General features: G+C 70.5%; 56 protein-coding genes, 1 tRNA gene and 1 other RNA gene (2 of these 58 running past the window's edge). 38 read left to right on the top strand and 20 right to left on the bottom strand.

Annotation, left to right across the window (positions count from 1 at the left end):
- On the bottom strand, positions 1-72 hold the 5' end (the start) of the coding sequence (locus ACGF3C_RS15820; RefSeq protein WP_393222438.1) for a GH1 family beta-glucosidase. Its footprint begins 1,278 nt before the window's first position; only the first 72 of its 1,350 coding nucleotides appear in the window; the start codon lies at positions 70-72; its stop codon lies beyond the left edge, outside the window.
- A gap of 188 nt (positions 73-260) precedes the next feature.
- Between ACGF3C_RS15820 and ACGF3C_RS15815 the strand changes: the two genes are divergently transcribed.
- The gene (locus ACGF3C_RS15815; RefSeq protein ID WP_210783445.1) at positions 261-707 is read left to right on the top strand and encodes an SRPBCC domain-containing protein; all 447 of its coding nucleotides are present in this window, start codon (positions 261-263) and stop codon (positions 705-707) included.
- A gap of 167 nt (positions 708-874) precedes the next feature.
- On the opposite strand, the gene aceE is transcribed toward ACGF3C_RS15815, so the two are convergent.
- Positions 875-3,613, bottom strand: coding sequence for a pyruvate dehydrogenase (acetyl-transferring), homodimeric type (gene aceE, locus ACGF3C_RS15810; RefSeq protein ID WP_357223791.1), 2,739 nt, complete (start codon positions 3,611-3,613; stop codon positions 875-877).
- Positions 3,614-3,791: 178 nt separating this feature from the next.
- Here aceE and ACGF3C_RS15805 point away from each other — a divergent pair, with 178 nt between their 5' ends.
- Positions 3,792-4,265 (top strand): hypothetical protein, encoded by a 474-nt coding sequence (locus tag ACGF3C_RS15805; protein ID WP_393222433.1) that lies wholly within the window; start codon positions 3,792-3,794, stop codon positions 4,263-4,265.
- A 26-nt stretch (positions 4,266-4,291) separates the two neighbouring features.
- A complete protein-coding gene (locus ACGF3C_RS15800; protein WP_167457620.1) occupies positions 4,292-4,696 on the top strand; it encodes a YjbQ family protein in 405 nt (134 codons plus the stop codon).
- Between the two features lie 108 nt (positions 4,697-4,804).
- On the opposite strand, the gene ACGF3C_RS15795 is transcribed toward ACGF3C_RS15800, so the two are convergent.
- On the bottom strand, positions 4,805-6,451 hold the full coding sequence (locus ACGF3C_RS15795; RefSeq protein ID WP_393222430.1) for an alkaline phosphatase D family protein: 1,647 nt from the start codon (positions 6,449-6,451) through the stop codon (positions 4,805-4,807).
- A 274-nt stretch (positions 6,452-6,725) separates the two neighbouring features.
- On the opposite strand from ACGF3C_RS15795, the gene ACGF3C_RS15790 reads away from it, so the two are divergent.
- The 5 genes from ACGF3C_RS15790 (at position 6,726) to ACGF3C_RS15770 (ending at position 11,049) form a co-directional block, all read left to right on the top strand.
- On the top strand, positions 6,726-7,130 hold the full coding sequence (locus ACGF3C_RS15790) for a MarR family winged helix-turn-helix transcriptional regulator (protein ID WP_355008892.1): 405 nt from the start codon (positions 6,726-6,728) through the stop codon (positions 7,128-7,130).
- Positions 7,131-7,181: 51 nt separating this feature from the next.
- Complete coding sequence (locus ACGF3C_RS15785) at positions 7,182-9,773, top strand: thiamine pyrophosphate-dependent enzyme (protein WP_393222428.1); 2,592 nt, start codon at positions 7,182-7,184, stop codon at positions 9,771-9,773.
- A gap of 112 nt (positions 9,774-9,885) precedes the next feature.
- Positions 9,886-10,323: a DUF3052 domain-containing protein gene (locus ACGF3C_RS15780; RefSeq protein ID WP_030330240.1), complete on the top strand. Its 438-nt coding sequence runs from the start codon at positions 9,886-9,888 to the stop codon at positions 10,321-10,323.
- Between the two features lie 110 nt (positions 10,324-10,433).
- Positions 10,434-10,898 carry a peroxiredoxin gene (locus ACGF3C_RS15775; RefSeq protein ID WP_393222425.1) on the top strand — a complete coding sequence of 155 codons (465 nt, stop codon included), beginning with the start codon at positions 10,434-10,436 and terminating at the stop codon, positions 10,896-10,898.
- Between the two features lie 76 nt (positions 10,899-10,974).
- Positions 10,975-11,049, top strand: a tRNA-Val gene (locus ACGF3C_RS15770).
- Between the two features lie 108 nt (positions 11,050-11,157).
- Here ACGF3C_RS15770 and ACGF3C_RS15765 read toward each other — a convergent pair.
- On the bottom strand, positions 11,158-11,901 hold the full coding sequence (locus ACGF3C_RS15765) for an SDR family NAD(P)-dependent oxidoreductase (RefSeq protein WP_393222422.1): 744 nt from the start codon (positions 11,899-11,901) through the stop codon (positions 11,158-11,160).
- A gap of 237 nt (positions 11,902-12,138) precedes the next feature.
- On the opposite strand from ACGF3C_RS15765, the gene ACGF3C_RS15760 reads away from it, so the two are divergent.
- The 3 genes from ACGF3C_RS15760 to ACGF3C_RS15750 all read left to right on the top strand — a co-directional run bounded on the left by ACGF3C_RS15760 (position 12,139) and on the right by ACGF3C_RS15750 (position 14,612).
- A complete protein-coding gene (locus tag ACGF3C_RS15760; RefSeq protein WP_393222419.1) occupies positions 12,139-12,759 on the top strand; it encodes an HAD-IA family hydrolase in 621 nt (206 codons plus the stop codon).
- Positions 12,760-12,899: 140 nt separating this feature from the next.
- Positions 12,900-13,379, top strand: a complete 480-nt coding sequence (locus ACGF3C_RS15755; protein ID WP_357223778.1) for an N-acetyltransferase — start codon at positions 12,900-12,902, stop codon at positions 13,377-13,379.
- Positions 13,380-13,469: 90 nt separating this feature from the next.
- Positions 13,470-14,612: a polysaccharide pyruvyl transferase family protein gene (locus ACGF3C_RS15750; RefSeq protein ID WP_357223776.1), complete on the top strand. Its 1,143-nt coding sequence runs from the start codon at positions 13,470-13,472 to the stop codon at positions 14,610-14,612.
- 8 nt (positions 14,613-14,620) lie between these two features.
- Here the strand turns inward: ACGF3C_RS15750 and ACGF3C_RS15745 are convergent, their stop codons facing one another.
- Positions 14,621-14,827, bottom strand: a complete 207-nt coding sequence (locus ACGF3C_RS15745; RefSeq protein ID WP_355008835.1) for a hypothetical protein — start codon at positions 14,825-14,827, stop codon at positions 14,621-14,623.
- 82 nt (positions 14,828-14,909) lie between these two features.
- Here ACGF3C_RS15745 and ACGF3C_RS15740 point away from each other — a divergent pair, with 82 nt between their 5' ends.
- Entirely contained in the window at positions 14,910-15,428 is a 519-nt protein-coding gene (locus ACGF3C_RS15740) for a DinB family protein (RefSeq protein ID WP_357223773.1), read from the top strand.
- 28 nt (positions 15,429-15,456) lie between these two features.
- Here ACGF3C_RS15740 and ACGF3C_RS15735 read toward each other — a convergent pair whose 3' ends face one another.
- The gene (locus ACGF3C_RS15735; protein ID WP_357223770.1) at positions 15,457-16,329 is read right to left on the bottom strand and encodes a PfkB family carbohydrate kinase; all 873 of its coding nucleotides are present in this window, start codon (positions 16,327-16,329) and stop codon (positions 15,457-15,459) included.
- Between the two features lie 235 nt (positions 16,330-16,564).
- Between ACGF3C_RS15735 and ACGF3C_RS15730 the strand changes: the two genes are divergently transcribed.
- Together ACGF3C_RS15730 and ACGF3C_RS15725 are read left to right on the top strand one after the other, a co-directional pair.
- Entirely contained in the window at positions 16,565-19,840 is a 3,276-nt protein-coding gene (locus ACGF3C_RS15730) for an SNF2-related protein (protein WP_393222413.1), read from the top strand.
- A gap of 23 nt (positions 19,841-19,863) precedes the next feature.
- Positions 19,864-20,763, top strand: coding sequence for an SWIM zinc finger family protein (locus tag ACGF3C_RS15725; protein WP_357223796.1), 900 nt, complete (start codon positions 19,864-19,866; stop codon positions 20,761-20,763).
- Positions 20,764-20,809: 46 nt separating this feature from the next.
- On the opposite strand, the gene ACGF3C_RS15720 is transcribed toward ACGF3C_RS15725, so the two are convergent.
- Positions 20,810-21,067, bottom strand: coding sequence for a DUF3040 domain-containing protein (locus tag ACGF3C_RS15720; RefSeq protein ID WP_355008840.1), 258 nt, complete (start codon positions 21,065-21,067; stop codon positions 20,810-20,812).
- Positions 21,068-21,497: 430 nt separating this feature from the next.
- Here ACGF3C_RS15720 and ACGF3C_RS15715 point away from each other — a divergent pair, with 430 nt between their 5' ends.
- The 5 genes from ACGF3C_RS15715 to ACGF3C_RS15695 are packed head-to-tail and all read left to right on the top strand — an operon-like array spanning position 21,498 to position 27,749.
- Positions 21,498-23,579, top strand: a complete 2,082-nt coding sequence (locus ACGF3C_RS15715; RefSeq protein WP_393222411.1) for a DUF1800 family protein — start codon at positions 21,498-21,500, stop codon at positions 23,577-23,579.
- 8 nt (positions 23,580-23,587) lie between these two features.
- The gene (locus ACGF3C_RS15710) at positions 23,588-24,970 is read left to right on the top strand and encodes a DUF1501 domain-containing protein (RefSeq protein WP_357194634.1); all 1,383 of its coding nucleotides are present in this window, start codon (positions 23,588-23,590) and stop codon (positions 24,968-24,970) included.
- Positions 24,967-26,385 (top strand): ferredoxin reductase family protein, encoded by a 1,419-nt coding sequence (locus tag ACGF3C_RS15705; protein ID WP_357230119.1) that lies wholly within the window; start codon positions 24,967-24,969, stop codon positions 26,383-26,385. The genes ACGF3C_RS15710 and ACGF3C_RS15705 overlap by 4 nt, the downstream gene beginning before the upstream one ends.
- 13 nt (positions 26,386-26,398) lie before the next feature.
- A complete protein-coding gene (locus ACGF3C_RS15700; protein ID WP_357230117.1) occupies positions 26,399-26,977 on the top strand; it encodes an FMN-binding protein in 579 nt (192 codons plus the stop codon).
- Between the two features lie 49 nt (positions 26,978-27,026).
- Positions 27,027-27,749, top strand: a complete 723-nt coding sequence (locus ACGF3C_RS15695) for an FAD:protein FMN transferase (RefSeq protein ID WP_393222861.1) — start codon at positions 27,027-27,029, stop codon at positions 27,747-27,749.
- 472 nt (positions 27,750-28,221) lie between these two features.
- Here ACGF3C_RS15695 and ACGF3C_RS15690 read toward each other — a convergent pair whose 3' ends face one another.
- Complete coding sequence (locus ACGF3C_RS15690) at positions 28,222-28,893, bottom strand: bifunctional DNA primase/polymerase (protein ID WP_357230123.1); 672 nt, start codon at positions 28,891-28,893, stop codon at positions 28,222-28,224.
- Positions 28,894-29,141: 248 nt separating this feature from the next.
- Between ACGF3C_RS15690 and ACGF3C_RS15685 the strand changes: the two genes are divergently transcribed.
- From ACGF3C_RS15685 to mctP, 7 genes are all read left to right on the top strand, one after another.
- Positions 29,142-30,371, top strand: coding sequence for a helix-turn-helix domain-containing protein (locus ACGF3C_RS15685; RefSeq protein WP_393222406.1), 1,230 nt, complete (start codon positions 29,142-29,144; stop codon positions 30,369-30,371).
- Between the two features lie 16 nt (positions 30,372-30,387).
- On the top strand, positions 30,388-30,960 hold the full coding sequence (locus ACGF3C_RS15680; RefSeq protein ID WP_238690551.1) for a flavoprotein: 573 nt from the start codon (positions 30,388-30,390) through the stop codon (positions 30,958-30,960).
- Positions 30,961-31,078: 118 nt separating this feature from the next.
- Positions 31,079-31,915, top strand: coding sequence for a Nif3-like dinuclear metal center hexameric protein (locus tag ACGF3C_RS15675; RefSeq protein WP_393222859.1), 837 nt, complete (start codon positions 31,079-31,081; stop codon positions 31,913-31,915).
- Positions 31,905-32,642 carry a zinc ribbon domain-containing protein gene (locus tag ACGF3C_RS15670; protein WP_393222402.1) on the top strand — a complete coding sequence of 246 codons (738 nt, stop codon included), beginning with the start codon at positions 31,905-31,907 and terminating at the stop codon, positions 32,640-32,642. The genes ACGF3C_RS15675 and ACGF3C_RS15670 overlap by 11 nt, the downstream gene beginning before the upstream one ends.
- 3 nt (positions 32,643-32,645) lie before the next feature.
- Positions 32,646-33,848 carry a bifunctional RNase H/acid phosphatase gene (locus ACGF3C_RS15665; RefSeq protein ID WP_393222400.1) on the top strand — a complete coding sequence of 401 codons (1,203 nt, stop codon included), beginning with the start codon at positions 32,646-32,648 and terminating at the stop codon, positions 33,846-33,848.
- Between the two features lie 153 nt (positions 33,849-34,001).
- A complete protein-coding gene (locus ACGF3C_RS15660) occupies positions 34,002-34,244 on the top strand; it encodes a DUF3311 domain-containing protein (protein WP_091409411.1) in 243 nt (80 codons plus the stop codon).
- Positions 34,244-35,893 carry a monocarboxylate uptake permease MctP gene (mctP, locus tag ACGF3C_RS15655; protein WP_393222397.1) on the top strand — a complete coding sequence of 550 codons (1,650 nt, stop codon included), beginning with the start codon at positions 34,244-34,246 and terminating at the stop codon, positions 35,891-35,893. The genes ACGF3C_RS15660 and mctP overlap by 1 nt, the downstream gene beginning before the upstream one ends.
- A gap of 127 nt (positions 35,894-36,020) precedes the next feature.
- Here mctP and ACGF3C_RS15650 read toward each other — a convergent pair whose 3' ends face one another.
- A complete protein-coding gene (locus tag ACGF3C_RS15650) occupies positions 36,021-36,563 on the bottom strand; it encodes a TetR/AcrR family transcriptional regulator (protein WP_393222394.1) in 543 nt (180 codons plus the stop codon).
- An 86-nt stretch (positions 36,564-36,649) separates the two neighbouring features.
- Here ACGF3C_RS15650 and ACGF3C_RS15645 point away from each other — a divergent pair, with 86 nt between their 5' ends.
- Entirely contained in the window at positions 36,650-37,540 is an 891-nt protein-coding gene (locus ACGF3C_RS15645) for an NmrA/HSCARG family protein (RefSeq protein WP_393222391.1), read from the top strand.
- A gap of 127 nt (positions 37,541-37,667) precedes the next feature.
- Here the strand turns inward: ACGF3C_RS15645 and ACGF3C_RS15640 are convergent, their stop codons facing one another.
- Entirely contained in the window at positions 37,668-38,129 is a 462-nt protein-coding gene (locus ACGF3C_RS15640) for a MarR family winged helix-turn-helix transcriptional regulator (protein ID WP_393222388.1), read from the bottom strand.
- A 54-nt stretch (positions 38,130-38,183) separates the two neighbouring features.
- Between ACGF3C_RS15640 and ACGF3C_RS15635 the strand changes: the two genes are divergently transcribed.
- Positions 38,184-39,407 (top strand): MFS transporter, encoded by a 1,224-nt coding sequence (locus ACGF3C_RS15635; RefSeq protein ID WP_393222385.1) that lies wholly within the window; start codon positions 38,184-38,186, stop codon positions 39,405-39,407.
- Between the two features lie 16 nt (positions 39,408-39,423).
- Here ACGF3C_RS15635 and ACGF3C_RS15630 read toward each other — a convergent pair whose 3' ends face one another.
- Entirely contained in the window at positions 39,424-40,185 is a 762-nt protein-coding gene (locus ACGF3C_RS15630) for a sulfite exporter TauE/SafE family protein (protein ID WP_357222179.1), read from the bottom strand.
- A gap of 92 nt (positions 40,186-40,277) precedes the next feature.
- Between ACGF3C_RS15630 and ACGF3C_RS15625 the strand changes: the two genes are divergently transcribed.
- The 4 genes from ACGF3C_RS15625 to ACGF3C_RS15610 all read left to right on the top strand — a co-directional run bounded on the left by ACGF3C_RS15625 (position 40,278) and on the right by ACGF3C_RS15610 (position 42,674).
- Positions 40,278-40,562 (top strand): hypothetical protein, encoded by a 285-nt coding sequence (locus ACGF3C_RS15625; protein ID WP_393222382.1) that lies wholly within the window; start codon positions 40,278-40,280, stop codon positions 40,560-40,562.
- Positions 40,559-40,945, top strand: coding sequence for a hypothetical protein (locus tag ACGF3C_RS15620; protein WP_354856621.1), 387 nt, complete (start codon positions 40,559-40,561; stop codon positions 40,943-40,945). Before ACGF3C_RS15625 ends, ACGF3C_RS15620 begins: the two co-directional genes overlap by 4 nt.
- A gap of 270 nt (positions 40,946-41,215) precedes the next feature.
- An RNA gene (rnpB, locus tag ACGF3C_RS15615) (RNase P RNA component class A) lies at positions 41,216-41,631 on the top strand.
- A gap of 773 nt (positions 41,632-42,404) precedes the next feature.
- On the top strand, positions 42,405-42,674 hold the full coding sequence (locus ACGF3C_RS15610) for a hypothetical protein (RefSeq protein WP_393222379.1): 270 nt from the start codon (positions 42,405-42,407) through the stop codon (positions 42,672-42,674).
- A gap of 47 nt (positions 42,675-42,721) precedes the next feature.
- Here ACGF3C_RS15610 and ACGF3C_RS15605 read toward each other — a convergent pair whose 3' ends face one another.
- The 3 genes from ACGF3C_RS15605 to ACGF3C_RS15595 all read right to left on the bottom strand — a co-directional run bounded on the left by ACGF3C_RS15605 (position 42,722) and on the right by ACGF3C_RS15595 (position 44,047).
- Entirely contained in the window at positions 42,722-42,940 is a 219-nt protein-coding gene (locus ACGF3C_RS15605; RefSeq protein ID WP_393222376.1) for a DUF397 domain-containing protein, read from the bottom strand.
- 122 nt (positions 42,941-43,062) lie between these two features.
- The gene (locus ACGF3C_RS15600; RefSeq protein ID WP_393222373.1) at positions 43,063-43,254 is read right to left on the bottom strand and encodes a DUF397 domain-containing protein; all 192 of its coding nucleotides are present in this window, start codon (positions 43,252-43,254) and stop codon (positions 43,063-43,065) included.
- The gene (locus tag ACGF3C_RS15595; RefSeq protein WP_393222370.1) at positions 43,241-44,047 is read right to left on the bottom strand and encodes a helix-turn-helix transcriptional regulator; all 807 of its coding nucleotides are present in this window, start codon (positions 44,045-44,047) and stop codon (positions 43,241-43,243) included. The genes ACGF3C_RS15600 and ACGF3C_RS15595 overlap by 14 nt, the downstream gene beginning before the upstream one ends.
- Before the next feature lie 241 nt (positions 44,048-44,288).
- Here ACGF3C_RS15595 and ACGF3C_RS15590 point away from each other — a divergent pair, with 241 nt between their 5' ends.
- Together ACGF3C_RS15590 and ACGF3C_RS15585 are read left to right on the top strand one after the other, a co-directional pair.
- A complete protein-coding gene (locus ACGF3C_RS15590) occupies positions 44,289-44,564 on the top strand; it encodes a hypothetical protein (protein WP_393222367.1) in 276 nt (91 codons plus the stop codon).
- Positions 44,561-44,815: a hypothetical protein gene (locus ACGF3C_RS15585; RefSeq protein ID WP_357194540.1), complete on the top strand. Its 255-nt coding sequence runs from the start codon at positions 44,561-44,563 to the stop codon at positions 44,813-44,815. The genes ACGF3C_RS15590 and ACGF3C_RS15585 overlap by 4 nt, the downstream gene beginning before the upstream one ends.
- Before the next feature lie 61 nt (positions 44,816-44,876).
- Here the strand turns inward: ACGF3C_RS15585 and ACGF3C_RS15580 are convergent, their stop codons facing one another.
- The 4 genes from ACGF3C_RS15580 to ACGF3C_RS15565 form a co-directional block, all read right to left on the bottom strand.
- Positions 44,877-47,672 (bottom strand): TIM-barrel domain-containing protein, encoded by a 2,796-nt coding sequence (locus ACGF3C_RS15580; protein WP_393222363.1) that lies wholly within the window; start codon positions 47,670-47,672, stop codon positions 44,877-44,879.
- A gap of 170 nt (positions 47,673-47,842) precedes the next feature.
- A complete protein-coding gene (locus tag ACGF3C_RS15575) occupies positions 47,843-48,214 on the bottom strand; it encodes a hypothetical protein (RefSeq protein WP_393222361.1) in 372 nt (123 codons plus the stop codon).
- Between the two features lie 47 nt (positions 48,215-48,261).
- Positions 48,262-48,417, bottom strand: coding sequence for a hypothetical protein (locus tag ACGF3C_RS15570; protein WP_393222358.1), 156 nt, complete (start codon positions 48,415-48,417; stop codon positions 48,262-48,264).
- 207 nt (positions 48,418-48,624) lie between these two features.
- Positions 48,625-49,527 carry an expansin EXLX1 family cellulose-binding protein gene (locus ACGF3C_RS15565; protein WP_393222355.1) on the bottom strand — a complete coding sequence of 301 codons (903 nt, stop codon included), beginning with the start codon at positions 49,525-49,527 and terminating at the stop codon, positions 48,625-48,627.
- Positions 49,528-49,926: 399 nt separating this feature from the next.
- Between ACGF3C_RS15565 and ACGF3C_RS15560 the strand changes: the two genes are divergently transcribed.
- A complete protein-coding gene (locus ACGF3C_RS15560; RefSeq protein WP_357222161.1) occupies positions 49,927-51,156 on the top strand; it encodes an MFS transporter in 1,230 nt (409 codons plus the stop codon).
- Between the two features lie 42 nt (positions 51,157-51,198).
- On the opposite strand, the gene ACGF3C_RS15555 is transcribed toward ACGF3C_RS15560, so the two are convergent.
- Positions 51,199-51,792 (bottom strand): TetR/AcrR family transcriptional regulator, encoded by a 594-nt coding sequence (locus ACGF3C_RS15555; protein WP_357222159.1) that lies wholly within the window; start codon positions 51,790-51,792, stop codon positions 51,199-51,201.
- A 117-nt stretch (positions 51,793-51,909) separates the two neighbouring features.
- Between ACGF3C_RS15555 and ACGF3C_RS15550 the strand changes: the two genes are divergently transcribed.
- The 3 genes from ACGF3C_RS15550 to ACGF3C_RS15540 all read left to right on the top strand — a co-directional run bounded on the left by ACGF3C_RS15550 (position 51,910) and on the right by ACGF3C_RS15540 (position 55,073).
- Positions 51,910-52,746: an SDR family oxidoreductase gene (locus tag ACGF3C_RS15550; protein WP_393222351.1), complete on the top strand. Its 837-nt coding sequence runs from the start codon at positions 51,910-51,912 to the stop codon at positions 52,744-52,746.
- A gap of 158 nt (positions 52,747-52,904) precedes the next feature.
- Positions 52,905-54,131, top strand: a complete 1,227-nt coding sequence (locus tag ACGF3C_RS15545; protein WP_357222154.1) for an epoxide hydrolase family protein — start codon at positions 52,905-52,907, stop codon at positions 54,129-54,131.
- The gene (locus ACGF3C_RS15540) at positions 54,132-55,073 is read left to right on the top strand and encodes a redoxin domain-containing protein (RefSeq protein WP_357222152.1); all 942 of its coding nucleotides are present in this window, start codon (positions 54,132-54,134) and stop codon (positions 55,071-55,073) included.
- Here ACGF3C_RS15540 and ACGF3C_RS15535 read toward each other — a convergent pair.
- Positions 55,060-55,140: the end of a transglutaminase domain-containing protein gene (locus ACGF3C_RS15535; RefSeq protein ID WP_357222150.1), read on the bottom strand. It continues 804 nt past the right edge of the window; 81 of the gene's 885 nt are visible here — the last part of the coding sequence; the start codon falls outside the window, past its right edge; the stop codon is at positions 55,060-55,062. The two genes, ACGF3C_RS15540 and ACGF3C_RS15535, sit on opposite strands and share 14 nt — an antisense overlap.

Genomic DNA, 55,140 nt, shown 5'->3' with positions numbered 1-55,140 from the left:
GATCTGGTGGGCCGATGTGGAGACGCCCCAGCGGAAGCCGGTGGGGAACTGGGGCATCGGTGCGGTCGACATGCGCCCTCCCGGTCAACGTGAAACGTGTTCGGGACTTTAAAGCGCTCTCGATGAATGCGCCATAGGCCGCCCTGGCGTAATCCGCAATGGTTGATCGGCGTGTCTTTTTCCGAACCCGTCCGGGTAAGTCCGATTTAGCGCATAGAGTGCCGATATCGTGGGATGTCCTCACCGGAGGAAAGACGGAAATGATCCTCGTGGAACGCAGTGCGCACGTGGCGGCGCCAATTGAAGTGGTCTGGGATGTCGTGCAGCGGGCCGAGCAGTTGCCGGCCTGGCTGGCCGGGGTCCGAGCGGCCGAAGTGCTCTCGGGAGAGGGCTTCGGACGGCGACAACTCGTCCAGGCTGGGCGCGGCTCGGCGCATGAGGCCGAGGTGATCGCCTACCAGGAGCCGACGCTGATCGGCTGGCGGGAACGGGCCAAGGGCGCTGGATCTCGGGCGGAGGCGCGCACCGAGATCTACGTCCAGCTCACCGGAGACGAGGAGGAGGGCGGGACCATCGTGCGCCTCATCGTGGTCCGCTGGCCGGCCGGCCCGGTCAAGGCGGCCATGCTGCGCCTCGGACTGCGTCGGGTCGGCGCCGACCTGGAGGACTCGCTGGCCCGGCTCACCGACCTGGCCGCCGTCGGCTGACGAGCGCCCATCCTCCCGGCGTCACCCGCGACGGCGGTGGTCCGGATCCCCGCCAGGGCCCCCGGACCACCGCCGCTCCGTACCCCCCGACCGCAGTTGGGGTTGGGCCGTAACCGCAGAAGGGCCCGGCGCTGACGCGCCGGGCCCTTCTGCGGTCGTGCTGGGTATTAGCTGTCGCCGCCGGTCTCGCCGACCGGGGCGGCGTTGACGTCGTCGATCGCGTACTTCTTGGCGGCCTCGGCGGGCACCGTGGTCGCCACCGCGCCGCTGCGGGCGAGCTGCCGCAGCGTGGCCACCACGATCGACTCCGCGTCGACGTGGAAGTGCCGGCGCAGCGCGTGCCGAGTGTCCGACATGCCGAACCCGTCGGTGCCGAGCGACGTGTAGTCGCCGGGTACCCAGCGGGCGATCAGATCCGGTACCGCACGCATGAAGTCGCTGACCGCGACCTTCGGCCCGTCCGCCTCGGCCAGCTTCTGCTGGATGTACGGAACCTTCGCCTCGGCGCCCGGGTTGAGCAGGTTGTACTCCTCGGTCTCCACCGCGTCGCGGCGCAGCTCGGTCCAGGAGGTCACCGACCAGACGTCGGCACCCACCCCCCAGTCCTGGGCGAGCAGCTGCTGGGCCTTGAGCGCCCACTGCATCCCGGTGCCCGAGGCGAGCAGGTTGGCCTTCGGCCCGTCGACCTGCGGTGCCGGCGAGTAGCGGTAGATGCCCTTGAGCAGGCCCTCCACGTCCACGTCAGCCGGCTCGGCCGGCTGCAGCGTCGGCTCGTTGTAGACCGTCAGGTAGTAGAAGACGTTCTCCTGCGCGTCCCCGTACATCCGGTGCAGACCCTGCTCCAGGATGTGCGCGATCTCGTACGCGAACGCCGGGTCGTACGCGACCACCGCCGGGTTGGTGGCGGCGATCAGCAGCGAGTGCCCGTCCTCGTGCTGAAGGCCCTCACCGTTGAGCGTGGTCCGACCCGCTGTGGCGCCGAGCAGGAAGCCCCGGGCCATCTGGTCGGCCGCTGCCCACAGCCCGTCGGCGGTCCGCTGGAACCCGAACATCGAGTAGAAGATGTACATCGGGATCATCGGCTCGTCGTGCGTGGCGTACGCCGAGCCGGCCGCGGTGAACGAGGCCACCGATCCGGCCTCGTTGATCCCCTCGTGCAGGATCTGCCCGGAGGTCGACTCCTTGTACGACAGGAACAGCTCGCGGTCGACCGAGGTGTAGCGCTGGCCGTGCGGCGAGTAGATCTTCGCGGTCGGGAAGATCGAGTCGAGACCGAAGGTGCGGGCCTCGTCCGGGATGATCGGCACCCAACGCTTGCCGAACTCCTTGTCCTTCATCACGTCCTTGAGCAGACGGACGAAGGCCTGCGTGGTGGCCACCTTCTGCTTGCCCGAGCCGCGCTTGATGTCGGCGAACCGCTCCGGACCCGGGATGGCCAGCCGCTTCGTGCTGGTCCGCCGGGACGGCAGGTACCCGCCGAGCTGCTCGCGCCGCTCCTTGAGGTACGCCAGCTCCTCGGACTTCTCGCCCGGGTGGTAGTACGGCGGCAGGTAGGGGTTGTCCTCCAGCGCCTTGTCCGGGATGTCCAGGTAGAGCCGGTCGCGGAAGGTCTTCAGATCCTCCAGCGTCAGCTTCTTCATCTGGTGGGTCGCGTTGCGGCCCTCGAAGTGCGAGCCGAGGGTCCAGCCCTTGATCGTCTTCGCCAGGATGACGGTGGGCTGACCGGTGTGCTCGGTGGCCGCCTTGTAGGCCGCGTAGAGCTTGCGGTAGTCGTGCCCGCCCCGCTTGAGGTTCCAGATCTCGTCGTCGCTGAGCGGCTCGACCATCTTGCGGGTCCGTGCGTCACGGCCGAAGAAGTGCTCCCGCACGTACGCGCCGGACTCCGCCTTGTAGGTCTGGTAGTCGCCGTCGGTCGTGGTGTTCATCAGGTTGACCAACGCGCCGTCGGTGTCCGCCGCGAGCAGCGGGTCCCACTCACGACCCCAGACGACCTTGATCACGTTCCAGCCGGCACCCCGGAAGAACGCCTCCAGCTCCTGCATGACCTTGCCGTTGCCCCGGACCGGGCCGTCCAGCCGCTGCAGGTTGCAGTTGATCACGAAGGTGAGGTTGTCCAGCTCCTCGCGGGCGGCGACGCCGATGGCGCCGAGCGTCTCCGGCTCGTCCATCTCGCCGTCGCCGAGGAACGCCCAGACATGCTGCTGGGAGGTGTCCTTGATGCCGCGGTGCTGCAGGTACCGGTTGAACCGGGCCTGGTAGATCGCGTTCAGACCGCCGAGGCCCATCGAGACGGTGGGGAACTCCCAGAAGTCCTGCATCAGCCGAGGGTGCGGGTACGAGGGCAGCCCACCACCGGGGTGCGACAGCTCCTGGCGGAACCCGTCGAGCTGGTGCTCGCTGAGCCGCCCCTCCAGGAACGCCCGCGCGTACATGCCGGGGGACGCGTGGCCCTGGTAGAAGATCTGGTCGCCACCGCCCGGGTGGTTCTTGCCCCGGAAGAAGTGGTTGAAGCCCACCTCGTAGAGCGACGCCGAGCTGGCGAAGGTGGAGATGTGCCCGCCGACGCCGATCTCCGGGCGCTGAGCCCGGTGCACCAGCATGGCGGCGTTCCACCGGACGTACGCCCGGATCCTCCGCTCGACGTGCTCGTCACCCGGGAACCAGGGCTCGCGCTCCGACGGGATGGTGTTGATGTAGTCGGTGGTGGTCAGGGGCGGAACCCCGACCTGGCGCTCACGGGCCCGCTCCAGCAGGCGCAGCATGACGTAGCGAGCGCGTTTGGCGCCGCGTTCGTCGATGACACCGTCAAGCGACTCGACCCATTCGCTTGTCTCTTCAGGGTCGATGTCCGGAAGCTGGCTCGGTAGGCCGTCGCTGATCACCGGGCGCTTGCGTTCCGTAGCCACAGGCGTTCCCTCGGTTGTGTGTGGGATAGGTCTCTAGCGCCATCCTGCCCCCTGGTGGCACCCCTCGTCACGTCTAGGTCCCCCCGACGCGATGCTGAACACAGGTACCCGCCGGTAACTTAGCGCGACGACGCGGTGGAACCTGAGCGGTTTGACCGCCCGTCCTACCGTTGCCCCCATGAACGGACGCCGTGTCGCGGTCGCCGCTAGCATGATCGTTGTCGGGGTGGTTGGCCTGGTCATCGGCGCGGTCGCCCTCGCCTCCGGCAACCTGCCGATGGTCGGACTGGTGGCCCTCGGCGCCCTGGTGGCAGTGCTCGGCGCGGGCCTGCTGCGCGACGCGAGCCGAGCGGCCCGTCCGAGCGGCCAGGCCGGCGGCCGTCGCCGCCGTCCGGACTCGGGTGGCGGTGGGTACGGCTACCATCCGATGCCCGCCGGGGATGCAGGGAGCGGGAACGTCGGCCACCAGCGGGACGGCGACCACGACCGCTCCGACGACACGGAGCCGGCCGGCGGCAGCGGCGACTCCGGGGGAGGCTGGTCCGGCTGGGGCTGGTCCAGCGGTGACTCCGGCGGCGGCTGGTCCGGCAGTGACTCGGGCGGTGGGTGGTCCGGTGGCGGCGACTCCGGCGGCGGTGGCGGCAGCTCCTGACCTCACCCTGCGGCAGAATGCGACGTATGCGCAGCGATGTGATCACCGTCCAGACCGGGTCCCGGCCGACCGTCCGGGACATCACCGCGGAGGCCCAGCAGTTCGTCTCGGGCGAGGGCGACGGCCTGCTGCACGTCTTCGTGCCGCACGCCACCGCCGGCCTGGCGATCATCGAGACCGGGTCGGGGTCCGACGACGACCTGCTCAGCGCCGTGGACGACCTGCTCCCCACCGAGGACCGCTGGCGGCACCGACACGGCTCGCCCGGCCACGGCCGTGACCACGTGCTGCCGGCGTTCATCCCGCCGTACGCCACGCTGCCGGTGCTCGGCGGTCGACTGGCGCTCGGCACCTGGCAGTCGATCTGCCTCGTCGACACCAACGGCGACAACCCGACCCGCCAGGTCCGCTTCTCCTTCCTCCCCGCCTGACCGTCGGCCCGCCTCAAGATCCACGCAACTTCCCCGGAACTGCTGCCTCGGCGCGTGGCGAGGCAACAAGTTCCCTGATGTTGCGCGGATCTTGAGGCATAGGGCGGGTTACGGGCGGACGGTCTCCTGCTGGACGGTCTGCTGGCCGGGGTCCGCGGCTGGCGCGGCAGTGCGGGCCGCTGACGGGACTGGGTTGTCCGCCGTCTGGTGCAGGCCTGCCACCCGATCCTCGATCACGAACGAGGCCCGGGTGTACGCGGGCGCGCCCGGCCGACTGACGTACGGCAGCACGTCGAAGTCGGCGGTGAGCTGTCCCGGGGTGATCGTGGTGCGCACGTACCCCCGGAGGTTGTTCTGGAAACGCAGGTGCGGGTTGAACGCGAACCACGGGTGCGAGCCGGACGCCGAGTCCGCGCCGTCACCGGTCGAGGTGATCGAGGAGCAGACCAGTTCGGTGCCGACGGTCCGCGAGGTCGGGTCGGCATAGTCCAGCTTGAGATCGCTGGCCCAGTGCGCGTGCACGTCGCCGGTCAGCACGACCGGGTTGCGTACCCCGGCGGCCAACCAACCCCGGGTGATGCGGTCCCGAGAGGCGACGTAGCCGTCCCAGGAATCCATGCTGGTGACGGTGAGCGGGCCGGAGTTGTTGTCCCGTTGGGCGAAGAAGACCTGCTGGCCCAGGATGTCCCACTGGGCGTCCGAGCGGCGGAAGCCGTCCAGCAGCCAGGCCTCCTGCTCGGACCCGGTGATCGACCGGGCCGGGTCGGATGCCGCCGCGCAGTCCCGGTAGCCGTCGCCGCAGGCCTGGTCGTCGCGGTACTGCCGGGTGTCGAGCATGTGGAACGTGGCCAGCCGCCCCCAGCGCACCCGCCGGTAGAGCTGCATGTCGATGCCGCGGGGGATCGAGGTGCGCCGCAGCGGCATGTTCTCGTAGTACGCCTGGAACGCCGCCGCCCGCCGCGCGGGGAACTCCGGATCCGGCGCCTCGGGCACCTCGTCGGCCCAGTTGTTCTCCACCTCGTGGTCGTCGAACACCACCGCCCACGGCGCCACCGCGTGCGCGGCCTGCAGGTCGGCGTCGGTCTTGTACTGGGCGTGCCGCTGCCGATAGTTGGCGAGTGTCCGGGTCTCCGGGCCCTCGTGGTCACGCGGGTTGCCACCGGGGACGTTGTACGTGTCCGGGGCGTACTCGTACTGGTAGTCGCCCAGGTGCAGGATCAGCTCCGGCTCGGTCTCGGCCAGCCGCCGGTAGGCGGTGAAGTAGCCGTGCTCGTACTGGGAGCAGGAGGCGAAGCCCATCGCCAGGGCGGCTGGCATGGTCCACGGTGCGGGGGCGGTGCGGGTGCGTCCGGTCGGCGAGACGTGACGCTCGGCCCGGAACCGGTAGAAGTACTCGCGTCCGGCCAGTAGGCCAGCCAACTCCACGTGCACGCTGTGCGCCGATCGGGTGCGGGCGATCGCGACCCCGCGGCGCACCACATGCCGGAACCGCTCGTCGGCGGCCAACTCCCAGTGCACCGGCACGTCGCGGTCCGGCATGCCGCCGAGGCCGTCCTCGGCCAGTGGCTGTGGGGCCAGGCGGGTCCACAACACGAACCCGTCGTCGTCGGGGTCGCCGGAGGCCACCCCGAGGGTGAACGGGTAGGCCAGCGGCCGGCCCGCCGCCGCGCCGGCCGCCGCCGGCAGCCCGGTGGCCGCGCCCGCGGCGCCGATCGCGGCGCCGGACAGCAGGATGGTACGTCGGGACAGTGACACGAATCCTCCCCAGAGTCCGATCTTCGTGACTCCGGGAGCCTGGCGAGCCCCGATGGCCGACAGATGACGGCGGGTGGCCCTGCTTGTCGCCAGCAGTCGAACACCGATGACCGCCGTCGATCCGTGCTGACCGCCGTCCAACGGGGTGATCCGGCCGCTGCCGTGACCGACGACGCCCATCTCTGCGTACCATGTGGCCGTGACGCAGGAGGTGGGCCGCGCGGCAGGTGAACGGGTGGATCGCGCCGGTCTCGCCGCCGACGTGCTGCGCCGGATGGCCCACGTCAGCGACGCGGTACGACACCGGCAGGGCAGCGCGTTCGCCGAGGTTGGGCTCACACCGGCGGCGGCCCGGGCGCTGCGGGAGCTGGACCCTGATCATCCGCTGCCGGCCCGGGATCTCGCCGGTCAGCTGGGTTGTGACCGGTCGAACGTGACGGTGCTGGTCGACAAGCTGGAGCAGGCCGGGCTGGTCGAGCGTCGCACCGACCCGGCGGATCGGCGGCAGAAGACGCTGCTGGTCACCGAGGAGGGCCGCGTCGTACGGGCCCGGGTGATCGAGGTGATGTCCGACTCCCGACTCCTGTCCGGGCTGGGCGACGAGGAGCTGCGTACCCTTCGTGACCTGGTCTGGAAGGTGTCCGACGGCGGCTTTCCGGAGCCCTGCGGGTCGGAGTGAGCGGGACCCTTCCGGCCGTGTCCCACTGGGCGAGCGGAGCTTCCGTCGGTAATGCTGTCCGACGTGACCACCCCGCAAGATCTCGACGACCGGTTCCGGGAGACGCTGGCAGCGCTGCCTGCCGCCGAGCGACGGCGTGACCCCGCCGACCCGGTCACCGACGACGCCCCGCTGACCGGCGGGCAGGTGCTGGACCTGTTCGACGCGCAGGTGACCAGCCGGCAGCTCGACCTGGCCGGCCGCTGGTTGCGGAGCTTCGGGGAGGGTTTCTACACGATCGGCTCCGCCGGGCACGAGGGCAACGCCGCGGTCGCCGCCGCGCTGCGTCCCACCGATCCGGCGCTGCTGCACTACCGCTCGGGTGCCTTCTACTGCCTGCGCGCCGCCCAGGCCGCCGCCGACCCTGCCCTGGCTCCCGTGGGCCCCGCGCCGGCCGCCGCGGACGCTACCGAGGCCGCCGCTGACCAAGCGCCGGGCGCCGGCCGGGCGCGAACCGTCGACTCCGAGCGGTCCGCCCCGGCGGGAACCGTCGACTCCGAACCGGCAACCGGCACTCAGCCGACCGTCGACGGCGCACCGACCCGTGACCCCGACCCCGGCTCCGATCCGCAGGCGTCCGAATCGGAGCCGTCCGGGATCGAACAGGCCCCGGCCGCCAACGGGTTCGCGGCGTACGCCGACGCGGCCCGGGACGTGCTGCGCGGGATGGTCGCGTCCAGCCTTGAACCGATTGCCGGGGGACGGCACAAGGTGTTCGGCCGGGCCGATCTGGCCGTCGTGCCGACCACCTCGACCATCGCCTCGCACCTGCCCCGCGCGGTCGGGATGGGACTGGCAGTGGAGCGGCTGCGCCGGCTGGACAGCGCCGGACGGCGTACCGGGGCCGGGATGCGGGTCGGCAGCGGCGCGGGCGCCGCGCACGCCCCCTGGCCACCGGACGCCATAGTGGTCTGCTCCTTCGGCGACGCCTCGGTCAACCACGCGAGTGCCACCGCCGCCTTCAACACCGCCGGGTGGTACGACCACGCGGGGCTGCGGATTCCGGTGCTCTTCGTCTGCGAGGACAACGGGCTGGGCATCAGCGTCCGCTCGCCGGAGGGCTGGGTCGAGGCGACCCTGCGGGCCAAGCCGGGCATCCGCTACTTCAGCGCGGACGGAGCCGACCCGGTGCGGACGTACGAGGTGGCGGCGGAGGCCGCGGCCTGGGTACGCCGTAACCGGCGGCCGGCCGTGCTGCACCTGCGCACCGTTCGGCTGATGGGGCACGCCGGGGCGGACGCGGAGTCGGCGTACCGGGGCCCGGCCGAGCTGGCCGGCGACCTGGACCGGGACCCGGTGGCTGCCACCGCGCGGCTGCTGGTCGACGCCGGCGTGGCGACCGGCGAGGAGCTGCTGGCCCGGTACGACGAGACCGGCTGGCAGGTACGCCGGCTGGCCGAGGAGGTGCTGGGCGAGCCGAAGTTGGCCTCCGCGGCCGACGTGGTGTCGGCGCTGGCCCCACGTCGTCCGGTGCGGGTGGCGCGGGCGGTGGCCGACGCCGCGGCGCGGGCCAGTGGGCCGGGAGCGGGCGCTCGGGCGGAGGCGTTCGGCGGCAAGCCGCCGGAGCTGGCCGGGCCGATGACCCTGGCGCAGAGCATCAACGCCGCGCTCGCCGACGGGATGCTCGACCACCCGCAGATGGCGCTCTTCGGTGAGGACGTGGCCGCCAAGGGCGGCGTGTACGGGGTGACGAAGGGGCTGCGCGACCGGTTCGGGGCGGCCCGGGTTTTCGACACCCTGCTCGACGAGACGTCGGTGCTCGGGCTGGGCCTCGGTGCCGGGCTGGCCGGGATGCTGCCGGTGCCGGAGATCCAGTACCTGGCGTACCTGCACAACGCCGAGGACCAGCTGCGCGGTGAGGCGGCCACCATGCGGTTCTTCTCGCAGGGGGCGTTCCGCAACCCCATGGTGGTGCGGGTGGCGGGCCTGGCGTACCAGGAGGGGTTCGGCGGGCACTTCCACAACGACAACTCGGTGGCCGTACTCCGGGATGTGCCCGGTCTGGTGGTCGCGGTGCCGGCGCGGCCGGACGACGCCGCGCCGATGCTGCGGACCTGTCTGGCGAGCGCGGCGGTGGACGGCAGCGTCTGCGTGTTCCTGGAGCCGATCGCGCTCTACCACACCCGCGACCTGTACGCGACTGGTGACGGTGAGTGGCTGGCCAGCTATCCGGAGCCGGGCGGGTGGGTGGCCGGGCACGTGCCGATCGGGCGGGCCCGGGTCTACCCGGTCGGCTCGGCGGACGACCTCACCATCATCACCTTCGGTAACGGGGTGCGGATGTCGCTGCGGGCCGCGGCCGTCCTCGCCGAGGAGGGGGTGGGCACCCGGGTGGTGGATCTGCGCTGGCTGGCTCCGCTGCCGGTGTCCGACATCATCCGGGAGTCCTCGGCGACCGGCCGGGTGCTGGTGGTGGACGAGACGCGCCGCTCCGGCGGGGTCGGCGAGGGCGTGATCGCCGCGCTGGTCGACGCCGGATATGTCGGTGCCGCGCGTCGAGTGGCGGGAGTTGACTCGTTTGTACCATTAGGTCCGGCAGCACGTCACGTACTGGTCTCCGCTGAAGCCATTACCGACGGTGCCCGTACGCTGCTGGCACGGTAAATTCCGTTCCACCCGGTGCGCCACTTGCGCGCAGCCCAACAACTGTGTGGACTTTGCCTGACGGCGTCGCACCGACGTCGCGAGCAGGGACGAGATGAGGAGGCACGCGACAGTGAGCGCGACCGCTGGTCAGGCCGCCGACGGGGTACGCAGCCTGGCGGACCGGTTCGGGATCGAACCGGGGATGGTCGTCATGGAGATGGGGTACGACGACGACGTCGACCAGGATCTCCGAGACGCCCTGACCGACCGCTGTGGAGATCTGGTCGACGAGGACACCGACGAGGTGGTCGACGCGGTGCTGGTTTGGTACCGGGACGGCGACGGTGACCTTTTCGAGCTGCTCGTCGATGCCCTCGGCCCGCTGGCCGACAACGGCGTCGTGTGGCTGCTCACCCCGAAGGCGGGGCGCGAGGGGCACGTCGAACCGAGCGAGGTCGCGGAGTCCGCGCCCACCGCCGGCCTTCAGCAGACCTCGACCGTCAACGCCGGCCGGGACTGGAGCGGCGCGCGTCTGGTGCTGCGTCGAGGTGCCAAGGCCAAGAAGTAGCCAGCGCCGCTCCGCTCGCCCGACGGTCCGCCCACCGTCGGGTAGCAGGCTGGTGCCGTCCCCCGCCCCGACGCCGTCGCCGGTGTGGCCGAGCAGCGAGGAGAGTTCACATGCCCTTCGAGGTTGGTGCCGAAGCACCCGACTTCGTGCTCAAGGACCAGAACAACCAGGAGGTCCGCCTCTCGGACTTCCGGGGCAGGCGCGCCGTGCTGCTGGTGTTCTACCCGCTCGCCTTCACCGGAACGTGCCAGGGCGAGTTGAGCGAGGTGCGCGACAACCTCGGCGAGTACGTGAACGACGACGTGCAGGTGCTGACCGTCAGCGTCGACTCGGCCTACAGTCACAAGATCTGGGCCGACCGTGAGGGCTACCAGTTCCCGATGCTCGCCGACTTCTGGCCGCACGGCGCCGTCGCCCAGGCATACGGGGTCTTCAACGACGTGGCCGGCTTCGCCAACCGGGGCACCTTCGTCATCGACAAGGCCGGAGTGGTCCGCTTCGCCGAGATGAACGGCCCGGGCGAGGCCCGCGACCAGCAGGGCTGGCGCAAGGCCATCGCCGAAGCGACCAACTGACCGGGGTACGCCGTGCGCCCGGGTCGGTGGCGGGCAGGTAAGCTTGCCAGCCACCGGCCCGCCACATGGGCGATCCGGGCGCGTAGCTCAGTGGGAGAGCACCCGCCTTACAAGCGGGGGGTCGCAGGTTCGAAACCTGCCGCGCCCACCAACACCCAGCGCGAGCTGATCAGGTGATGAAAAGTAGGTCAGGGACGGTTCCTGGCACCTATTTCTCATCACTTGATCATGGAAGCCAGGGAAGCGCCAGTGCGGCTCCTCAGCTGGTGAAGCCGCCGTCCACGTTGACCACCGCACCGGTCACGTAGCCGGCCTCGGGGCTGGCCAGGTGCGCGACGGTGGCCGCGATGTCGGCGGGGCGAGCGTACCGGCCGACGGCGGTGAATCCGCTGATCGTCGCCGCGTTCGGTCCGTCCGCCGGGTTGGCGTCGGTGTCCGTCGGCCCGGGGTTGACCAGGTTGACGGTGATGGCCCGTGGGCCCAGTTCACGGGCCAGGCCGCGGGTCAGCCCGACCAGAGCGGTCTTGCTCATCGCGTAGAGCGTCAGCCCGGGAAAGACCGCCCGCTCACCGACGTTGCTGCCGATGCTGATGATCCGTCCGCCGTCGCCCAGGTGCCGCAGGGCCGCCCGCGCGGCGACGTACGGTGCCCTGATGTTGACCGCGATCGTCTGCTCCACCTCTGCCGAGCCGAGCTCGTTCAGGGCGCCGACCAGGAACACCGCGGCATTGTTCACCAGGATGTCCAGCCGACCCAGTTCGGCGGCTGTCCGGTCGACCGCGCCCCGCACAGCGTCCGGGTCGGCGCCGTCCGCCTGGATCGCCAGCGCTCTGCGGCCCAGCGCCTCGATCTGCTTCACCACCATCGCGGCCCGCGTGGCGTCCTGCCGGTAGGTCAGCGCCACGTCGGCCCCGTCCTGTGCCAGGCGCAGCGCGATGCCGGCTCCGATGCCTCGGGAGCCTCCGGTCACCAGGGCGACCCTGTCGTTGAGTGTCGTCGTCATGCAAACGATCATCTGGCCGCGCCGCCCTCCCGTCTGGCGGCCATCGGACGTCTCGCTCCGACCGCCAGGTCCGATTCCCGCGATCGTCGACGGCCTGCGGACCCGGTGGGTCACCCTGATCCGCGCACCTTCACCGACCCTGCTGCCTCACCAGGCGACGAGACAGCAGGATCACCGAAGTTGCGCGGATCTTGCGAGGTGGGGGAGGGTGGGGCGAGCGATCCGGGGAGCGTGGGCGTGGAACTGGCGGGCATTGGCGCGGTGCTGTTCGACATGGACGGCACCCTGGTCGACTCCGACGCCGCCGTTGAGCGGGCCTGGGAGCGGTGGGCGGCCGAGTACGCCGTCGACCCGGCCACGGCGCTGGCGATCGCGCACGGCAGCCCGGCCGACCGGACCGTCCGCCGGCTGCTGCCCACGCTCGACGACAGCGCGGTCGCCGCCGCCGCGGCACGACAGCTCGCGTTGCAGTACGACGACCTGTCCGACGTGACGGCCACCCCCGGGGCGCACGAGCTGCTGAACGCGCTGGCCCGGCTGGGGTTGCCCTGGGCGGTGGTGACCAGCGCCGACGCGCGGCTCGCCGAGGCCCGGCTCGGTGCCGCCGGCATCAAGGCACCGGTGCTCGTCACCGTGGAGGACGTCAGCGTCGGCAAGCCGGACCCGGAGGGCTACCTGCGGGGCGCGGCGCTGCTCGGCGTACCCGTGGGGCGGTGCCTGGTCGTCGAGGACGCCGAGGTCGGCCTGCGGGCCGGTCGGGCTGCCGGGGCGATGACCGCAGCGCTGAAGGGCCTCGACGGGGACCTGCGTCTGCGCGACCTGGCCCAACTGGCGCACCAACTGGAGTCGACGCCCTGACCAGCTCGGCCAGGTAGCGCTCCGCGGACCAGTCCGTCGCCGCCGCCCGGCCGTCCCGTCCGCCCCGGGCGGGGAAACAGTTGGCGTGGCCGGGCCGGTTCTGCTGCACTACCGGCTCGCGACGACGAAGGGGAGACGCGGTGGAGTTGACGTTGACGCCGATGACGGCACAGGAGTTGGCCCGCCTGCTCGAATCACTGGAGCAGGGGTACGCCGACGATCTGGTGGCGCACCGGGGGATGACCCCGCAGGCGGCCCTCGACCGGTCGGTCAGCCAGATCCGGGAGTCGCTGCCGGCGGGTGCGGCCACCGAAGGGGCCCTGCTGCGGGTGGGCCGGGTCGGCGACACCGAGGTCGGCTGGATCTGGGTGACCCTGCCGACGGCCGCCGCCCCGGACCAGGCCTGGATCCACAACATCGAGGTGCACGAGGAGCACCGGGGACGCGGGTACGCGCGGCGGATGATCCAGCTCATCGAGGCCGAACTCACCCAACACGGTGTGCCCGAACTGGGTCTGAACGTCTTCGGTACGAACTCCGTGGCGATCGGCCTCTACCGCAGTCTGGGCTTCGAGGTCACCTCGCAGCAGATGGCGAAACGCCTCACCCCGGGAAGCTGAGCCGGCGGCCCGGGGACGGGTCCCTTCGGCAGGACTGTTCACCTGCCCAGCGGGAAACCGGCGCGGACCGCACCTGGGGAGGAGCGACGGATGACGCACGGCGCCGGACTGACCATCGGTGTGCTCGGCTCGTACGGTGGGCGAAACCTCGGCGACGAGGCGATCCTCACCGGCCTGCTCACCGATCTGCGTACGCAGGAACCGAACGCCCGGATCATCGTCTTCTCACGGAACCCGGCGCACACCCGGGCCGCCCACCCCGATGTCGAGGCAGTGCCGTGGGAGGGCGTGAGCCGTACCGACTCGGCCCTGGTCCTGGCCCAGCTCGACCTGCTCATCCTGGGCGGTGGCGGCATCCTGTACGACCGGGAGGCCCGCCGTTACCTGCGGGTGGTCCGGGTGGCCCAGGAACGCGGCCTGCCGCTGATCACGTACGCGGTGGGGGTCGGGCCGCTCAGCGAGGGGGTGGACACCGGCATGGTCCGGGAGACGCTCTCCAGCGCCACCCAGGTGACCGTCCGGGACCAGGAGTCCCGGATGGTGCTGGAGGAGGCCGGCCTGCTCAACCCGATCACGGTCACCGCGGACCCGGCGTTCCTCCTGAAACCGGAGGAGTTCCCGGCCCACCTGTTGGCCGAGGAGGGTGTGCCGGTCGGCAAGCGCCTCGTCGGGATAAGCGTGCGGGAGCCGGGCCGGGCCGCCGAACGCCTCGACGTGGACGGCTACCACCGGCTGCTGGCCCAGATCGGTGACTTCCTGGTGCACCGGATCGACGCGTACGTGCTGTTCGTGCCGATGGAGCGCGACGACATCCGGCACTCCCACGGGGTGCTGTCGCACATGGTCGCCGCCGAGCGAGGTCGGATCCTGCACGGCACCTACTCGCCACAGCAGGTACTGGGGTTGATGCGCCACTTCGACCTGGCCGTCGGCATGCGCCTGCACTTCCTGATCTTCGCGGCGATGGTCGGTACGCCGTTCCTGCCCCTGCCGTACGCCGGCAAGGTCTTCGACCTGGCCCAACGACTCGGCGTGCCGGCGCTACGCGGCGTGGAGCGGGAGGTCGAGGGCCCGCTGCTGGCCGAGGTGGACCGGCTCTGGGACGAGCGGGAGCAACGCGCCGAGGCCACCGCACGGCGGGTGGCGGAGGTGTGCGATCAGGCCCGGGGCACCTCGGAGGTCACCCGCGGCGTGCTGGAGAGCCTGCGCAGCCAGACCCTCACCCGGGTCTGAGCTGGCTGTCACACCGCCGGGCCGGTCCACCGGTAGCGCCACTCGCGGGCCTCCTCGCGGGCGGTTTCCAACTCGTAGATCTGCGCGTCGGCCAGCCCGCCGGAGCCGAGGTGATGGTGGGTCAGCGGCGGACGGCCGTTGCTGTCCAATTCGACGGTGATGGTCTGCCCGTCCGCCGAGCCGCCGACGAGAAGGATCTGCACGGATGAAGCCATGCGCCCATCCTGCCCGGCCCAGCGCCGGCCCGCAGCGGATAGCGGGGCAGCGAGGAGCCGGGCCCGTGGCTAGGGTCGGCGGATGGAGCAGACGATCGATCCCACGCTCGGTCCGGTGCTCGCCCGCACCGGCGACGAACGCGCTGTCCTGACCTCGTTCCTCGACTTTCACCGGGCCGTGCTGCTGCGCAAACTGCGCGGTCTCTCCGATGCCGACGCCCGACGTCGGCTGGTGCCGTCGGCGACCACGCTCGTCGGGCTGGTCAAGCACCTGACAGTGGTCGAGCGGAACTGGTTCCCGACCCTGTTGGCCCCCGAGCCCGGCGACGTCTACCTGACCTCCGAGGAGGACGCGGTCGCCAGCTTCACGCTGAGCGACCAGGAGACCATCGTCGGTCTCACCGAGGCGTACGAACGGGCCTGCGCCCGCTCCCGGGCGGTCGCCGCGAGCATCGACCTCGACCACGTGGTGCCGCACCCGCAACTCGGTGAGGTGTCGCTGCGCTGGATTCTGGTGCACATGATCGAGGAGACGGCCCGGCACGCGGGCCACGCCGACATCCTGCGCGAGTTGACCGACGGCGAGGCCGGCGCGCTCTGAGCTCCGGGTCGCCGCACGCCGTCGGCCGTCACCCGGTGGGCAACAGGCCCGGCGGGTACTCCATCCCGTCGTGCGTGCACGCCGCGGCGGCAACCCGCGCCGCGTACCGGGCGGCATGCGTCAGTGGCTCACCGCGCAACCGGCCGGCGATCAGGCCGGCCGCGAAGGCGTCGCCCGCCCCGTTGCTGTCCACCACCGGTTTTCCCGGGACGGCGGGCGGCACTGGTACCGCCGTGCCGTCGCCCGGGTACACCTCGGCGCCGTCCGCGCCGCGGGTCACCACCATCGTCCGGGGCGCCAGCGTGCCGGCGAGCGACGCGGCCCGGTCGCCCAACCGCACCCCGCTCAGCAGAACCAGGTCGGCGACCTCCGCGAATGGCTGGTGGTAGGTGTTCTCGCCGTCCCAGTCGTGCAGGTCGGTGGAGAGCGCCACGCCTGCCGGAACGGCGGCCCGCACGGCGGACAGCAACGGCACCACCCAATCCATGATCGAAAGGTGGACGTGCCGGGCGTCGCGGACCAGTGCGGCCAACTCGGTGGCGCGAAACGGTGGACCACCCTGCCAGGGGCGCGGGTCGTACAGCGACGTGCGCCGCCCGCCCGGGTCCACCAGGTTCACCGACCGGCGGGTGCCGCCCTGGTGCTCGGCCAGCATCGCCGGCACCTCGGCCCGGGTCAACGCCGCCCGGACCAGCTCACCGGCCGGATCGGCACCGAGGGTGTCGACGACCAGGACGCGCAGGCCGAGTGCCCGGGCGGCCAACGCCACCCCGGCACCGGTGTTGCCGATCCGCAGCTCGATCGGCTCGACGGTGTGGGAATCGGCAGCCGGGAGCGGCAGCGCGGGCACCCGAACCCGTACGTCCACCCCGAGCCCACCAAGAACCAGAAGATCGACCACAACGCCGACGCTAGACCGTTGCCCGCGCCCTCCCTCCCGCACCTCCCTCCCGCACCTCCCTCCCGCACCTCCCTCCCGCGCCGCCGCGATCTTGCACTTTCTGTGGTGACAAAAGGTGCATTGTTTGCAGAACGTCGACACAAAGTGCAAGATCGCGCGAGTGCGGCGATGGGTGCGGATCGCCGGCCGGGTGGGCCGCCCTATTCTGGGGGCGGGCGGCGAGTAGGGGGAGCAGGTGCTGGTCATCCACGGGCTGTGGCTGCCCGGCGGCAGTTCCACCGGCGGCCTCGCCGTCTGGGCCGAGGACAGCGCCGCACCGATCCCCGCTCCGCGTTCGGGCCGGCCGGCCCGGGAACGCCCGCATCCCTTCGCCGCCGGGCACTCCGACCTGGCCGTCGTCCTCGCCGACGCCGCCGAGCCGAGCCGGCCGGACACCGCGCTGCTCACCCTGCCCACCCTGGCGGGCACGCCGACCGACTCACCCGAGCTGATCCGGACCACCGTCGCACCTGCGGCCCGCGGTCGGCTCACACTCGCCGGGTGGCGGGTCCCCACCCTGGTGTACGCCCCGGACGACGCGCTGTCGCTGCTGCAAGCCCTGGACGACATCCCGGCGGTGGCCGGGGCGACCCTGCGACACCTCGCCGAGCTGGCCGACTTCGCCGCCGACCTGGTGACCCGTGGCCGCGTCCTCCCCGGTGTGCGGACGACGACGGCCGACGTGACGCCCGGCGCTGACGTGCCGGTGGCGTCCGACGTTCCCGTGCAGGCGGTGTGGCGTCCGTTGCTGACCGGCACTGACGCCGCCTGGGCGCGTTCGCTGGCGCTGGCCCTGCCACCCGCCGCCCGAGCCACCGTCCTGCCGCCCGCCTCCGAGCAGACCACTGCCGAGCGGCCCGCGTCCGAGCGGCCCGCGTCCGAGCGGCCCGCGTCCGAGCGGCCCGCGTCCGAGCGGCCCGCTGCCGAGCCGCCCGCCTCCGAGCTGACCGCGGCCGTCCTGGTCGCGGATGCGCTGGACGCGCTGACCGACGCCGCCGCGCGGGCTGCGCTGGCGACCACCACGCTGGCCCGGGGGCTGCGGCCAGGGGGTCCGGCGCCGGCCTGGCTGGCCGCGCTCGCCGGCCCGCAGCGGGACTTCACCATCGACCCGGCCGGGCTGGCCACCCTCTCCGCCGAACTGGACGCCTGGCAGCGCGACGCCGCCGGTGGCCCCGTGCGGGCCAGTTTCCGCCTTGTCGAACCGGCCCCCGACGAGGTCACCGAACCGATCCTGGCCACCCGGGCGGTGTCCGCCGACGGTGTGCCGGTGCCTGCCGACAGCGCGCCGGTGTCGGTCGGGTCGATCGGTGCCGGGCGCTGGCGGTTGGAGTTCGGGTTGCAGGCCGCGGACGAGCCCGGCCTGCACGTCGACGCCGGGGACATCTGGCGAGCGCCGCAGACCCTCGACGGCCTGGTCGGCCGGACGACCAGCCCACAGGAGACGCTCCTCGCCGAGCTGGGCCGGGCCAGTCGACTCTGGCCGGACCTGGACGCCGCGCTGCGTACCGCCGCCCCGGAGGCGATGGACCTCGACGTCGAGGGGGCGCACCGGTTCCTCAGTGCGGGTGCCCCGGTGCTGCACGCGGCCGGTTTCGGGGTGCTGCTGCCGTCCTGGTGGCAGCGTCCGTCGGCGCGACTGGGCGCCCGGTTGCGAGCGCGCAGCCGCACCGCACCGGGCACTGTGGGTGGTACCGATGCCGGTGTCGGTCTGGACGCCCTGGTCGACTACCGCTGGGAGATCGCGCTCGGTGACCAGCCGCTCTCCGCCGAGGAGTTGGCGGCGCTGGCCGAGACGAAGACCCCGTTGGTACGGCTCCGCGGCCGGTGGGTGGAGCTGGACCCGGGGCGGCTCGCGGCGGGGCTGCGTCTGCTCCGCTCCGCGGGCGAGCTGACCGTCGCCGATCTGCTCCGCCTCGGGCTGGCCGACGGCGAGGCTACCGGCGAGCTGCCGGTGCTGGAGGTGACCGCCGACGGTGCGTTGGGCGACCTGCTCGCCGGCGCGGTCGAGCGGCGGCTCACCCCGCTGGACCCGCCGCCGGGCTTCCGGGGGACGCTGCGGCCGTACCAGCAGCGAGGGTTGGCGTGGCTTGCCTTCCTGCGCTCACTCGGTCTGGGCGGTGTGCTCGCCGATGACATGGGGCTGGGCAAGACGGTGCAACTGCTCGCGCTGCTCGCCGGGGATCCACCGGCGGCCGGGCCAACCCTGTTGGTCTGTCCGATGTCGCTGGTCGGCAACTGGCAGCGGGAGGCGGCCCGCTTCACCCCGGAGCTGCGGGTGCACGTACACCATGGTGCCGAGCGGGCGCGGGGGGCGGAGTTCACAGCGGCCGCGCACGGCGCGGACCTGGTCCTCACCACCTACTCGGTGGCCGCCCGCGACGCCGCCGACCTGGCCGGCATCGACTGGCACCGGGTGGTGGTGGACGAGGCGCAGGCGATCAAGAACGCGTCGACCCGGCAGGCCGAGGCGGTGCGCGCGCTGCCCGCCCGGCAGCGGGTGGCGGTGACCGGTACGCCGGTGGAGAACCGCCTCGCCGACCTCTGGTCGATCATGCAGTTCGCCAACCCGGGTCTGCTCGGGCCGGCCGCGACGTTCCGCAAACGGTTCGCCGAGCCGATCGAGCGACATGGCGACGCCGAGGCCGCCGAGCGGCTCCGCCGGATCACCGGTCCGTTCGTGTTGCGCCGGCTCAAGACCGACTCGTCCATCATCTCCGACCTGCCGGAGAAGCTGGAGATGGAGGTGCTGTGCAACCTCACCGCGGAGCAGGCCGCGCTGTACCGGGTGGTGGTCGACGACATGCTCGCCCGGATCGAGACCAGCGACGGCATCGAGCGTCGCGGTCTGGTGCTGGCCACGATGACCCGTCTCAAGCAGGTCTGCAACCACCCCGCCCAACTGCTGCGCGACGGCTCGGCGCTGGAGGGCCGCTCCGGCAAGCTGGCCAGGTTGACCGAGATCCTGGAGGAGGTGCTGGCGGCGGGGGAGAAGGCACTGCTGTTCACCCAGTACGCCGAGTTCGGTGCGATGTTGCGCGGTCACCTGTCGGCGCGGTTCGGCCGGGAGGTGCTGTTCCTGCACGGTGGCCTCGGCAAGGCCGAGCGGGACGCTCTGGTGCAGCGTTTCCAGTCCGCGGAGGGTCCGCCGCTGTTCGTCCTCTCCCTCAAGGCCGGCGGCACCGGGCTGACCCTGACCGCCGCGAACCACGTGGTGCACGTGGATCGGTGGTGGAACCCGGCGGTCGAGGACCAGGCCACCGACCGGGCGTTCCGGATCGGGCAGCACCGGCGGGTGCAGGTACGCAAGTTCGTGTGCGCCGGCACCGTCGAGGAGAAGGTGGCCGCGATGATCGCCGACAAGCGCAGCCTCGCCGAACGGGTGGTCGGCACCGGCGAGCAGTGGATCACCGAGTTGTCCACCGGCCAGCTGCGGGACCTGTTCGCCCTGGAAGCCGGCGCGGTGGTCGAGTGAGCGAGCGGAGTGCCGACGTGAGCATGGACTTCGCCGATTACGGGCGTCCCCGTCGGGTCGACGGGGGCCTGCGGGCGCGCAGCGCCCGGGGCGCGATCGGCCGGTCCTGGTGGTCGCGGCGTTTCCTGGAGGTGCTGGAGTCGTTCGCGCTCGGCACCCGGTTGACCCGGGGCCGGTCGTACGCGCGGGCCGGTCAGGTGCTCACCCTCGACATCGCACCCGGGCGGGTCAGCGCGGTCGTGCAGGGCTCCCGGCCTCAGCCGTACCAGGTGTCGATCGCGCTGAAGCCGTTCCCGGCGGCGCTCTGGTCCCGCATCGAGGACGAACTGGCCGGGCAGGCGTTCTTCAGCGCCCGGCTGCTCGCCGGGGACCTCCCCGACGAGTTGGAGGAGGTCTTCTCCGCCGCCGGCGCGCCGCTCTTCCCAGCCGGTGTGGACGAGCTGACCCAGCGCTGCAACTGCCCCGACTTCGCGGTGCCGTGCAAGCACCTCGCGGCGACGTTCTACCTGCTGGCCGAGGCGTTCGACGCGGACCCGTTCGAACTGCTGCACTGGCGCGGTCGGTCCCGGGCGGAGTTGCTCGACGAACTCCGGGCCCGCCGGGCCGCGACCACCGGTGCCACCCCACCGCCCCCACCGCTCGACCCACCGTCCGAACCGGACGGTGCGGAATCGGGTGTGGACGCTGTGGCGCCGGTCGGCGCCGCCCGGGCGCTCGCCGGGCTGTCGGTGACGCCGCTGGCGGACACGGCGGACCGGTTCTGGTCAGCGCCGGTGCCGCTGCCGGATCGGCCGCCCCGACTGGTGACCGGCACGGACCTGCTGCTGCGACAGCTCGGAGCACCGGCCCCGGCCATCGGTGGGCCGGGTCTGCTCGAACGGTTGCGCCGCGCGTACCGGGCGTTCGGCCCGGCCGACAAATGAGCTGTCACGTCCACCGGTTGAGCCGTCCCGTCGAGCGGTTCAACAGTCACGTCCAGCGGCGGCGAAACCGCCACATGATGGCGGCGTTGGCCACCAGCACCACCGCGCAGATCGCGCCGGTGAGTCGACCGGCGAACACGGCTATCGCCGGCAGCGACGCCCACAGCACGATGGTCAACAACATCAGGTAACGGCCCCTGCGGGCTCGGGCCCGGTGGTCCAGCCGCTTGAAGAACGCCGGGTCACTTTCCCGGAGCTGACGGGTGATCTGGTCGAATCTGCGCTGATCCTCTTTGCTGAGCATGGCGCTGCCTTCCCCTCACGCGTTCAGCGGTTCGGCGGCATACCCGCTGCGGTGGTGGCTCACGCTCGCCCGCTGCTGCTACTTTCCTCCACGCGAGCACGCTTCACGTCCGGCTTACCTGAACCTTAAGTTTGCCTTTGGTGGTGAACGACGCCGAAACTGTCGCGTGCGGCGGCGAGGTCCGGTCCGTGCTCGGCTGGCGCGCGTACGCCCTGCTGGGAAGGTCTGCGGGCGGGTCCGTTCCTCCGCCCGCCGCCGAGGTCGCGCTGAGGGCTGTCTTAAGTGCCCTCCCGAGTGGGTTCCGGCCACCTTGAAGGCCCCTGGGGCCTTGGTTACCTTGCCGTAGCAACCCCCTCAGGCAACAGTCGCCGCACCTGCCGCACCTGCCCGGTAGCAGCTTCCGGCGCTCATCAGAAATCGGGATTGGTACATGGCCGACCAGAATGTGCCACCACGTCGACCGCGGGACGACCGCGGTTGGGACGGACATCAGCACCCCAGCGCTGACGGCTACGGCGACCCCCACCCGCCGGCGCCCTACGGCTACGACTCGCCCCACCCCTACCAGGGCGGCTACGCCGCGCAGGCCGACCCGCGTGAGCAGTACGCCGGGCAGCCCGCGCCCGCTCCGCGCGGCCCGCAGTGGGTCGGCCCGGAGGGCCTTGGCCGCCCGGCCCCGGCGCGACCGGCCGGCACCGGACTGCCCACCCTCGACGATGACAACGAGCCGGATCGCAAGGTCGGCCGACGTAAGGCGATGGTGGCCCTCGGCGGCACCGCCGCCGTCGTCGCCGGTGGCGCGGCGCTCGCCATGACCCCGCAGATCCGTGGCCTCTTCGGCGACGACGCGCTGGCCGGCGACGCGACCGGCAGCACGGTCACCGACGGCACCGCGGCGCGGCCCAGCGGCCAGCAGCCCAGCACCGTGCGTACCTACACCGAGCAGAACGAGAGCTACATGGGCTCCCGGGCCGGTGAGGCGCTGAAGAAGAACGCGCCGGCCGGCGGGCGGACCTACTCCGGCCCCGCCGCCGCCGCGGCGGCGACCACTGTGACAGTGAAGACGGTGCTGGCCAAGGACCCGATCCTGCACCTGGCCCGGCGCGCCACCTTCGGCGTGACGCCTGCGGTGGTCGCCGACATCAAGCGCGAGGGCATGGACGCCTGGATCCGCGCCCAGCTGGACCCGGGGAAGTTGGAGCCGAGCAAGGGCGAGCTGAAGCTCGCCGAGCTGCCGACCCAGAAGCTCTCCGTGCAGCAACTGCGCGACCAGCGGGACAAGCTCAACGAGCAGGACGCCCACCCCGAGCGGGAGATGGTCGACGCCACCATCGCCCGGCAGATCTGGTCCAAGCGCCAGCTGTTCGAGGTGATGGTCGACTTCTGGAACGACTTCCTGCACGTCGCCGCCGACTTCGACGGCGGCGAGGTGTACCGCAACTCGTTCGACCAGGACGTCGTGCGCAAGCACGCGCTGGGCAGCTACCCGGAGATGCTGGTCGCCGCGAACAAGCACCCGGCGCTGCTGATCTACCTGAACCAGAAGGACTCCCGCAAGGACGCGATCAACGAGAACCTCGCCCGGGAGAACCTCGAGCTCTACTCGGTCGGCGTCGACGGCGGCTACAAGGAGCCCGACGTCCGGCAGGCCGCCATGTTGCAGACCGGCCGCGGTGTCGACGACAAGGGCAAGTACGTCTTCCGCCCCGAGCAGCACTACGTCGGCAAGGTGAAGATCCTCGGTTTCACCCACGCGAACAACTCGGCCGACCCGAAGAAGGCCGAAGCGGCGATCGACGCGTACATCACCTACATCGCGACGCACCCGTCGACGGCGAAGTACGTGGCGCAGAGCCTGGCCACCCGGTTCGTCTCGGACACCCCGCCGAAGTCCCTGGTGGACCGGCTGGCCAAGACGTACACCACGAACAAGGGCATGATCAAGCCGGTCCTGATGACGCTGTTCTGCTCCTCGGAGTTCTGGGCCGGGGTGGGCCAGAAGGTGCGCCGGCCAATGGAGTACCTGGTCGCCACGTACCGCACCCTGGGCGTCTCGCCGGAGGCGTCGCCGAAGCACAACAACGGCGACAGCAAGCGCACCGCGTACGCCCGGGGGCTGCGCCAGATCCACGACAAGATGCGCGAGCTGGGCCAGTCCCCGATGGGTCACCCGACCCCGGACGGCTACCCGGACGTCTACGTCGCCTGGACCTCGGCCGGCACGATGGTCAACGGCTGGAACGAGGCGGGCGAGATCCTCGCCGGCTACCGCACCACCTTCACGTACACGGCACCGGAGAAGTTGGTCGCCAAGCCACCGGCGACGGCCGGGGCGTACGTGGACGCGCTCTCCCAGCGGCTGGTAGGCCAGAAGTTGAGCACGCGGGAGAAGAACCTCATCCTCGGCGTGGCCGGTGTGGCGGCGACCACCAAGGTCGACGCCACGTTCAACGGGGCCATCACCGCCGTCGCGCGGGCGATCCTCGCTTCCCCCCAGCACCACCTCCGGTGAGGCACCCGATGGAGAAGACTGTGTACAACTCTTTCCCCCTGCACCCCGAATGCCCCGACGTGCGCCGGCTGGCCGACAACCCGGCCGAGGCTCTGCTGCGCGCCGAGGCGGACATCGTCGCCGCCGAGAACGCCGCCGAGTTCGACAGGTACCGCACCCTGGAGAACCTGGAGGAGGCCCAGCAGGACGGTCGCGGCGTGACCCGGCGGACCTTCGTCGCCGGTGCCGCGGCCACCGCCACCGCGCTGGCCACCGCCCAGTTCGTCACCACCTCGGCGTCGTTCGCGGCGACCAAGACCGGCACCCTGATCCACGTCTTCCTCTACGGCGGGCTGGACGGCCTGAGCCTGATCGCGCCGGACAACGACGCGGTGCTCAACAAGGCCCGGCCCGACCTGCTGCTCGGCAACGACTCCCTGGCCCTGGGTCGCGGCTTCAAGCTGACCAGTGCGTTCAAGCCGCTGGAGAAGTGGCTCACGGCCGGTCAGCTGGGCTTCATCCCGGCGGTCTCCGACGAGCGGCTGTCCCGCAGCCACTTCCAGGCCGCCGACGCCTGCAACCTGGGCGGGCTGCCCAACGAGACCGGCGGTCGGGGTTGGCTCGACGGTCTGGTCGACAACCTGGGCAAGGGCACCGCGTTCCGCAGCGTCGGCATCGGCAGCACGCTGCCCCGCTCGCTGGTCGGCAACAACGGCGCGCTCTCCCTGAACAACGTCGGCTCCCTGCGGCTCAACGGTGACGAGCGGTTCCGGGCCGCCACCGAGAAGGCCATCAAGGGGCTCTTCACCGGGATCAACCACCCCGTCGAGGAAGCCGTGCAGGAGGGCATGGGCGCGCTGGCCACCGCCCAGAAGCTTGCCGCCAAGCCGTACCAGCCCGCCGAGGGCGTCAAGTACGAGGGCGTCGGCAACGCGTTCCAGCAACTCGCCCAGCTGATCAAGGGCGGTGCCAACGTCCGGGTCGCCACCGTCGGCATGGGTGGCTACGACACCCACGAGAACCAGGGCACCCGCGAGGGCGGCCAGCTGCACCGCCGGCTCAACGAGCTGGCCAACGCCATGGCCGCCTTCTTCACCGACCTCGGCCCGAAGGCCGCCGACGTGACGATCATGGTGTCCAGCGAGTTCGGCCGTCGGGTTGGCTCCAACAACAACGGCACCGACCACGGGCACGGCGGCGTGGTCACCCTGCTGTCCGGCAAGAAGCTGGCCGGTTCGCTGCTCGGCACCTGGAACGGTCTGGACAAGCTGGACTCCGGTGACGTGCCGGAGTACAACAACATGTTCAACGTCTACGGCGCTGTGGCGCAGGGCCGGTTCGGGCTCACCAACGCGGAGGTCGACAAGGTCTTCCCCCGCCAGAAGTACGCCCCGATGAAGCTGTACGCGTGACGTACCCGCACACCCACGCCGCCGGCCGTCGTACCGGGACCTCGTCCCGGCACGGCGGCCGGTCGGCTGCGCCCGTACCCCCGCAGATCCCGGCCCGGCGCGGGCCCGGCGGCCGACGGCTGCTGGGCGTGCTGCTCCTGGTCGGCCTGCTCGCCAGCGTGGTGCCCTGGTGGCTGGGCACCCCGGCCGGATCGCTGCGGACCACAGCGGCCACCGTCACCTCGGCCGGCCGGATCACCGGCCTGGTCGCCGGCTACCTGCTGCTGGTGCAGGTGCTGATGATGAGCCGACTGCCGGTGCTGGAACGGTGGATCGGCGGCGAGCACATGGCCCGCTGGCACCGGGACATCGGCGCCACCCTGCTGGTCACCGTGCTGGCGCACATGTCGCTGATCCTGGTCGGCTACGCCGACCTGCGTAATCAGTCGATCCTCGCCGAGGTCGGCACGTTGCTCGGCGACTACGAGGACATGGTCTCGGCGTTCGTCGCCACCGGCATCATGATGCTCGTCGGGTTCAGCAGCATCCGGGCGATCCGGCGGGCACTGCCCTACGAGATGTGGCACCTGCTGCACCTGTCCAGCTACCTGATCCTGCTGCTCGGCTTCGGCCACCAGTTCACCCACGGCGCGCAGCTGTACCGGCCCGGCCCGGTGCGCACCGGCTGGATCGCGCTCTACCTGCTGGTGGTCGCCGCCCTGCTCTGGGGCCGCGTGATCGCACCGCTGGCGTTCAACCTGCGCTACAAGCTGCGGGTCGCCGACGTGGTCGCCGAGAGCACCGACACCATTTCCATCTACCTCACCGGGGAGCGGCTCGACCGGCTGGCGATGCTCGGCGGCCAGCACTTCCGCTGGCGGTTCCTCACCCGGGGCTGCTGGTGGCAGTCGCACCCGTTCTCCGTCTCCGCCGCCGCCAACGGCCGCTGGCTGCGCGTCACCGTCAAGGTGGTCGGCACCCACACCGCCGACCTGCGCGACCTGGAACCGGGCACCCGGGTCTGGGCCGAAGGCCCGTCGGGAACCTTCACCGCCGCGCACCGGCTCCGGGAGCGGGCGTTGCTGATCGCCGGTGGCAGCGGCATCACGCCGATCCGGGCCATGCTGGAGGAGCTGCCGCCGGGCGCGGCGCTCATCTACCGGGCCCGCACACCGGCCGACGTGCTGCTCAGCCGCGAGTTGGACTGGCTGGCCCAGGAACGCGACACCTCCGTCTGGTACGTCATCGGCTCCCGCGACGACCCCGGCCCCCGCCAGCTGATGAGCCCGGACGGACTGCGGCAACTGGTGCCCGACGTGGCCCGGCGCGACGTCTACCTGTGCGGGCCGCCCGGTCTGGTGGAACAGTCGGTGCGGGCGCTGCGGCGGGCCGGTGTGCCCCGACGGCAGATCCACCTCGCCACGTTCGAGCTGTAGGAAGGGCATCCCCATGCGTCGCGCGCTCCTCGCGATCACCGGCCTGGCCGCCAGCACCACCGCACTTGTGGTGTTCAAGGGCTCGCCAGGCACCAGCCAGGTCGCCCAGAACCTGCCGACCGCCCAGCCGGTCAACCCCACCCCGCAGGATGTCGAGCCGAGCGCGGACCCGTCGGGCGGGGCGCCGAAGCCGTCGGTGACTGCCGACGCGCCCTCTTCGCCCAAACCAACAAAGAACACCGGCCGTCCGTCCGGCACCCGCACCACCACGAAGGCCGCACCCCGGACCACCACCAAGGCACCCCAGTCGACCACCCGCCGGGTCACCGGCAACGGTTTCGACAACGAGTACGGGTACGTGCAGGTGCAGATCGTCGTCTCGGGTAACCGGATCGTCGAGGCCGTCGCGCTGTCGCTGCCCAGCGGGGGTGAATCCGACATCCACAGCGGCGACGTCCGCAATCGTTACGACGGCAGGGGCGGTGAGGTCGTGCAGAAACAGAACGCGAACCTCAACACCGTCTCCGGCGCCACCGAGACCAGCAACTCCTACAAGCAGTCGCTGCGGTCCGCCATCGAGCAGGCATTCTGACGTGCGGGCCACGCTGACCCGACCCGGGCTGTGCCGGGTCGAACAGATCATGGGTACGACGATCACCCTGGACCTCGCCGACGATCTGCCACCGGCGACGCTGCGCGAGCTGGCCGATGAGGTCTTCGCCTGGATGCACGAGGTGGACGCGCGGTTCAGCACCTACCGGCCGGACAGCGAGGTCTGTCGCTTCGACCGTGGTGAGGTGCTGCTCTCCGAGGCGTCCGCTGACCTGCGGTACGTGCTGGAGACCTGCGCCGACCTGTGGGGTGCCACCGACGGGTTCTTCGACGCGTACGCCACCGGTCGGCTCGACCCGTCCGGCTTCGTCAAGGGCTGGGCCGCCCAGGTCGCCTCGGACCGTCTCGTCGCCGCCGGTGCCGTCAACCACTGCGTGAACGCCGGCGGCGACGTACGGGTGCGGGGTCTGTCACCGTCCGGGGAACCGTGGCGCATCGGTATCCGGCACCCGTGGGACGCGATGGCGGCCTGCCTGGTGCTCAGCGGGACCGACCTGGCGGTGGCCACGTCCGGCGTGTACGAACGCGGCCGGCACGTGCTGGACCCGCGCCGGGGCGCACCGGCCAGTGGGCTGCGCTCGGTGACTGTGGTCGGCACCGACCTCGGGGTGGCCGACGCGTACGCCACCGCCGCCCTGGCCATGGGCACCCCCGGCCTCAACTGGCTGGCCCGCCTGGACGACCACACCCACGCGGTGATCACCGACAACGCCCGCGAGTACCACTCGTTCAACCTCCCCCTAACCGACTAGCCCGCGCCCCCTCTCACGCCCCCTCACGCCCCCTCACGCCCCCCGCGCCCCCCCCGCACGCCCTCTCACGCCCCGCGATCTTGCACTTTCGGTTGGCGTTTTGTCCCTTTGTGTGGAGATTGTCGGGACAGGAAGTGCAAGATCGCGGAAAGCTGGGCGGGGCTTCGGGCGGGCGGGGCTGGGGGAGACGGGGAGCGGCGCGGGACTAGCGGAGGGGGCGGTGGGTGCCGGCTGGGCGGGTGCCGGTGGGGCGTGGGCGGCCGGGGCGGGACCCGGACGGTCGGGTGCCGGCCCAGCGGCGCCCCCGGTGGCTGCGCCGGGGCGGCTCGGTGCCGCCGGGGTGAGGCGCTCTGTCGTTTGTGGACATCGTTCCCCCGTTCGTGGCGCGCGTTCGCACCGTCCCCCTGTCAACGAGGACCGACGCCTCGGCGACGCTGTCGGGCACCGGATCGAATCCTCGACCGGGCCGGTTTCACATGCCTCGTCGGGGCAGCGGCAGGTGACCGGGGAGCAGGTCGGGGGCGAGCGTCACCCCGGCGGCGCGCAGCGCCCCGATCAACGTGTTCTGCACGAGGTACGAATCCGGAAGCTGCCAGCGCGCCTGCTCCGGGGCAACCGCCCAGCGGACCGTGCCCTCCGGCAGCCGGGTGGGCGGCGCGGGGATCCACGAGCCCGGCCCGTGCCGGACCACGTGGAAGCAGTGCTCCAGCTCCGGCCTGAGCGGGTCGCCGGGGCGGACCAGGAACATCCACCGTCCGGTGGGAGTGACCAGCACCGGTCCGCGTACGCCGGTGCCGGCCGGGTGGATCTGGATCGCGTCGAGCACGTGCCGGCCGAGGTGGGCGGGCACCTCCAGCACGTCGAAGGCCCGACCGGTGGGCAGCAGCACCCCGTGCGGTCGGCTCCGCCACCAGGTCGCCACCCGGGCCGGGTCGGCGCTGGCGGCCAGTTCCCAGTTCTCCAGGGCGGGGTGGCAGCCCACTGTGGGGCAGCCGGCCCGGCCGCAGACGAAGCGGCTGCGGGCCAGACAGGCCCCCGGGGTGACTTCCCAGCCGTGTACCGCGTACCGGATGGCGACCCGGCGCAGCCGGACCCGTTCCAGCGGCGACAGTTCGGCAACGCGCGGTACGACATTCCCCCACATGTGTGCCAACTCCTCTCGTCGGGCCCGGCGTTCGCCAGGTCGCATGTCGAGCACCGTCACTGCCGTAACCCACGATCGTTGAGGTTGACGAACGGCCCGTGCAACTTGCACGAAAAGTACGAGGACTACCTGTCCGGCTGACGTACATCCTGTGCGACCAGCCAAAACCTGAACATGAACGGCAGTCGCCGCACCCGCGGACATCGCCCCGACTCGATTGGTCGTCGGTGGCAGGGGAGGATGGGGAGATGGACGAGCTACCCATAGGACGGCGAGTTGCCTACTGGCGGGGGCGGCGCAAGATGTCGCAGCAGGTCTTCGCGGACCGGCTGGGAAAGTCCAAGAGCTGGGTGGACAAGGTCGAACGCGGTGTCCGCCGGTTGGACAAGTTCTCCGTCCTCTACGAGATCGCCGACATCCTCCAGATGGACGTGCAGCTGCTGATGGGCAAGGACCCGGAGCGGCGCGCCGACGCCCTCAACTGCATCGACCAGGTCGAGGTTCAGGAGATCCGGGCGGCGCTGGAACGCTACGACTCGATGAGCGCGTACTTCGACGCGGCGCCGTACCCGCCGCCGATGGACGACATGCGCAAGGCCGTCAACCACGCCTGGCTCACCTACCAGTACGGCCGCTACGGGATGCTCACCCGGGCGCTGCCGAAGCTGCTGCGTGACGCTCAGGCGGCCGACGCCGCCTACGGCGGTGAGCAGGCCGCCGAGGCGGCCCACCTGCTCGGGCAGGTCTACCAGATCGCCTCCTCGGTGCTGCGCAAGCTCGGCGAGTGCGAGCTCGCCTGGTTGGCCGCCGACCGGTCGATGGCGGTGGCCCAACGGGCCGACGACCCGCTGCTCGCCGGGATCGCCACCACCCGGGTGTGCAACGCCCTGGTCGCGATGGGCCGGGCCCGTCCCGCGCTGGAGCTGAACGTCCAGATCGCCAACCGGCTGGCACCGGGTGGAAGCAACACGGTCTCCCCGGCCCGCCTCTCCGTCTACGGGATGCTGCTGCTCCAGGGTGCGATGGCCGCGTCCCGCATCGGTGACTCGGCCAGCGTCGACGACCTGATCAACTGCGCGCAGGAGGCCGCCACCCTGCTCGGCGGCGATTACAACCACTACTGGACGTCGTTCGGCCCGACCAACGTCGAACTGCACCGGGCCGCCGCCGCCGTGGAGCTGGGCGACGGGGGGCGCGCCGTGGAGGTGCACCAGTTGCGCATCGCGGAGCCCGCCTTCAACGCGCTGCTGCCCGAGCGCCGCGCCCACCACCTGCTCGACATCGCCCGCGGTTACGCCCAGATAGGTGACGTGGCGAACGCCGGCGAGATGCTGCTGCTCGGTGATCGGCTCGCCCCGTCGGAGATCCGCTGCCGACCGATCGCGCACGAGGTGATGTCCGACATCCTCCGTCGCACACGTGGTGCGCCGCCTTCTCCGGTAGCGGAGTTGGCTGAGCACATGGGAGTAGGGGTATGAGCGCGGAGCCGGTCTGATGGCCGGTGCAGCGCACAACAGCGGGCACCGTGAGGTGCTCTACGTCATCGCCTGCGGCTCGCCGCTGGCCCGGCACGTCGGTCGTCTGGTCGACCTCGCCCAACAGGACGGTTGGGACGTCTGCGTGGTCACCACGCCGGACGGCGCGAAGTTCGTCGACCAGTCGGCCCTGATTCGGCAGACCGGCCACCCGGTGCGGACGCACTACAAGAACCCCGGTGACCCGGACGTGCTGCCGCCCGCCGACGCCATGATCGTCTGCCCGGCCACCGTCAACACGGTCAACAAGTGGGCCGCCGGGATCACCGACACGCTGGCGCTCGGGCTGCTGGTCGAGGCGCAGGGCAAGGGCGTCCCCATCGTGGCGGTGCCGTACACCAACGCGGCGATGGCCTGCCACCCGGCGTTTCGTGCCGGGGTGGCCCGGTTGGCCGAGTGGGGCGTCACGGTGCTCTTCGGCGACGATGTGATCGCGCTGCACCCGCCCGGAACGGGGGAGCAGCACCTGCACGCCTTCCCCTGGGCGATGCCGCTGGCCGCATTGCAGACCGTCTCCTGGAGCGCCGCGTAGCGCGTCCGGCAGATCTTCCACCCGACGCGGCCGGGCCGGGTGTCACCGCCCGGCCGCCCCGACGCCGGTAAGCTGGCCCGCCGTGAGCACAAGCGGATCCGTCCCCACAGTCAGCGACGTGGTGGCCGCGCTGGAACGGCGCTTTCCGCCGGTCTGGGCGGAGGAGTGGGACCGGGTGGGCCTGGTGCTCGGTGAGCCGGCCGCTCCGGTCCGCCGGGTGCTCTGCGTGGTCGACGTGGTGCCCGAGACGGTCGACGAGGCCCTGGCCGCCGAAGCGGACATGATCGTTTCGCATCATCCGCTACTCCTGCGCGGGGTGTCGTCGGTCGCCGCGACCACATTCAAGGGGCGGATCATCCACCGGTTGATCCGGGCCGGGACGGCGCTGTACGCGGCGCACACCAACGCCGACGTGGCCTCCCCGGGTGTCTCCGACGCCCTCGCCGCCCGCTTCGGGCTCACCGGTCTGCGCCCACTCCAACGACCCGCGCCCGGCTCGCCCGCCCACGGCGACGACAGGGGTTTCGGCCGGATCGGCGAACTGCCCGAGCCGATGACCCTCGCCGAGCTGACCCGGCACGCGGCGGCGGTGCTCCCCGTCACGTCCTGGGGAGTTCGCGCGGCGGGGGATCCCGGGCGTATGGTTCGTACCCTCGCCGTCAGCGGCGGGTCGGGGGACAGCTTCCTCGGCGCCGCGACCGCCGCCGGGGTGGACGCGTTCCTCACCGCCGACCTGCGGCACCACCCGGCCGGCGAGCACCTCGCCGCCGATGGTCCCGCCCTGATCGACGCCGCCCACTGGGCGACCGAACGACCGTGGCTGGACGACCTGGCCGCCTTCCTCAGGGAGGCGCTGGACGTCGAGACGCTGGTGTCCGACCTGGACACCGACCCGTGGACCGTGCACGCCGCCGCACCCGTTGTGGACGACAAGGAGCCCGACCGTGAAGGCTGACCCTCAGGTGCAGCGCCGCCTGCTCGACCTCCAGGCGATCGACACCAACCTCGCCCAGCTCGCCCACCGTAGGCGAACGCTTGCCGAGCGGGCCGAGCTGGAGTCGCTGGCCCGGGAGCTGTCGTCGATGGAGGACGAGCGGGTTCGCGCCCAGGTGGCGGTGGACGACCTGGACCGGGACATCGCCCGGTTGGAGAAGGACGTCGAGCAGGTCCGGGCCCGCAAGGAGAAGGACGAGAACCGGCTGGCCGCCGGCACCGGCCCGGCCCGCGAGCTGGAGGCGCTCCAGCACGAGCTGGTCTCGCTCAAGCGCCGCCAGGGCGACCTGGAGGACGCCGAGCTGGAGCTGATGGAGCAGCGGGAGACCGCGCAGGGCGTACTGGACGGCGTGGAGCAGCGGCTGGCCGAGACCCGGGACAAGCGGGCCGCGACCGAGCAGCGCCGCGACGAGGCGCTGGCCGAGATCGCCAAGGAGGAGGAGTTCAAGCGGGGTGCGCGTCAGCCGCTCGCCGGCGATCTCCCGAGCGATCTGGTCAACCTCTACGACAAGATCCGCGCGGACACCGGGTTGGGTGCCGCGCTGCTCACCGGGGGCCGCTGCGGCGGGTGCCGCCTGGACCTGTCCGGCGCCGACCTGGCCCGCATCCGCAAGGCCGCCCCCGATGACGTGGTCCGCTGCGAGGACTGCCGGCGGATCATGGTCCGTACCAACGAGTCGGGCCTGTAGGTCGTGGCGCCGCGCGTCGTCTCCATCGAGGCCGACGGTGGATCCCGGGGCAACCCCGGCCCCGCCGGCTACGGCGCTGTGGTCCGTGACCCGGAGACCGGCGAGGTGCTCGCCGAGCGCTCCGAGTCGCTCGGTACGGCCACCAACAACGTCGCTGAGTACCAGGGCCTGATCGCCGGGTTGACAGCCGCCGCCGAGCTGGGCGCCGCCGAGGTGGACGTCCGGATGGACTCCAAGCTGGTGGTCGAGCAGATGTGCGGCCGGTGGCAGATCAAGCACCCCGGCCTGCGGCCCCTCGCCGCCCAGGCCGCCGCGCTGGTGGGCCGGTTCAGCGCGGTCCGGTTCAGCTGGATTCCGCGCGAGCAGAACCGGCACGCCGACGCCCTCGCCAACGCCGCCATGGACGCCGCCGCGGGTCGTCCGTCGGCGACCGCGGCCCCCGCCCGTCCCGAGACGACGACGGCCCCCGGTCGTCCTGCGACGACGACGGCCACGGGCCAGCCCTCGACGACACCCGCCGCCCCGATCATCGGCAGCGACCCGGCGACCGCGCCGGCCTCCTGGGAGCCACGGCCGAGCTTCACCGCCACCCGGCTCATCCTGGTCCGGCACGGCGAGACCCCGTACACCGAGCAGGGGCGTTACTCCGGGCGCGGCGACGTGCCGCTCTCCGAGCGTGGCCGGGCCCAGGTGCAGGCGACGGCCGCCCGGGTGGCCGAGCTGGCCCCGTCCGTCGCGGCCGTCCTCAGCTCACCCCTGTCTCGGTGTACGGCCACCGCGGCGTCGATCGCCGGGGCGCTCGGTGACGTGCCGGTCCGCACCGACGACGACCTGATCGAGTGCGACTTCGGCCAGTGGGAGGGGCGCACCTTCGCCGAGGTGCGCCAGCAGTGGCCGGGGGAGATGGACGCCTGGCTCGCCTCACCGCGGATCGCGCCGCCGGGCGGGGAGTCGTTCACCCAGGTCGCCGAACGCGCGCACCGTGTCATCAGGGGGCTGCTCACCGCGTACCCCGGTGAGACGGTGGTGGTCGTCTCGCACGTCTCGCCGATCAAGCTGGTGCTGCGTGACGCCCTCGCGGCCGGCGACGGCTTCCTGCACCGGCTCTTCCTGGACGCGGCCGGCATCTCGGTGTTCGACATGTGGCCGGACGGCGGCGTCGCGGTGCGCACTGTCAACGACACCGCCCACCTCGCGGCCCTCTAAGGCGGTCACCCTTCGGCTGGTGGCCTGCGCCGTTCGGCGCAGGCCACCAGCCGTTCGGCGCAGCACCTTCCGAACGGGTCACGTGACGCCCATCACAAAGTCATAGCCTCCGGCCGTTGCATCGAGAGCCACGACTCCCCGGAGGTGTGTCAGATGGCTGCACCCGAACCGGAGGCGCCGCCCACGGCGCCGACCAGGGCAAAGGACCACAGCCCCTGGAACTGGTTGCTCTTCATCCCCATCGTGGTGCCGCTGATCCCGGCGTTCTTCAATGGCGACTCGCCCCGGGTCTTCGGCTTCCCGCGCTTCTACTGGCTGCAACTGGCCTTCATCCTGCTCGGCGTCGGCACCACCACGTTGGTCTACCAGATGACGAAGAAGCGGGGAGGCCGCTGATGTGGCGCGACCATCTCACCGAGATCATCGTCTTTACCCTGCTGTTCCTCCTGGTCAGCGTGATGGGCTTCGTGGCGGCCCGGTGGCGGGCACCGAAGGACATGGCGCACCTGGACGAGTGGGGGCTGGGCGGGCGCAGCTTCGGCGGCTGGATCACCTGGTTCCTGGTCGGTGGTGACCTCTACACCGCGTACACCTTCGTGGCGGTGCCGGCGTTGATGTTCGGTGCCGGCGCGGCCGGGTTCTTCGCCGTGCCGTACACCATCGTCATCTACCCGCTGGTCTTCCTGGTGCTGGTGCGGCTCTGGTCGGTGTCGCACCGGCACGGGTTCGTCACGCCGGCCGACTTCGTCCGCAACCGGTTCGACTCGCCGGTGCTGGCGCTGCTGATCGCGATCACCGGCATCGTGGCCACCATGCCGTACATCGCGTTGCAGTTGATCGGCATCGAGGCGGTGCTCAAGACGATGGGCGTCACCGGCGACAACGCGCTGGCCCGACACCTGCCGATCATCATCGCGTTCGCCATCCTGGCCGCCTACACGTACCAGTCGGGGTTGCGCGCGCCCGCGTTGATCGCGTTCGTCAAGGACAGCCTGATCTACATCGTGATCCTGGTGGCGGTCATCTACCTGCCGTACAAGCTGGGCGGTTGGGGTGACATCTTCGCCGCCGCGGACGCGAAGTTCGACGCCTCGCCCAACCCGAACGACGGCATCCTGCTCAACGGCAACAACCAGCTTCAGTACGTGACGCTGGCGTTGGGCTCGGCGTTGGCGCTCTTCCTCTACCCGCACAGCATCACCGGTGTGCTGGCCAGCCGGAACCGCGACGTGATCAAGCGGAACATGTCGGCGCTGCCCGCGTACAGCCTGCTGCTCGGGTTGATCGCGCTGCTCGGCTACATGGCCATCGCGGCCGGCGTGAAGCCGCTGCCCGGCGCCAAGGAAGGCACTGTCGACAGCAACACCGTCGTGCCGTTGCTGTTCGACCAGCAGTTCCCGGACTGGTTCGCCGGTGTCGCGTACGCGGCGATCGGCATCGGCGCGCTGGTGCCCGCGGCGATCATGTCGATCGCGGCGGCGAACCTGTTCACCCGCAACATCTACAAGGAGTACCTGAAGCGGGATGCCTCCCCGGCCCAGGAGGCGAACGTCTCGAAGATCACCTCACTGGTGGTCAAGGTCGGGGCGGTGGCCTGCATCGTCTTCCTCGACCCGCAGTTCTCCATCGACCTCCAACTGATCGGTGGCGTGATCATCCTGCAGACGCTGCCGGCGGTGGCGCTGGGCCTCTACACCCGTTGGTTCCACCGCACCGGCCTGATCGTCGGCTGGGTCGCCGGCATGGGGCTGGGCATGTGGATGCTCTACCAGGTGGCCAGCCCGACCCGGAAGCACTTCGGCGGCTCCGCGTTCCCGCTGTCGGAGTTCGGGTTCGACACCACCAAGACGATCTACGTCGGCATTGTGGCGGTGGCCGTCAACCTGGCCGTGGCGGCGCTGGTGACGCTGGCACTGCGGGCCGCGAAGGTCGAGGAAGGAGTCGACGGCACCGAGCCGGACGACTACTTCGCCGACGAGGACGACCCCCGCGTCACCCCGGGCACCGAACGCGACGCCGACCCAACCCGAGAACCAGTCGCCTAACCCCAGGCCCCGCGCCCCGGGCCTGCCCTTTCGCGTCGATCATGGAGTTGTGGTGCCTGGTTGATGACTGTTCACGGCAGTCGTCCCCCACCACAACTCCATGATCGACGGAGTCTGCAGCGAACAGCTACGGTCGGCCGGCTGACCCGATTCCCCTGAGGGCGAGGGTCAGCAGTTGTTCCGCCTTGAGCGCGCCCATCGGTTGCGCCGCGAATGAGATGCCGTTGGCGAGGATCATCAGGTCGGCCATGGTGATGTCGGGCCGTACCGAACCCTCGTCGACGGCTCGGCGTAGCAGCGGTTCACCGGCGGCGACGAGCATCGCGCCGCAGGCCTCGGTTTCCTCGGGGGGCTCGTTCAGGAGGGATTCCGCGAGGCCGCGGGTTGTCGTGGCGTACGCAGTGACCTCGTGCAGCCAGGTCGTCAGCCCGTCGAGGGTGTCCGACGCGGCGAGCAGATCTCCGGCACGCGCCGCCAGGTTGCGGACGCACCCGCGGAAGACCGCCTGAAGCAGCGACCACCGGGTGGGGAAGTGCCGGTGCAGGGTCGCCGAACCGACCCCGGCGGATCGCGCGATCTCCTCCAGCGAGGCGTACGCGCCGTCGCGGGCGATCGCTTCGGAGGCCGCCGCGACGACGAGGTCGTAGTTGCGCTGTGCGTCCGCTCTCATGGCCCGCCTTGCAGAAATGGGGTGGTCCCCCGTATCGTAGCCGACTGGAAGTGGGGGATCACCCCACTTGTTTCTCAGGAGGCATCGTGGCTGTTCTCGTCATCGGCGCGACGGGCAAGCAGGGCGGGGCTACGGCCCGAGCGCTGCTCGACAAGGGCGTCCCGGTCCGTGCCCTGGTCCGTGATCCCGGCGCCGACAGCGCCCAGGCGTTGCGGGATCGGGGTGCCGAACTGGTCACCGGCGACCTGGACGACGCGGAGTCGCTGTTCGCCGCCGCCGACGGCATGGATGGCCTCTTCTCCATCCCGTATCCCGACGTGACGGACATGCAGGGCGACGCCGAGGTGACCCGCGGCCGCAACGTCGTCGAGGCGGCGCGCCGGGCCGGTGTGTCGCACGTCGTGCACAGCAGCGTCTCGGGTGCCGGAGACTTCCACCGCAACCAGCCCGGATGGGCCGAGGGCCGGTGGGACAGGCACTACTGGGAGAGCAAGGCGACCATCGACGAGATGGTGCGCTCTGCTGGCTTCGCACACTGGACCATCCTGAAGCCCTCGACCTTCATGGAGAACCTCGTCGGCTGGTCCTACCTCTTCGGCGACTGGTCCAGCGGCACCATCATCACCGGCTTCGCCGCTGACACGAGGATGCCGTGGATCGCCGTCGACGACATCGGCGAGGCCGCGGCGATCGCGTTCACCGACCCGGGGAAGCTCGACGGTCAGGACGTCGAACTCGCCGGCGACATGCTCACCATGACCGAGGTCGCGGCCATCCTGAGTGAGGTCACCGGCCGGGCGATCACCGCTCCCGTGCTCACCCCGCAGGAGGCCGTCGAGCGCGGGCTGCTGCCCGCCATGGTCAAGGCGGTCGAGCAGATCAACGAGAACGGAAGCCCGGCCCGTCCGGAGATGGCCCGCGCCCTCGGCCTGCCCACCACCGACTTCCGCACGTGGGCGCGGCGAACGTTCTCCTGAGAACCAGTCGGTCGCGGACCCGCGCCGGGTGTGGGTCACGCGGCCGGGCCGGGTGTGTTTGGCGGTGGGACGAGTTTCGTGCGGCTGGATGGCGCGGTGAGCCAGGCCCCGAGACCGCCACGCGTGGTCAGCGGCGGCGGTTGCGGTCCACCAGGGCCTGGTTGAGGCGGCCCAGCAGTCGTGCCAGGGTCTCCCGGTCATCGGTGGTCCAGTCAGCGAGCATGTCCCCGTAGAGCCGGGTCCGGGCCGCCTGGACGGCCGCCATCCGTTGCAGACCGGTCGCGGTGGGGGAGATGACAGTGCCGCGGCCGTCGGACGGGTCCGGGGTACGGGTGATCAGGCCGTCGCGCTGAAGCGCGGACACCTGTCGGGTGACTGTCGAGCCGTCCAGGTTGAGCCGGGCGGCGAGCGCCGAGACGTTCTGCGGGCCGGCGTCGGCCAGGTGGCGCAGGATGACGTACGCCGCGCGGTCCAGCACCCGGTGCTCGGCGGTGCCGGTGGCCCGCCGGGTGGCCTCGCCGAAGCGCATCAGCAGGGCCACCTCGGTCTCGATCTGGCCGAGGGTGCTCTCGTCACTGTCGTCGCTCATAGCTGTATCATACAGAATAAATACCTGTACGATACAGCTATCTGAGGAGTCGGAGTGGATCGGCGTTCCGAACCGAACCGCAGTGCCATCTACGCCACCACGCTGGTGGCCTTCCTCGCCATCGCCGGCATCGCCGTCGTCGACCCGATCCTGCCCGCCATCGGCGAGGCGATCGGCGTCACCGCCTGGCAGGTCGAGCTGCTGTTCACCGCGTACATCGCGGTCATGGCCCTTGGCATGATCCCGGCGACACTGGCCAGCGGCCGCTTCGGCTTCAAACCGGTGCTCATCACCGGCGTCTCCGTGGTCGGCGTCGCCGCGATCCTCGCCTCGTTCAGCGACAACATCGTCCAGCTCTCCGTGCTGCGCGGCGTCTGGGGGCTGGGCAACGCGATGTTCTTCGCCACCGCCATGGTGGTGCTCGTCAACCTGGCCGTCGACAGGGAATGGGTGGTGGGCCTCTTCGAGACTGCCCTCGGCCTCGGCTTCGCCGTCGGACCGCTGATCGGCGGCCTGCTCGGCGAGGTCAGCTGGCGGCTGCCGTTCTTCGTCTGCGGCGTCTTCATGGTCCTCGCCCTCGGCGTGGCCTCCCGCAAACTCCGCGAGCCCACCAACCGGCAGGCCCCGGTACGCGTCGGCCAGATCTTCGCCACCTACCGCCGCCCGGCGTTCATCGCCCTCTGCGTGGTCACCGCCGCGTACAACTTCGTGTTCTTCGTGGTGCTCGGCTACACGCCGCTCTTCCTCGGCCTGGACGTCATCCCGCTGGGGCTCGCCTTCACCGGCTGGGGTCTCGGCCTGGCCGCCGGCATCATGGTGATCGGTCACCGGCTGGCCCACCGCATCGGCGCGGTACAGACCGTCGGCGTGGCCATCGCCGGGCTGCTGGTCTGCATGGTCCTCTTCGCCACCTCCACCAGCACCGCCGAGGCGCTCGTGGTCCTGGTGCTCGCCGGACTCTGCATGGGCCTGGCCAACGCCAACCTCACCGACCTGGCGCTCGGCCTCGGCTCCAGCGACCGGCGCGTCGCCACCGGCGCGTTCAACCTGGTCCGCTGGGGCGCCGCCGCGCCGGCACCGATCATCTCCGGCAAACTCGCCGAGCAGTCGCTGGCGCTGCCGTTCTGGGTCGGCTTCGGCGTGCTCGCTGTCGGCGTGCTGGTCTACCTGGCCTTCGCGCACCTGATGGCCGCCGGCTACGGCGAGCGGATCCTCTGGTCCCGCTGGAACCGCGCCGCCGCCGACACCGAACACGAGCCCGTCGGCGAGACCTACTGACCGCTGGGCGGCCGAGTCAGTGCAGGGCGCGCCAGAGCAGGTAGAGGCCGATCGTCGTACCGAACACCACGATCACCGTCTTGAGCACCACCGGCGGCAGCCGGCGGACGAGCCGGGCGCCCGCGTACCCCCCAATGAGGGTGGCGGGCGCGACCACCGCGACCGCCGCCCAGTTCAACGGGCCGAACAGGGCGAACACCACGAGCGTCGTCAAGCCCACCACCGCGGAGAGCAGATTCTTGATGGCGCTCACCCGGGCCAGGGTCGCGTCCAGCACCAGGGCCAGCCCGGCCACCAGCATCACCCCGAGCGCCGCACCGAAGTACCCGCCGTACACCGCGCCGAGCGCGACCATCGTCTGCACCGCGACCGTCCGTCGGCGTGGCGACAGGTCCCGGGGGTGACCGACCAGCCGGCGCAGCGGGTCCTGGAAGGCCAGGACCGCTGTCGCGCCGAGAACCAGGAAGGGTACGACCAGCTCGAACGCGCGGGCCGGAGTGGCCAACAGCAGCAACGCCCCGACAATCGTCCCCACGATGGTGGTAGGAACGAGCGTGGCCAGCGCACGGGGACGCGGCAGATCCTGCCGGCTGCCCGCCACACTGGCCAGGTAGCCGGGGAAGACCGCGACGGAGTTGCTGACGTTCGCCGGCACCGGGGGCAACCCGATCGCGATCATCGCCGGAAAGGTGATCAACGATCCGCCACCGGCCACCGCGTTGACAGTGCCAGCGGCGAGACCGGCGGCGAGCAGCAGCGCGGCGTGGGAGAGATCCATAGCCCCACGAGGCTAGTACGCGCGCCGAACCCGTCGTGAGCTGGCCGGCGAGGCGGAACAGGGTGGCGGTATACCAGTCGTATACTCCGGTCGTGGATACCACGATCAAAGTCGACACCGAGGTACGCGACCGCTTGGCGCTCCTGGCGAACGAACGTGGAACGACCATGCGGGACCTCGTCGCCCAGCTCACCCAGGCGACACTCACCGCCGACGAACTGCGCGACCGCGCTGCGCGCGCGGAGCAGTACGTCCGACTCAAGATCGCTTCCGACCTGAGCGCCGACGACCTCACCCGGGGCGAGGACGTCTGGGCGGCCGTCGAGGCTGGCAATGCCCCGGAATCTCTAGCCGACGATGGCCGGCGGGCAGCGTGACCGAGGCCGCGGTCATCCTCGACCACACGGCGCTGCTCGCGCTCGGTGCCGGCAACCCGGCGCTCTCCGGGCTCGTGGTCACCGCACACAGGGGTGCGGGGCGGCACGTCCAGGTGCCGGCACTCTGCCTTGCCGCAGCCACCTCCGCCCGCCCGGCCCTGGGAGAGCACATCGGTGCCCTACCAGCACTGGAGGTCGTCGAGCTGGGCTACGCGACCGCTCTGCTGGTGGGGCGCCTGCTGCGTCAAGGTGTGGACTGGCAGCTAGCCCATGCCGCCGCGCTGGGACGTCCCGACGCCGAGTGGCCCACCGGGCGTCCGGTCCTCACCGAGTTGCCGAAGGCGTACGCCGGAACCGGTGTCGTGACGATCAGCGTGAACTGACCGGTCACTACCCAAGGTCCGTCTCCACGCGCTGCCGTGCGGGCCGAGTCTGTCGAAGGCCCGCCTGCGGGGCAGGCCTGCGCGGGGGCACCCGCCTGCGGGGCAGGCCTGCGCGGGGGCACCCGCCTGCGGGGCAGGCCTGCGCGGGGGCACCCGCCTGCGGGGCAGGCCTGCGCGGGCACCCGCCTGCGGGGCAGGCCTGCGCGGGCACCCGCCTGCGGGGCGGCAATAGGCGCGCGAGCGGCGTCGTTAGGATGAGAGGGCGACGGACGAGTCGACCGGGCGGCCGCGTCGGCGGGCTTCGGCCCGCCGCCGAGGAACGTCCGGACTCCACAGGGCAGGGTGGTTGTTAACGGCAACCCGGGGCGACCCGCGGGACAGTGCCACAGAAAACAGACCGCCGACCCCAACGGGGACGGTAAGGGTGAAACGGTGGGGTAAGAGCCCACCAGCACCCCGGGTGACCGGGGTGGCTCGGTAAACCCCACCCGGAGCAAGGCCAAGCAAGGGCCGTCACCGCAAGATGACGACCCGGCGCAGACGCTTGAGGGCTGCCCGCCCGATGTCTGCGGGTAGGCCGCTGGAGCCTGCCGGCAACGGCAGGCCGAGATGGATGGCCGCCGCCGGCGCAAACCCCTCGGGGTACGCGCCGCGCACAGAATCCGGCGTACAGGTCGACTCGTCCGTCGCCCTAAAGCTGGGAGCTTCGACTACGGCTTCGAATGGTCGATTGTTGGGTGCCGTTGGTTGGCCTCGTCATCGTTGGTTGGCGTCTGACCGCCTGGGACGGACTGGCCACGGCCTGAGCGCTGGGTCAATTCGCCTGGCCTCGGTCTGCCGCGCTCTGCTGCCTGAAGGCCTCTTACCGGACGAGGGCTTGGTGGTCTGAGTCGGTACTGCCACGCTTCTGACTTGCCGCTGCCTGGGCTCCACTGTTGGCCGATATCGGTGCCTGCATTGCCACGCGGTCTTTCGAGGCGAGCAGTCATCAACTAGCCTCCACGATGGAGGCGATGTCCATGTCGTTGTATGGCCGAGATGATGAGACGTGGGAACGGCTGACCACAGCCGGGCTCGACTTCATCGTTCAACGTGCACGGCTTGAAAATGTTACGACCTATACGGAGCTAAACGCCACGTTGGTGCACCGAACAGGGATCCCAGGTTTCGATTTCGACCGTGAGGACGAGCGAGCTGCTATGGGACACCTATTGGGCTTAATCGTGGAGCGAAATTATCCCGCTACGAATTTGATGATCTCTGCTCTAGTGCGGTACCTCGATGCCAACGACGCAGGTCCTGGGTTCTACGCACTTGCGATCAGAATGAAGTTACTTGGACGGAACCCATCGAAGCGGGCGAAGATGGACTTCTGGGTGGGTCAGGTCAAGGCGGCGTATCGGTACTACTCGCGATCTCCAAACCCGCTAGCGTCCTGAATGCTACCGCCAATTACAAAATGCTTGCACTCGGTCATTTCCGCGACAAGTCTGCTGCCGCGTCGACGCCGGTTCGCCTAGGAGGATATGCGGAGATGGGCACATCGAAGAGCGAAACCGGGAAGAGGAAGCCCTCACCGCTGCGGGGGCTCCTAGTTGGCATCGTCATCCTTCTGCTGATTCCCGGTACCCGGGACGTGGTAATCGACCTCGCAATAAACGTCGGCTGGGTGATCTTGGCGATCTCCTTCTTCGCCCTAATCGTGATCGCCATGTTTAAACCGCGGTAGCAACAGCACAATCAGCCCAACCCGAAGCGCGCCCGCCTTGGACAGAGTTAATTGCTCCTATATGCCTGGGTCGTTAACGGCCGCTTGGCGAGCTGCGAGACGAACGCAGCCCAAGCGGCCGGGGCGAAGGTCAGTGATGGTCCGGCGATGTCTTTCGAGTCGCGGACGGCCACTGCGCCGGGCAGGTTGCTTGCCACCTCGACGCAGTTCCCGCCGCTCGCGCCGCTGCGGCTGGACTTGCGCCATCTGGCGTTACTGAGGTCCATGAGGGCTCTCACACTTCCTTCAGCAAGTCGATGGATTGCCGGCGCAGCAGCGCGGTGATCTGGGACGTGGTCGGTTGCGGCACTTTGGCCCGGCGCAAAGCCCTTCGCGCGCTTGACCTTGCTTAGGGCCGCGCGCCGGCCTGAGCGACGAACGCCCGCCAAGCCGCCGGACCGAAGGTCAGGGCCGGGCCGGACGGATCCTTGCTGTCCCGGACACCGACGACGCCGGGCAGGTTGTCGGCGACCTCGACGCAGTTGCCTCCGGACGATCCGCTGCGTCGGGACTTGCGCCAGATGGCGTTAGTGAGGTCCATGATGGCTGTGCACTTCCTTCATCAGCTCGTTGGACTGTCGGCGCGGGAGTGCTTCGTTCCTCACGTTCTCCCACCTCGTCTGAAGAGTATGTAGCCCATCTTCGGTGTCGACCACGATCCCGCCCAGCTGATTTTCGAGGTGCCCGACCCAGGCGCCGTCGCCGGCCCGGGCCAGCGCGAACGGCCCGGACAGCCCGATGTGGAGGCCAGCTCCCGCCGGGATCACGTGGACGTGGACGTGGGGCAGCTCGGCGACGGTGATGAGGTGGGCGACCTGCTCGGCCATGATGCCGGCGTGCTCGTCGCCCGCGCGGCGGAGCGTGGACTCATCCAGCACTGCTACCACCTGCGGTGGGCTGTCACCGGTGAGGATCTTGTGTCGGCTCATCCGGGCGCTTACCTGTTGGTCGACCTCGGTGGCCGACATGAGGTCGTTCAGGCGCATCACGACGCGGGCGTAGTTCTCGGTTTGAAGCAGGCCCGGGATCAGTAGTGGCTCGAAGAGACGAAGCTGTCGGGCCCCGCGCTCGGCGTCCAGCCACGGCAGAAACCACGACGGCGCGCCGAGTTTCACCACCAGGCGTCCGAACAATCCGTCGTTGTTGAAGGCGCGGTCGGCTCCCCGGATGAAGTCCATCGTCAGTGCTCGGGTGCCGCTTTCCACGGCGCTGACATGTGAGGCGCTGAAGCCCGCTGCCCGGCCGAACGAATCTTGTGTCATCCCGGACGCTCCACGAGCGCGGCGGATCTCGCTCACGATGAAGTCCGCGAGGGGACTCGGTACGTCAGCCATTCAACGCCCCTCAACTCAAAGATCGACTACCCGACGTGCCACACGTCTGGAGCCTGTTCTGCCAGCTCTGGCCCGGACGCCGGAAGCACCTTCCGAGCGTAGTGGTCTCCACAGCAGAGTGTCACCAGGCGGCGCGGCTGGCAGGCCCACGAGATCCGGTGGTCGCGTTCGCAGCGGGGCCGCTCCCGACAGGCGAGCACTCACGGGAGCGGCCCCTTCCCAACGGCACCAAGGGGAGACAGTGCCCGACGACAAACCCGAGAAGCCCCTGAAGGCCGGGAACCCGAGACACCTGACCACGGCGGCGAGTTTGCAGTTTCTGCGCCTCATCTTCGTACGCGTCATTCGCGAGTTGCCCGAGCGGCACACGTACCACGGTTGGGTTTGGATTGAGGGTTACCAGCTGAACGCGGCGGGCGACGCGGTCGCGCACCGCGAGTTGTCCGTGCGGCGCGCAGGCGTGCGGATGCGGGCCCTGCCGGCCAGACGCCGCCGACGTCCGGTGCGGGTCGGATGATCCCGCACCTGCCGATGCGCCCGGCGTGGCTGTGCCGCAACTGCGCCGCGCCCTGGCCGTGCGGCCCGGCTCAGCTCGCGCTCGTGACCGAGTTCTACGGTCATTCGATCGCGTTGGCGTTCTACCTGGCGGCGTCGATGCAGGAGGCGACCGATGACATGTACGGCCTGGGGCTGCGCCCGGACCTGCCGGCGCTGCACGCCAGGTTCCTCGGCTGGTTGTCGCGGGCCCGTCGGTCCCACCGGCGTTGAACCAGAGGACGCCGGCCGGGTGGGTTGCCCCCACCCGGCCGGCGTTCGGATCCGTGGAACGTCAGTGCTTCTTGAACACCGGCATGGTGTCCAGCGTGGTGGTGATGTTCTGCGTGGTGCCGCCCCGGTACGTCTTCCCGGTGAAGATGTCCGTCCAGTTGTCGCCCGGCGGGAACCACACCGACGTGGTGGCGGTGGTGCCGGGCGTGGTCACGGGTGCCACCAGGTAGTCCGGGCCGTAGAGGTACTGGGAACCGGCGGTGGCGTACGCGGCCTGCTCATGCGGGTACGCGAGGTACATCGAGCGGACGATGGGCGTACCCGTGCGGGTGGCCTCCTTGGCGGCGGCGTAGGTGTACGGCTGTAGTTCCTTGCGCAGGTTGAGGAACTTCTTGGCCGACTTGTTGGCCTCCGGGCCGTACTGCCAGGGCAGCCGGTCGCTGTGGTTGGAGTGCAGCCGGTCGATGGGCTGGAACGTGCCGAACTGGACCCACCGGGCGTAGAGGTCGTCGGGCAGCTTGGTGCTGCCCGGTTCGCTGCCCGGCTCCTGGAGGCCGCCGGTGTGCCCGCCGATGTCGTGGCTGACCGCGGCGAGCCCGGTCGCGGCCGACTCGCCCGGCGTGTAGCCGACCTCCATCTGGAGGGTCGACCAGTCGGAGGTGGTGTCGCCGGTGAAGTGCAACGTGGTGCGCTTGTCGGCCCACGGCCCGGTCGGCACCGGGGTCGGGCTGCTGTAGCCGCCGGCCTGCAACGAGCCGTACGCCCGGGAGAAGGCGAAGCCGGTCTTGTCGGCGTACTGCTGGTTGATCCACGCGTCACCGGTGACGCCGGCGAGCGACGACGTCGTGTTGTCGCAGCACCAGTCCAGCCACCACAGGTCCGGGCCCTTGCTGCCCTTGGGGATCATTCCGTCGTGCAGCTGCATGTACGCAGTGAGCTGGTCGGGGTCGCCGAAGTCGAACGCGTAGCAGTCGGGGCCGCCGTTGCAGCCGACGCGCTGGAGCTTGCCCTTCGCGGTGGCCTGCGCCTGGGCGAACTTCGGGTCCGAGCCGAGGATGCTGGGGTGGATGTTGATGCCGGTGTGCAGACCCTGCTTCCTGGCCCAGTCGAAGAACGCCTTCGGGTCGGGGATGCGGGTGGGGTCGATGCTCCAGCCGTTCCACTTGTCCGGCGCCTTGACGTCCGTGTCGAGAACAAGAACATCAAGGGGTACGCCTTCGGCCTTCGCCCGGGCCACCAGCTCCTGGAATTCGGTGGCGGTGCGGTCGTAGTACTCGGAGTACCACACCCCGTACGCCCACTTGGGCAGCAGCTTCGTGGGCCCGGTCAGGGTCGACAGGTCCTTCAGGCCACGGGTGAAGTCCTGCCCGTACGCGAAGACGTAGCCGTCCTGCTCGGGCGCCGGCCGGGGCTTGGTGGTGCTCAGGGCCGAGGCCGAGTCGTCGAGCAGGTACCAGCCGTCCTGGTAGAGCAGGCCCGGGGCGGTGAGCGCGGAGCCGGTCACGCCGTCCAGGCCCCGGCGGTAGCCGCCGAGTGGCGCGTGCGGGGCGAGCAGTGGGGAGCCAGTGCTCGTGACGGCGACAGTGTCGACGTTGACGTTGCAGCTGGCGTCCGTGGGGCAGCCCAGCGTCACGGTGTTGGTGCCCCGGTCGAGGTGGACCGGTACGGAAACGGTGTTCCAGTAGTCCCACCCGCTGGTCGGCGGAAGGGTCGCCGTGACCGGAGCGGCCGTTCCCGCGGTGACCGACATGGTGCGCGTCTGGCTCGGCTGGGCTCCGGCCTGACCGTTGGCGTAGCGGATCTGCACCTGGTAGTCACCGGCGGACGGAACATCCGTGACGGTGAGGGCGGCGGCGGAGGTGGTGCTCTCCAGGCCGGCCAGGAATCCCGTACCGGATGCGCCGTTGTGGTCGTTCGCGGGCCTCGCGCCGCCGGTCAGCGCGCCGGTCTCGGCCTCTCCCAGCGTGCCGAACCGCAGAGGTTGCGGCTGTGGCGGGGTCGGTGCCGGGAACGGATCACCCGGGTTGACCACCGCGAGGCTGTCGACGTTCACGTTGCCGGAGTCGTCGGGACCCCGCACGACGCTGATCTCGTGTCGGCCGGCGGTGAGGTCGACCGGCACGGTGGCCAGGCCCCAGGTGTCCCAGTTGGCGGTGGGCGGCAGCGTCAGCGTGTGGCCGGCGTCGCCGTCGACCCGAACCGTGAGGGTGCGGTCCACGTTCTGGCCGTCGCCGCCGGTGCTGTTGGCGTAGCGGACGGTGAGCTGCTTCGTGCCGGCCGCCGGGGCGTCGAGCGCGAAGGTGACCGAGTCGCCGGCCGCGGCGAAACCGGCAGCGAAACCACGCCCGGTGTACCCCTTGTGGTCGGTGGCCACGCCGGGGCCGTTGAGCTGTAGCGATTCGGCCTCGCAGAGCGCGCCGAACGCACAGGCCGGGGCGGTGTGGCCGGCCCACGGCTGGCCCTGCACGGTCTGCTTGCCGGCCTTGAGCTGCACTGTGAGGTTGTCGGCGGTGAACGCGCCCGAGCCGACCCGGTACCGCACCGTCATCGCGCCGGTGTCGATGGTGAGCCAGCCGTGGTCGACGCGCTTCGTGAAACGCGTACGGGGGAAGTCATCGCGCCCGATGGCGTTGAAGGTGGCGGCGTCGGTGAACCTGCCGTCCTTCTGGTACTCGGTGCGGATCAGCGTCGGGGACAGCACCTCGAAGCGTGCGTCACCCGAGCGTACGGCGTCGTCCTGCGCCCGATGGTGGCTCGCCTGGGCCGGCGCGGACGGGGCGAGCGCCAGCCCCGTGATGAGGATGCCCGCTGCTGCGGCTGCTGTCGCGCGGCGACGGTGTGAGTTCCGATAGAGCAAGATGCGCTCCTCGTCTCATATGGAGGAAATGAGTCGATGACAACGCTGTCACTCGCTCGAAACGCATGTCAACAGGCCTCGGACGGTGTCCCTTCTCTCTTTCGTCACCTGCCGTACTCATCCGGCAGGCGTCGCTGCGCACTGTGACGTGGACCCGCGCGACGACCAGTTCAGGCGTACGGAGTCCAGGGCTCGGGCTGTTCGGCGTCCCAGCCCAGCTTCTCGAGTGCCCGCAGGACCGCGCCGACGCGGGGGGTCCAGAAGAGCAGGACCTGGTCGCGCTCCTCGACCTCGAAGGCGACGGCGGTCGCCGGCAGCGGGAACCGCCGGTGAAACGGATGGTGGGCCACCGCGGCGACGTAGAAGTGCTCCAGGGTGTCCGACCCGGTACTTGACGTGAAGGTCACCGTGCTGTCGTCGGCGTGCAGCCGCACCGTCGGCCAGACCATTCGCCGGACAGCCCTGAGCGTGTCGCCCTGGGTGAAGTCGAGGCGGTCAACGTAGGTGAGACCGCCACGCGCATCGAAGGTCTCCGAAATCATCGCTGGATGGTACGGCGGGCATGAGGGTCTGGGCCCGGCGGTGGCAGCTACCAGATGTGCGCGCGTTCGTCGATGAACCAGGTCGGTTCGCCGAGGAAGGTGTCAGCCGGCACCGCGCCATGGGCCAGGTTGAGCGTGTCCAAGCGGTACAGCCACGCACCACCACTCATCCCGACGAACCGGTAGTTGATCTGCCAGCGCAAGAACCTCTAGCGACCGAGCATCGCCGTGTGGACGCCGTGGTGCAGTGGGTTCGTACGTCGTGGACAGATTCGCCCTGCCACTCGGCTCTCATGAAATTGGGGTGTCCGACGGCTGGGGAAGGGCCGACTTCCTGAAAGCCGAGTGGATCAACGGTCGTCCGGGCTCGACCGACGGCAAGGCGGTGGGCTACCTGACCGTGCAGACGTTCAGCAGCGGGGGCGGTCGAGTGGCGCGGCACCGGCGAGGGCTTCGACCGTCGTCGTGGGTGCGACCGATTCCGTTGCAGTCGGTGAGGGCGCTGCGCTGGGGGTCGGCGGGGCCGAGGGTGAGTTGCTGGGCGTGGGGGAGGCGCTGGCGAGGGTGGCCGTGCTGCGTTGCACCTGCTTGGTGACCAGGCGGATGCCGGTGGCGGTCGCCTGGCGTCCGTACACGTCGGTGACCCTGATGCTGTAAGGCCCGGGGCCGATCCCGCCCTCGATGGCCCAGTGGTTGTCGCTCTGCCGGGCGGCCTTGCGGAAGCCGCCGCCCGACCCTTTCGCCTCGACCGAGCGCAGTGGGTTGCCGTGGTTGCCGACCTGCACCGCGAACCAGTATGTCGAGGCACCGCCCTTCATCCGGAAGGTGAGCCCTCCGTCGAGCGGTGGGTTCACCACCGCCCGGTACGTCACCGACGCGATGCCCTGAGACCGGTCCGCGATCCTGCTGAACGCCTCGGTGGACAGGTCGATCTTGCTGGGCCCGCAGCCGCCGCACTGGTCCATCACCATCACCCGGACCTTGCCCTTCGGGCCGCTCACCTCAAGGTAACTGCCGCAGGCCGCCGATCCGGAGTACTGGGATGCGCCGAGGGCCACGTAGAGCCGGTCCGCCGGTGGGCCCGGGAAGGAGCAGTTGCCGCCCGAGCGGCCCGCGTCGTAGAAGCTGGCCTTTCCCTTGTGGACGGCGTTGCCCGACGGCGGCGCGGCGCAGGCCGGGGTGGCGCCCCCGCGCACGACGAGGGTGATGCCGAGGGTGGCGGCCAGGGCGGTGATGCCAGCACCGGCCAGCCAGTGCCGGACCCGCCGATTCGACCGGGGCGTGCTGGCCGGGGTGTCGTTCTCGGGTTCCATGCCTGGTGCCGTCACGGCGCCTGATATTGCCGCACCAGGCTGAGGCATCGCAAAGGCGGTCACTCGCTGGGTCTGCGGGGTCGCCGCCCGTTGAAGGAGCGGTGAAACGGGTGTGCCCTGAAGGGCGGGACGGCGGATCAGTCGCCGTGCCGGCGGAGGCGTAGTCCGTCGAGGGCGGTGGTGACGACCTGGTCGGCGTGCTCGGCGGGTGTTGCTGGCCATCAGGTTGTCGACGGGGTGATGTAAGCAGTCGGGCGCTGACGTTGAGTGGCTTGCGCGTGGGTACAGTCGTGGCCGTGAAGTTCGCGATGGACGTGAGACAGGGCTAGCTCCCGCGGGTCTTTGAGGCGCGCGGGCGATGGATGCTGCCCCTGCTCACCTCTTTCGCGAAGGTCTTGAATGTCTGTCCACTCCGGGCGGCGCGCTATTGACGCGTCGCTTACTGCTTCTCTTGTGTTCGTTTCCATCGGAAGCGGACTGTTCCTGCCGCTCTCGCTGGTGTTCTTCGTCGAGCTCACCGACATCCGCCTGAGCATGCTGGGCGTTCTCGTGGGGCTCGCGGGTTTCACGTCCGTGCCGGTGCCCGCCGTGGCCGGCCGCTTGGCCGACAGATACGGTGCACGCCGACTCGTCCTCGCCGCGCAAGGCATTCAGGCGCTCGCCTATCTCGGCTATTCCCTCGCCCGAGACCCGCTGAGCGTCTTCGTCGTCACTGCGATCATGTCGATCGGCGGCCGGCTGTTCTGGTCGACGATCTTCGCGGCGCTCGCTGATCATGTGCAGGACGGCCCCAGGCAGCAGCACTGGTTCGCGCTGGCGAACATCGCCCGCACCGCGGGGATTGCGGCAGGCGGGATCATCACCGGCGTCGCGCTGACGGTCCCGGGCACGCGGGTCTATATCGTGCTCGCACTCCTCGCCGCCGGCTGTCTGGCGGCATCCGTCCTGCTCATGCTGCCTGTCGCACGGTCGCGAGCGCGCGCACGGGTTGCCGGCGCAGCGCACGCTCAGGGGACGGTGCTGCGTGACGGGCGTTTTCTCGGTCTGCTTTCGACAAACGTCGTCTTCGCGATCTCGACGCTCCTCCTGGGCCTGACTGTGCCGGTGGTCATGAACACGGCGCTGGACGGCCCGGGATGGGTCAGCTCCGTCGTGCTGGTCGGGAATGCGCTGCTCATCTCTGGCTTCGGCATCATCGGCGCCCGCCAAGCGGGTCGCCGCGAACCGTTCGCCGTGCTGCGGACCGCGGCCGTCACATGGGCTGCGGGCTGCGCGCTGCTGGCGTTCGCGGCATCCTCGGCGCTTCCGTTCGCGGTCGCTCCTCTCGCTGCGGCGGTCCTCGCGTTCAGTCTCGCCGAGATCCTCCATGCGCCGACATCGGTCGCCATCGTCAGCAACATGGCACCCGAGGCGGAACGGGGCGACTACCTGGCCGTGTGGCAGTACTCGTTCATGGCAGCCGAGATCGGCGGCCCCATCCTCTTCGGCACACTGTTCACGCTCCACCACAGCGCGCCGTTCATCGTCGTGCTCGCGCTGAATCTGGTCACGATCCCCGCGCTCCGCGTACTGGGCCGCCAACGCGGTCGCGTGGCGCTGGCCTCGACGGGCTCCCGCGATGATGATTGATGCGGCCGCGTGAGCCACCGCAACGCACCCGTCAGGCGGTTGTCATGGGCGGGGGCGCAACCCGTCGAGGGCGGTGGTGACGACGAGGTCGGCGTACTCGGCGGTGAGCGGTCCGCTGCGCTGCAGCCATCGGCTGAACAACGGTCCCCAGATGAGGTCCACCGCCACGTCAAGGTCGATGTCGTCGGCGAGTTGCCCGGCCTGCTGGGCGCTGCGCAGGCGTTGCCGTTTGGCCTCCTTCAGCGGCCCGTCCAACCGCTCGGCGTAGGCGGCCGCCAGCTCGGGGTCGAGCGCGATCTCGGTGGCCAGGGCGCGCATCGGTTGCTCGTACCGGGGATCGTTCATCTCCTCGACCGTGGCGCGGAGCACCACTGTCAGGTCGGCTGCCAGGTCGCCGGTGTCCGGCAGCGTCGGCGGCTCGCCCTCGGCACCCTCGCTGAGCATGAGGAAGGCGTCGAAGATGACAGCGCCCTTCGACGGCCACCAGCGGTAGATGGTCTGTTTGCCGACGCCGGCCCGCGCGGCGATGCCCTCGATGCTGAGCTTCGCGTACCCCGTCTCCTGGAGCAGGTCGAATGCCGCGGTGAGGATGGCGCGGCGGGAGGTCTCCCGCCGCCGGGCCGTGTTGGGCGTCATGGGCCGAACGATAGCACTTAACGAGACGAACCGTCTCGTCTTGACGGCGGTCGTGTCGCGCGCCTAACCTCGATCAAAGCGAGACGGACCGTCTCGTCTTGAAATGAGGAGAAGCGCATGCGTACCTGGTTCATCACCGGTGCCAGCCGCGGCCTGGGCCGCGCCTTCGCCGACGCCGCACTCGACCGGAGTGACCGGGTGGTCGCCGCCGCCCGGACCATCGCCCAGGCCGACTTCGACGAGAAGTACGCGGACAAGCTGTTGGCCCTGACCCTCGACGTGACCGACCGGTCGGCGGTCATCGCCGCCGTGGACACCGCCGTCGAGCACTTCGGCCGGCTCGACATCGTCGTCAACAACGCCGGCACCCTGTCCATGGGCATGATCGAGGAGTTCACCGAGGCCGAGGCGCGCGCCCAGTTCGAGGTCAACTTCTTCGGCGCGCTCTGGGTCGGTCAGGCCGTGCTGCCGCACCTGCGCGCCCAGCGGTCCGGCCACATCGTGCAGGTCTCCAGCGTCGCCGCGCTCGGTGGCTTCCCGAGTACCGGCCTCTACAGCGCGAGCAAGTTCGCCCTGGAGGGCATGAGCGAGGCGCTGGCGATGGAGGCGGCGGCCTTCGACGTCACCGTCAGCATCGTGCAGCCGGGCGGCTACTGGACCGACCTCTACACCAGTCTGAGCGCCACCACCCCGATGGACGCCTACGCGCCACTGCGCGCCGAGCTGGAGCGCCAGTGGGCGGAAGGCTCGATCGACAGCGAACCCCGGCTGGCCGCCGAGGCGCTGCTGCTCCTGGTCGACAGCGAGGATCCACCGCTGCGGCTCCTGCTCGGGAGCATGGTGTACGACCTGGCGTTCGACATCTCCCGTCGGCGGATGGACACCTGGGCGGGTTGGGAGCAGGTCAGCCGAGCCGCCGAAAAGGCCGTCGCGGCCCCTGGACCGCACCAATGAGAGGGCTGCTCGTATCGCCACGAGCGGCAGGTCCGTCGTTCTAGGCTCCGAGATATGGCGGCGGCGTGCCCAATCCCATTGGCACATAAGTCCGGGCAGAGCCTTCACCCCATGATTTCTCCTCGCGAGGCGCAAACCTAGACGGAGAGGAAACACGCATGGCTGTCAAAACCAAGACTCGTCCGGGCACCACGGAGATTCGACCGTTCTCGGTCGACATTCCTCAGGCCGACCTTGATGACCTGAAGAGGCGCATCAAGGCCACTCGCTGGCCGGACAAGGAAACGGTGAACGACCAGTCACAGGGCGTGCCACTCGCGACGATTCAGGCCGTCGCCCGCTATTGGGAGAAAGAGTACGACTGGCGCAAGGTCGAGGCGCGGCTGAACGCCGTACCGCAGTTCATGACCACCATCGACGGGGTGGACATCCACTTCATCCACGTGCGCTCGAAGCACGAGGACGCGATGCCGCTCATCGTCACCCACGGGTGGCCGGGCTCGGTGATCGAGCAGATGAAGATCATTGAGCCGCTCACCGACCCCACCAAGCACGGCGCGAGCGCGTCGGACGCCTTCCACCTGGTGATTCCGTCGCTGCCCGGCCACGGCTTCTCCGGCAAGCCGACCGAGTCGGGATGGAACCCGCAGAAGATCGCGACCGCCTGGACGGAGCTGATGAAGCGGCTCGGCTACAACCGGTTCGTCGCGCAGGGCGGCGACTGGGGTGCGGTCATCGTCGACCAGATGGGCATCCAGGCGCCTCCGGAACTGCTCGGCATCCACACCAACATGCCCGGTGCGATCCCACCCGAGATCGACCTGTTGTTCCAGGGCGACACCACCGGTGCGAACAACGCCATGGGCTCGCTGCCGTCAGGGCTCTCCGACGACGAGATGCGTGCCGCCGAGGAAGCCAACTTCGTCTGGAAACACGTCGCGTACGCCCTCATGATGGCGACACGTCCGCAGACGCTGACCGGGCTGGCCGATTCTCCGGTCGGCCTGGCGTCCTTCCTGCTCGACCACGACGCGAAGAGTCTGGCCCTGATCTCGCAGGTGTTCGACGGGGCCAAAGCGGGCCTCACCCGCGACGACATCCTCGACAACATCTCGCTCTACTGGTTGACGAACACCGCGGTCTCCGCGTCCCGTCTGTACGCGGAGAACAAACTCTCGTTCTTCGCCGCCAAGGGCGTGAAGGTTCCGGTCGCCGTGAGCGTCTTCCCCGACGAGCTGTACGAGGCGCCACAGAGCTGGGCCGAACAGGCGTACTCGAATCTCATCTACTACAACAAGCTCGACGTGGGCGGGCACTTCGCAGCCTGGGAACAGCCGAAGGTCTTCTCCGAAGAGCTTCGCACCGCCTTCCGGTCGCTGCGCTAGATGGCCGTGCACCTGCCCCCGCTCAACGGGGCGGCCGAGTGGCTCAACTCCGAGCCACTCGGCCCCGCCGACCTGGGCGGACGCGTCGTCCTGGTCAACTTCTGGACGCTGACCTGCATCAACTGGCTGCGCCAGGAGCCGTACGTGCGTGCCTGGTCGCAGGCATACCGCGATGACGGGCTGGTGGTCATCGGGGTGCACACCCCGGAGTTCGGCTTCGAGCACGAGGTCGACTGGGTGCGGCGGGCGGTGGCGGCCCGATCGATCGACTACCCGGTGGCGGTCGACAACGACTACGCGATCTGGAGCGCCTTCGACAACCACTACTGGCCGGCGCTCTACTTCGTCGACACCGACGGCGTCATCCGCGACGAGCACTTCGGCGAGGGACGCTACGAGCAGTCCGAACGGGTGCTCCAGCAACTGCTCGGTATCGAGCGCGAACCCGTACCCGTCAACGGGCTCGGTCCGGAGGCGGAAGCCGACTGGAACAACCTGCGGACGCCCGAGACGTACCTCGGTTTCAGCCGAGGCGAACACTTCGCGTCGCCGAACGGCCCGGCGCTCGACGAACGTCGCGCCTACCAGGTGCCGGAGAGCCTCGGCCTGAACCAGTGGGCGCTGGCAGGAGAGTGGACGATCGGGTCGGAGAACGTCGTGCTGGACCAGGCCGGCGGCGGCATCGCCTTCCGATTCCACGCCCGCGACGCGCATCTCGTGCTGGCCCCCGGGGCGGGAGGGCCGATCCCGTTCCGCGTGCTGCTCGACGGCGACCCTCCCGGCCCGTCACACGGCGTCGACGTCGACGAGAACGGCAACGGCGTACTCCAGGACGGCCGGCTCTACCAGCTCGTCCGCCAGGACGACGCGGTCGGTGAGCGGACCCTGGAGATCACGTTCGACGAACCCGGGGCGGCCGCGTACGCCTTCACCTTCGGCTGACGCGCAGATCGACAGTGCTCACGGTGCCGGAGACCGGCGAGATGCTGTGCACCTGCGGGCCGGGGCG

The sequence above is a fragment of the Micromonospora sp. NPDC047762 genome, assembly GCF_043204655.1.
Taxonomy (GTDB): domain Bacteria; phylum Actinomycetota; class Actinomycetes; order Mycobacteriales; family Micromonosporaceae; genus Micromonospora.
This window is presented reverse-complemented; position numbering and strand designations above follow the sequence as displayed.

Bases quoted from the DNA above. Each gene is read 5' to 3' on its own strand.
- ACGF3C_RS15695 (WP_393222861.1), top strand. From the start codon at position 27,027: ATGGGTACGACGATCACCCTGGACCTCGCCGACGATCTGCCACCGGCG.
- ACGF3C_RS15725 (WP_357223796.1), top strand. From the start codon at position 19,864: ATGGACTTCGCCGATTACGGGCGTCCCCGTCGGGTCGACGGGGGCCTG.
- ACGF3C_RS15805 (WP_393222433.1), top strand. From the start codon at position 3,792: ATGAACGGACGCCGTGTCGCGGTCGCCGCTAGCATGATCGTTGTCGGG.
- ACGF3C_RS15715 (WP_393222411.1), top strand. From the start codon at position 21,498: ATGGCCGACCAGAATGTGCCACCACGTCGACCGCGGGACGACCGCGGT.
- ACGF3C_RS15585 (WP_357194540.1), top strand. From the start codon at position 44,561: ATGATCCCGCACCTGCCGATGCGCCCGGCGTGGCTGTGCCGCAACTGC.
- ACGF3C_RS15560 (WP_357222161.1), top strand. From the start codon at position 49,927: ATGTCTGTCCACTCCGGGCGGCGCGCTATTGACGCGTCGCTTACTGCT.
- mctP (WP_393222397.1), top strand. From the start codon at position 34,244: ATGTGGCGCGACCATCTCACCGAGATCATCGTCTTTACCCTGCTGTTC.
- ACGF3C_RS15630 (WP_357222179.1), bottom strand. From the start codon at position 40,185: ATGGATCTCTCCCACGCCGCGCTGCTGCTCGCCGCCGGTCTCGCCGCT.
- ACGF3C_RS15550 (WP_393222351.1), top strand. From the start codon at position 51,910: ATGCGTACCTGGTTCATCACCGGTGCCAGCCGCGGCCTGGGCCGCGCC.
- ACGF3C_RS15710 (WP_357194634.1), top strand. From the start codon at position 23,588: ATGGAGAAGACTGTGTACAACTCTTTCCCCCTGCACCCCGAATGCCCC.
- ACGF3C_RS15685 (WP_393222406.1), top strand. From the start codon at position 29,142: ATGGACGAGCTACCCATAGGACGGCGAGTTGCCTACTGGCGGGGGCGG.
- ACGF3C_RS15640 (WP_393222388.1), bottom strand. From the start codon at position 38,129: ATGAGCGACGACAGTGACGAGAGCACCCTCGGCCAGATCGAGACCGAG.
- ACGF3C_RS15575 (WP_393222361.1), bottom strand. From the start codon at position 48,214: ATGATTTCGGAGACCTTCGATGCGCGTGGCGGTCTCACCTACGTTGAC.
- ACGF3C_RS15750 (WP_357223776.1), top strand. From the start codon at position 13,470: ATGACGCACGGCGCCGGACTGACCATCGGTGTGCTCGGCTCGTACGGT.
- ACGF3C_RS15815 (WP_210783445.1), top strand. From the start codon at position 261: ATGATCCTCGTGGAACGCAGTGCGCACGTGGCGGCGCCAATTGAAGTG.
- ACGF3C_RS15690 (WP_357230123.1), bottom strand. From the start codon at position 28,893: ATGTGGGGGAATGTCGTACCGCGCGTTGCCGAACTGTCGCCGCTGGAA.
- ACGF3C_RS15700 (WP_357230117.1), top strand. From the start codon at position 26,399: ATGCGTCGCGCGCTCCTCGCGATCACCGGCCTGGCCGCCAGCACCACC.
- ACGF3C_RS15740 (WP_357223773.1), top strand. From the start codon at position 14,910: ATGGAGCAGACGATCGATCCCACGCTCGGTCCGGTGCTCGCCCGCACC.
- ACGF3C_RS15785 (WP_393222428.1), top strand. From the start codon at position 7,182: ATGCTGTCCGACGTGACCACCCCGCAAGATCTCGACGACCGGTTCCGG.
- ACGF3C_RS15565 (WP_393222355.1), bottom strand. From the start codon at position 49,527: ATGGAACCCGAGAACGACACCCCGGCCAGCACGCCCCGGTCGAATCGG.
- ACGF3C_RS15790 (WP_355008892.1), top strand. From the start codon at position 6,726: ATGGCCCACGTCAGCGACGCGGTACGACACCGGCAGGGCAGCGCGTTC.
- ACGF3C_RS15600 (WP_393222373.1), bottom strand. From the start codon at position 43,254: ATGGACCTCACTAACGCCATCTGGCGCAAGTCCCGACGCAGCGGATCG.
- ACGF3C_RS15540 (WP_357222152.1), top strand. From the start codon at position 54,132: ATGGCCGTGCACCTGCCCCCGCTCAACGGGGCGGCCGAGTGGCTCAAC.
- ACGF3C_RS15775 (WP_393222425.1), top strand. From the start codon at position 10,434: ATGCCCTTCGAGGTTGGTGCCGAAGCACCCGACTTCGTGCTCAAGGAC.
- ACGF3C_RS15545 (WP_357222154.1), top strand. From the start codon at position 52,905: ATGGCTGTCAAAACCAAGACTCGTCCGGGCACCACGGAGATTCGACCG.
- ACGF3C_RS15720 (WP_355008840.1), bottom strand. From the start codon at position 21,067: ATGCTCAGCAAAGAGGATCAGCGCAGATTCGACCAGATCACCCGTCAG.
- ACGF3C_RS15595 (WP_393222370.1), bottom strand. From the start codon at position 44,047: ATGGCTGACGTACCGAGTCCCCTCGCGGACTTCATCGTGAGCGAGATC.
- ACGF3C_RS15765 (WP_393222422.1), bottom strand. From the start codon at position 11,901: ATGACGACGACACTCAACGACAGGGTCGCCCTGGTGACCGGAGGCTCC.
- ACGF3C_RS15660 (WP_091409411.1), top strand. From the start codon at position 34,002: ATGGCTGCACCCGAACCGGAGGCGCCGCCCACGGCGCCGACCAGGGCA.
- ACGF3C_RS15605 (WP_393222376.1), bottom strand. From the start codon at position 42,940: ATGGACCTCAGTAACGCCAGATGGCGCAAGTCCAGCCGCAGCGGCGCG.
- ACGF3C_RS15650 (WP_393222394.1), bottom strand. From the start codon at position 36,563: ATGAGAGCGGACGCACAGCGCAACTACGACCTCGTCGTCGCGGCGGCC.
- ACGF3C_RS15555 (WP_357222159.1), bottom strand. From the start codon at position 51,792: ATGACGCCCAACACGGCCCGGCGGCGGGAGACCTCCCGCCGCGCCATC.
- ACGF3C_RS15680 (WP_238690551.1), top strand. From the start codon at position 30,388: ATGGCCGGTGCAGCGCACAACAGCGGGCACCGTGAGGTGCTCTACGTC.
- ACGF3C_RS15800 (WP_167457620.1), top strand. From the start codon at position 4,292: ATGCGCAGCGATGTGATCACCGTCCAGACCGGGTCCCGGCCGACCGTC.
- ACGF3C_RS15745 (WP_355008835.1), bottom strand. From the start codon at position 14,827: ATGGCTTCATCCGTGCAGATCCTTCTCGTCGGCGGCTCGGCGGACGGG.
- ACGF3C_RS15610 (WP_393222379.1), top strand. From the start codon at position 42,405: ATGCTTGCACTCGGTCATTTCCGCGACAAGTCTGCTGCCGCGTCGACG.